This window comes from Bradyrhizobium sp. dw_411 (assembly GCF_018449695.1).
Lineage (GTDB): Bacteria > Pseudomonadota > Alphaproteobacteria > Rhizobiales > Xanthobacteraceae > Bradyrhizobium.
On record NZ_JAAVUY010000008.1, the window covers coordinates 230686 to 288150 of the forward strand.

Consider the following 57465-nt stretch of genomic DNA (forward strand, 5'->3'; position numbering starts at 1 on the left):
TCAGGGACCGCCGCGCACTTCGCATATGCACTTTCCGATCCTATATCCCTCTCTTCCAATAGAAGAGAAGGCGACATGACCCGGATTTCGACGACAAACGACGTGATCACCCTGATTAATGTGTTCACGGTTGAGCCTGCGAACCAGCAGCGGCTGGTTGAGCTTCTGATCGAAGCCACCGAGGTTTCGGTGCGTCAGGCGCCGGGCTTCGTTTCAGCCAGCCTGCATCGCAGCATGGATGGCACGAAAGTGACGATGTATGCGCAGTGGCAAAGCATTGAGGCGTATCAGGCGATGCGGGCCGATCCTGCACCGTTGCCGTTTTTACAAGAGGCGCTGACGATCGCGACGTTTGACCCTGGGATATACGAAGTGGTGCGGACGTTCGAGCCTGCGGGCGCGGACTGACGTTTAACCTCACAAAGCCAGTTTCTGCAGTTCGCGGCTCAGCTCATGCAATTGATACGGCTTGCGCAGGATCGGAAACTGCGCGCCGATCTCGGCTGTCGAGGAGCTATATCCCGTGACCAGCAGGATCGGAATTTTGGGGTTCTTCGCGCGGATGGTTTTGGCAAGACCAATGCCGTCCATCTTCCCCGGCATCACGACATCGCTGAACACGATGTCGATGCCGTCCCGTTCCAGCTCCGCCAGCGCTGCCGACGCGTCGGCGGCCCAGCGGACATGGTAGCCGAGCTGTTCGAGCAGGCCGGTGCTCGCAGTGGCCACTTCGGGATTGTCTTCGACCAGCAATACCGTCCCGCTGCCCTTCAATGAGACCTGCTTCTGCTCGGGTGTCAGTTCCGCCGCCGCTTTCGGCAGGCACATGGTTATGGTGGTGCCCTCGCCCAGGATGCTCTTGAGTCCGACGGTGCCTCCGGCCTGATGCGCGAAGCCGTGCACCTGGGACAGGCCAAGACCGGTGCCCTTCCCGACCGCCTTGGTCGTGAAGAACGGATCGAACACCTTCGTGGCGATATCGTCCGGAATTCCGACACCGGTATCCGCCACCGATACGGCGACTTGATCCTTTTCCGGATCATTCCGGGCGCTGATTACCACCGAGCCGCCTTCAGGCATCGCATCGCGCGCATTGATGACGAGGTTCACGAGCGCGGTCTCGAACTCGTTGGGATCGACCACAACGTTCCAGACATCGTCGGCGACGTCGATCATCAATGAGACCGTGCTTCCCAACCCGCTATTGAGGACATCGCGGAGCACGTCGAGCCGCTCCGAGAGTCTGATGGATTGCGGTTGCAGGCTTTGCCGCCGGGCAAAGGTGAGCAATTGGCGGGTCAGCGATGCCGCGCGTTGCGAAGCGCCGTCGATCGATTGTAGCGCCTTCAGTGCCTTTTCGCTCGTGATGTCCTTGCGGATCGCGTGAAGGCTGCCGGAAATGATCATCAGCAGATTGTTGAAATCGTGGGCGACGCCGCCCGTCAACTGGCCGAGCGCATCGAATTTCTGCGATTCGGCGAGCTGGCGTTGCATCGCAAACAGCTTTTCCTGCGCCTCTTTCCGTTCGGTGATGTCGCGGGTGATCTTGGCAAAGCCGATCAGCGCTCCAGTATCGTCGCGAATGGGATCGATGACGACGCTGGCCCAGAAAAACGAACCGTCTTTACGAACACGCCAGCCGTCCTCTTCGTAATGTCCGCTTTCCAGCGCAATTTTCAACGCGCGCGCGGGTTTTCCCGCGGCCTGGTCGAGCGGGGTGTAGAAGCGCGAAAAATGCTGGCCGACGATTTCCGCAGCCGTATAGCCCTTGATGCGCTCGCCACCGACGTTCCAGTTTGAAACGATGCCGTCCGGATCGAGCATGTAAAGCGCGTAATCGGTCACGCCGCCAACCAGCGTCTTGAACTGGCCCTGGCTTTTCGACAGCTCGGCAAGCGCCTTCTGGCGCTCGGTGATATCGCGGGTGATCTTGGCAAAGCCGATCAGCTTGCGCTTCTCGTAGATCGGATCGATGACGACGGAGGCGAAAAACCGCGTGCCGTCCTTGCGAACCCGCCAGCCTTCGGCGAGGAAACGCTTTTCCTTCCGGGCTGTTGCCAGCGCCTTTTGTGGAAGATCGGCGGCCTGGTCCTCGGGCGTATAGAATGTCGAAAAATGCTTCCCGACGATCTCCCGGGCTTTATAACCCTTGATGCGTTCGGCGCCCTTGTTCCAGTTGCTGACGTGGCCCTCCGGGCTCAGCATATAGATGGCGTAGTCGGTGATGCCTTCGACGAGGAGGCGAAAATTACGTTCGCTCTCATACAGAATTCGCTCGTCTTTTTTGCTGCCAGCCATGCGTACTCCCGCGCTACCCAAACTGATCCGGCGCGAAATGGTTCCAAAACGGCGTATTGGTCATAGGGGGTAGCACAAGATCGGGAAACGCGATGCAGCTTCTTACCCTCCCTTGGGTGGCAAGGGCTATCGCATTAAGAAGAAAGAGGCTGGGCCCGCAGTCTTTGTGCGGCCATCCTTCGAGACGGCCGCCTGCGGCGTCCCCTCAGGATGAGGGCTTTCCGCGCGGCTAAATCTTAAACCCTCATGGTGAGGAGCCTCGTCTTCGAGGCGTCTCGAACCATGAGGCCCCAGGCGATTACCGCGGCGGAAAAGTCATATGCGATAGCCCTCTGCCCTGGAGAGCAGGTAAGAACCTCACGCCGCCGCGGTGCGCTTGCCCTTTGACAGCATCGCCCTGATTTCCTTGACCGACCGCGCCTGGCTGAACAAAAAGCCCTGCATTTCCGTGCAACCGAGACTGGCAAGCAACTGTTTTTGCTGTTCGGTCTCGACGCCCTCGGCGGTCGTCGTCATGTTTCTCGACTTCGCGATGTTGATGACCGCCTGAACGATGGAGGACGAGCCTTCCGCATCGGCGAGATCGTTGACGAAGGAGCGATCGATCTTGATCTTGTCGAACGGAAACCGCTTGAGATAGCTCAGCGAGGAATACCCCGTTCCGAAATCGTCCAGCGCGATCCGCACGCCGATGGCCCGCAGGTGCTGCAGCATGACGCGCGCGGCCTCGTCGTCGCGGATCAGCACCGCTTCGGTAATCTCCAGTTCCAGCCGGCTGGCCGACAGGCCCGACACCGCCAGCGCATTGGCGACCTTCAATGAGAACGCATGGCTCTTGAACTGGACCGGCGAAACGTTGACCGCGAGCTTGATGCCCGCAGGCCAGTTGGCGGCCTCCGCACAGGCTGTCGTGAGCACCCAATCGCCGATTTCGCAGATCAGGCCGGTTTCCTCGGCGATCGGGATGAAGTCGGCCGGAGAGATCATCCCGCGCGCGGGATGGTGCCAGCGCAGCAGGGCCTCACAGCCGACGATCTCGTTGCTGGCGAGATCGACGACGGGTTGATACCGCAGCTCAAAAGCCGCTTCGGCGATGGCCTGACGCAGATCGAGTTCGAGCGTGCGCCGCGCCTTGACGCGCGCATCCATCTGCGGCTCGAAAAAGCGATGGGTTCGGCGCCCGTCGGCCTTGGCGCCGTACATGGCCAGATCGGCGCTTTTCAACAACTGGTCCAGACCGGTTCCGTCATCCGGCGCCATCGCAATGCCGATGCTGGCGTCGGTCCTGATCTGATGCCCCAGACATTCATAGGGTTCGCGAATGGAGTCGTAAAACCGCTTGACCAGATCCAGCACATCGCCTGGCTGCTTGACGCCCATCTGAACGATGGCGAATTCGTCGCCGCCGAGCCGGGCGACAAAGTCCCTCTCCCTGACGCAAGCCCGCAAGCGGCACGCCACGGCTTTCAGCAACTCATCGCCCACAGGGTGGCCCAGCGAATCGTTGACGCTCTTGAATTCGTCGATGTCGATATAGAGCACGGCCAATTGCTCGCCCGGCCTGGCGCACTCCAATTCCTGTTCCAACTGCTCGCGGAACAACACGCGATTGGGCAGATCGGTCAGCGCGTCGTAATGTGCCAGATGCGCAATCTTCTGCTCGGCGCGCGCGCGCTCCGTGATGTCCTCCTGCGTGGCAACCCATCCGCCATTGGCCAGCGGCTGATTCACGAGCAGGATGGAGCGGCCGTCCTGGGTTTCCATGATACTTTGGGTCATGCGTTTCTGCGCCACGTTGCGCAGCACCTTGGCGCAAAACGCATCGGGATCGCCGAGGAATGAACCGTTTTCCTTCCGGTGCGCAATGAGATCGCGGAAATGCCAACCCGGCTTCACCACGTCGGCGGACAGATTATACATGTCCAGATAACGCTGGTTACACAGAACAATCCGCGCGTCTTTGTCATAGAGCAGCAGCCCCTGCGTCATGTTGTTGACGGCGGTATCGAGGCGCTCTTTTTCCAGCGCCAGCCTTCGCTGGGATTCCTCGTGCTGCTGAAACAACTTTCGTGCGATGACGAACAACGTAAAGGCAATGACGAGCGTGGCCAGCCCGGCGGCGATAATCAGCGACCGGGTTTGCGCCCGCCAATCGGCCAGCGCCGTTGCGACCGTCGTTGTCGTGACAATGGAAAGCGGAAAATCACTCAAGGAACGTGCCGACGTCAGCCGATCTTCGCCGTCGATGGGACTGACCCACCGCATCGTCCCATGGTTCGCCGTGGACAGAACCTGCTGGATTGGCACGTCCCGGAAATTCCGCCCGATCATCTCCTCGACGTGAGGATATCGCGCCAGCAAGGTAGCGTCGCGATGATACAGCGAAATGGTGGAACCCATTCCAAGTGTAATGGACTCGAAGAAACTCTCCAGATTGGCCGGCGATACGCCGCGCGTGATAACCCCGAGAAACCGTCCGTCCGGTCCAACGATTTTGCGGGAAACGACAATGGTCCATAGCTCGGTCAGATGACTGCGAACCGGGGTGAGCAGCACCAACGGCGAGTGGTCATTGGTGACGAAATCCCTGTAATAGCTCCGATCCGCTACATTGAGATCAGGTACCGGCCAGAATCTGGACGAGTTGATCAGTTGACCGTTGTCGTCGAATATGTTGACTCCCGCGACATCCGTCAGCGAGCCGGCAACCGGCTCCAGAACGGCATGAAACTCCTCGGTCGAGACCTGGCGCTTGAATTCCGCTGGAGATGTGATCCCCATGCTGCCTATGCGCAGCACCAGACTTCTCTGGATGGACTCAAAATCGCTGAGCTCCCGGTCGAAATGACGCGCGAGCAGCAATGCCGTATTTTCCAGCTCGCGCTCGCTGTTGTTGAGCGCGCGTTCGCGAAAATCCAGCACGACGGTGGCGGTGCCGGCGATGATCGACGCGATCAGCATGAAGCCGCCGAGGATCAGCCAATTGAGCGGATTGCGCCAATCCAACGCCCAGCGGCCGCTCACGCGGCTGCCATTCGCTTCGGAAGGTTTCTCCCGCATCGCCTCTCTCCCGGGTGGGATACATAAAGGGCCGGGATGGAAGAACCGTTTTGAAGTTGGGTTACCGAAGCGTTAAATTCGTCAACGCAGTGCAACAATCCGGTTCCATTGTTGTTATCGTGCGCGCATCGGGCGCAAAGCGATATCGGGGGGCTTATGCCGGTCAAATCAATCGAAGAAGGTCTGCCTAATCCTCTCGGGGCTCACTGGGACGGCAAAGGTACCAACTTCGCACTGTTTTCGGCCAACGCGACCAAGGTAGAGGTCTGCTTGTTCGATGAGACCGGCGAGCGCGAACTCAGCCGCATCGAACTCCCCGAATATACCGACGAGGTTTTTCACGGCTATTTGCCGGATGTCGGGCCGGGCACGTTTTATGGCTACCGGGTCCATGGCCCCTATGATCCGAACAACGGGCACCGTTTCAATCCGAACAAGCTGCTGCTCGATCCCTATGCGCGCGCCCATGCAGGTTCGCTGAAATGGGACCCGGCCGTTTTCGGCTACAAGATGGAGACTGGCGACGATCTGACCTTCGACGAGCGCGATAGCGCGCCGTTCATGCCGAAATGCGTGATCGTGGACCCGGATTTCGACTGGACGGGCGAAGCGGGCCGGCAGATGGTGCCGTGGGATCAGACCATCGTCTACGAGGTCCACGTCAAGGGCTTCACCAAACAGCATCAAGGCGTCCCGGAAAAGCTGCGCGGCACCTATGCCGGTTTCGGCAGCCAGCCGATGGTCGACTACCTCACCGCGCTCGGCGTGACGTCGGTCGAGCTGTTGCCCATCCACACTTTCATCAATGACAGCAATCTGCTGGAAAAGAAGCTCACCAATTATTGGGGCTACAACACCATCGGCTTCTTCGCACCGGACCCGCGTTATGCCTCCGATGTCCCCAACAGCCTGCGCGAGTTCAAGGAGATGGTGGCCCGCCTGCACGCCGCCAACCTCGAGGTCATTCTCGATGTCGTCTACAACCACACCGCGGAGGGCAACGAACTCGGGCCGACGCTGTCGTTCAAGGGCATCGACAATGCCAGCTACTACCGGCTTCCCGCCGACCAGCGCCGGTACATCAACGACACCGGCACCGGCAACACGGTGAACCTGTCGCATCCCCGCGTGATCCAGATGGTCACGGACAGCCTGCGCTACTGGTCCGAACACATGCATATCGACGGCTTCCGTTTCGACCTCGGGACTATTCTGGCGCGCGAAGTCCATGGCTTCGACGAGCAGAGCGGATTTCTCAAGGCGGTCGATCAGGATCCCGTGTTGACCCAGGTCAAATTGATCGCTGAGCCCTGGGACTGCGGACCCGGCGGATATCAGGTCGGCGGCTTTCCGCCCGGCTGGGCGGAATGGAACGACAAATTTCGCGACGTGGTTCGGGATTTCTGGCGCACCGAGGCCACCGTTGCGGAATTGACGCCGCGGCTGTGCGCATCCAGCGACCTGTTCAGCCATGGCGGACGCCGCGCCTGGGCCAGCGTCAACTTCGTCACCGCGCATGACGGCTTCACGCTGAACGATTGGGCCAGCTACAACGACAAGCACAACGAGGCCAATGGCGAGGACAATCGCGACGGCAGTTCCAGTAACCGCTCCTGGAATTGCGGCGCCGAAGGCCCGACCGACGACAAGGCGATCATTGCGCTTCGAAACCGCCAGAAGCGAAACATGCTTGCCACGCTGATGTTTTCGCAGGGCACTCCGATGCTGCTCGGCGGCGACGAATTCGGCCGCACCCAGAAGGGCAACAACAACGCCTATTGCCAGGATAGCGACATCTCGTGGTTCGACTGGAATCTCGGCGAGGACGCCAACGACCTGCTTGCTTTCACGAAACGCCTGATCGAGCTGCGCCGGTCTTATCCAGCACTGCGCCGCAGCCGTTTCCTCACCGGTCAGCGCGACGAGGCGCTCGACCTCAAGGACGTGACCTGGATCAATGCCAATGGCAACGAGATGCAAGACGCAAACTGGAAAGACGCGTCGATGAAATGCTTCGGCATGATGGTGGATGGCCGTACCCAGAAGACCGGAATCAAGCGGCGGAGTGACGACAAGACCGTCCTGATTGTCATGAACAGCTATGAAGGGCTCGTCGATTTCACCTTCCCGAAATGCGAGGCCGGTGAAGGCTGGTCGCTGTTGATCGATACCAACATGCCTGATGCGGCTTTGGAAACCGAATTTTCGTTCGGAAGCCAATATCAGGTCACCGAACGATCGCTGCTGCTGTTCGCAATAAAGCCGAAATAAATCACAGGCAGATCGTACGGCTTGCCGTCTGGATAATCGGGCGGCAGGGCGCGACGCGTTGCGCGTGCAGTTGAATGGCCGCGGCGGTCACTGCGAGTCTGCGCGCGCGTCATCTCTTATTCTTCCCTTGAAGAAATCGCGCGCCTCAAATGGAACCATCGGTTCCCCTGCATATTAATTCGGCACCAGAAACATTTTGTGCCGCAAAGCGGCGCGGGAGAAGAACGCCATGATCGATACCGTTATTGTTCAGCCGGGAGTAGACACCGGTGAGCCCTCTGTTGCCGGCGTTTCATGGCCCGCGGTCACCGCCGGCGCCGTTGTTTCCTGCGCGCTGACGTTTGTCTTGCTCGCGTTCGGCCTAGGGCTCGGGCTTTCGGTGGTTTCGCCATGGGCGGGCTCCGGCGTGTCGGCCACGACCTTCAAGATCGGCACCGGTCTCTATCTGTTGGTGATCGCGATGCTGTCGTCGTCGATCGGCGGCTATCTCGCCGGCCGGCTGCGGACGCGATGGACCGGCGTGCACAGCGATGAAGTGTATTTCCGCGACACCGCGCATGGGTTTATCGCCTGGGCGCTGGCAGCGGTGCTTGGCGCTGTGTTGCTGGCCTCGCCGGCCGGCAGCCTGATCAGCGGCGGCGCGTCCGGCGCAACGCAAGGCGCGGCAGCGGCCAGCCGCAGCGGCCCGATGGATGGCTATGTCGATACGCTGCTTCGCTCGGACAACCCGTCTTCGCAGAATGCAGGGAACGGCAATGAGACCCGCGGTGAACTGCTTCGATTGTTCACATCGAGCTTCCGCAATGGCGGCGAATTGAAGTCGACCGATCGCGAATACGTCGCCAAGGTTGTTGCCGCACGCACAGGTCTCAGCCAGGCCGATGCCGACAAGCGCGTCAATGAAGTCGTCACCCAGGCCAAGACCGACCTCGATGCCGCCCGCAAGGCCACCGCGCAACTCGCATTCTGGCTCACCGCGTCGCTGTTGCTCGGAGCCTTCTGCGCCAGTCTCGCCGCCACCGAAGGCGGTGGCCTTCGCGACGGCACATGGGGAACAGGCACATGGGGAAACAAAGCTCGCCGTTGAGGATTATCAAACCAACACTCATTCCTGAAAGGAACGTCACATGCCCATTCTGCTATGGCTCGTTGGAATTCCGATTCCGCTCATCATCCTGATCCTGCTGCTGCGTTAAACCAGCCATCAGACAAAATCCCTCGCTTCGGCGGGGGATTTTTTTGCGAGACAATCCGTCGCTGATCGTTTTTCCATCCATCAGGAACGCATTGCGCGTTGGACGCTTGATAGTCAGGTCCTTCCATTCGGTTTGATCATTGTAAATTCAGGGAGCCCATCATGGCCAAAAAGCCAAAGCTGCTGAGCGACATGTTTCACGACACACTCAAGGACGTTTACTTCGCTGAAAACAAGATCCTCAAGACCTTGCCGAAAATGGCCAAGGCCGCGCACTCGAAAGAATTGAAGGCCGCCTTCGTCAAGCACGAACGCGAGACCCGCGGGCACGTCAAGCGCCTTCAGGACATCTTCAAGATCCTGGGCAAACCCGCGCGCGCCAAGACATGCGACGCCATCATGGGCATCACCAAGGAAGGCGCGGAGATCATGACCGACTACAAGGGGATGCCCGCGCTGGATGCCGGTTTGCTCGCTGCAGGCCAGGCCGTGGAGCATTACGAGATGTCCCGCTACGGCACGCTGCGAACCTGGGCCGAAGAGCTCGGCATGAAAGACGCCGCCGCCCTGCTGGATGCGACCCTGAAGGAAGAAAAGGCGACGGACGCGGCTTTGACCACACTGGCCAAGTCGGTGGTCAATGTCGAAGCCGAACACGAGCTTTGAATAGTCGGAAGCCGGGACAATTCGCCCCGGCTTCCCTCGCCTGCTATCAATCAGGATGACTGACGGTGCTGTGGGACGTGATCAAGGAGGCGGCCGGGAATTGGTCTGCCCACAAGGATTCCCGCCAGGGCGCAGCGCTCGCCTACTACTCCGTGTTCTCGATCGGCCCTCTGGTCGTTATCGCGATCGCGATTGCCGGTTTTGCCTTTGGACGCGACGCCGTCAGCGGACAGGTCGCCCTGTCCATCAAGGACCTGCTCGGCGAAACCGGCGCCAAGGCCGTGCAGGCAATGCTGGTCGATGCCAGCCGGCCCCACGCCGGCCTTCTGGCAACGACCCTTGGAACCGGCGCGCTGCTGTTCGCGGCCATCGGCGTCGTGGTGCAGTTGAAAGACGCGCTCAATACCGTCTGGGAGGTCAACGCAACACCCGGGAGTGGCCTCTGGTATTATATGCGCAGTTATGTCCTGTCCTTTGCCGGCGTGCTGGCGCTGGGTTTCCTGCTGCTGATCTCGCTTCTGGTGACGACGGCGCTTGCCGCGATCGGCAAGTACACGGCCGGATATGTCGACGAGCGTGTGCTTCATTTGACCAACCTGATCGTATCGTTCGCTGTCGTCACGCTCCTGTTCGCGATGATGTTCAAGTGGCTGCCGGATACACCGATCGATTGGTACGATGTCTGGCTCGGCGCGATCCTGACCACGATCTTCTTCGAGATCGGAAAACTGGCGATCGGCTTTTACATCGGAAGACAGGGACTGGAATCGACCTACGGGGCGGCCGCTTCCATCATCGTGCTCCTGATCTGGGTGTATTATTCATCCCAGATCGTATTGATGGGCGCCGAGATCACGCATGCCTTTGCAACGCGTCACGGCTCGAAACGCGGCTAAAACAGGCCCTCGAAATTATTCAAGGAACGTGGTGGATTTTTCATCCGACGTGGCGCCCTGCGCCAGTTCTTTTTCGGCCTGGTGCCAGAATTCGTCTTCGCGTCCTTCAGGCTTTCCGGCCTGTTCCCAAAGCTCATGCGCGCGAACCCTGATCTGCTCTTCTGTCGGTTTTGACATTGATTTTCTTTCCGTTGCGAGGTTCGCCTGAATCCTCGATCTGTCCAACGGATTAACGCAAGCGCTTACGATCTTGTTCCTGGTTTTTCCGCGCATCGAATAATCAGCCGCCAATCGAAAATCGGAACGCTCATGCGGCCTCGGGCTGGCTGGCATATCTTCGGCAATGTTCCAGATACGCCACTTCGTGCTTGCCGATCAGGCTGACCACACTGGTCCAGAGCCAGCTCGGCGCATCCAGCGACTTCGATCGATGACGCTCGAGCTCCTTGCTCCAGCGAGCGCGCGTCGATTTATCCATCTGACGCGCATGGGCCTTGCCGACCACACCGGCCAGGAAACTCGCGGCCTTCATGGCCTCTTCGATGGTCAATTGGCTGATCTCGACTTTAAGATCCTGTGGTAGCAATTCGCGGATGAAGACCGGTCGCCTGGCCAGATGGCCTGACATCATCCGGTTTCCGAGTTGCGGCGAAAGATGTCTCGCGCCTTCGACCACGCGCACGGCATTATCCTTCGGCATCTTCTCGCCGGCGTAGCGGGGAGCCGCGGCCAGAACGGCTTCCTTGACATCCATCAAGGCGAAATCGCGCCTCTTGCCCTCGCCGATCCCGAGCAAGACCGCGAACCGAAGCAGCCCGAGTGAGCTGCACCCTTTCATCCAATAGGCCGCGTCGAGAACCTCGACGGGCGCGTCATCCTCGCGCGACCGCAATGATGTCGCCAGACGGTGCAACGATGCACTCTCGAACAATTGCTCGATCTTTTTCTGCTCAGGCTCGGAAAGCGGCCAGAACCTGGCTCCCAGCGGAATAGTGGGCTTGCGGTCTTCGAGGCGCTCTTTCGCCAGATGTTTCCACGAGCGCGCAATCGACTTTCTGACAACAACCTGAATCGATTGCGGCGCGTCATCGATCGTGTCGGCATTCTGGCGCAAGGCCGCCCGGTAGCCCTCGATCACCTGCTCCAGAATGCGAGCCGTGGTCACCCCCGGCAAGTCGGAGCCTCGGGAGGCGGTCGCAAGCGACAAGGCCAGACGGATAATGTCATGCGCGGGATTTCCGATCACCGTCTGATCGAGATCGCGAATCTGGACCGCGACGCGCCCATCGATGCCGGCGACAGGCCCGAGGTTGCCGGCATGGCAGTCGCCGCAAATCCACACCGGCGGTCCTTCCGGCAGGGTCCCGCGCTTTTGCGCTTTAAGCCATTCATAGAACTGAACGGTGCTGCCCCGCACAAAGGCGTGCGCGGAACGCGCCATTTTGAGAGTTTGCCGTGTGGTCAGAACAGACGCGCGATCGGAAGGCTGAAGTAATTTTCTGGACGACATGCCTATCCGATCAAAATAACTTAATTTTCCAAAAGGACCGGGAACACAAACTTACAATCAAGCCGCTCCGCTTCCAGCAACATGCAGCAACAAATCGCGGCTGTGGGCGATCGCTTCGCACGCCAACGCCCGGTCTATCTCGGCATTTCGCCGCCAGCCGTGCGGCAGGCTTTCGGCATAACGACGCGTCAGCCGCGCCTGATTGGCCCAATTAACCCTTGAAATATCGACGTCGTCGCGAAGCACCATGGATTGCCCTCAATGGTGCATGAACACAGCGAGCAGGAGAATGATCGGCAGCGGGATTCCAATCAGCCAAAGCAACACGCCTTTTCCGAAAGTCATGGTAACCTCCATTTGATCAATCAGTGTTCAGACAATGCAGTGGCATTTCATTTGTTCCCGCCATGCAACCCCTTGCCCCGGCTGATGATCCGCTAGTCGCTATTGATTTGGAGCAACAGCACGGTTAGCGTCTTCGCGGGGATTATCTTCGGGCTTTATCTGACAGGGTGCACTGCCGCTGAGCGGTGCACATAGACGGCGCGTTCATGGGTGTGAGACGTTTTCACGCGGTTGCGGCGACGGTTTTGCTGATGGCTTTCGCGGGCCCGGCGCCTGCGCTGGCCGAGACGATCGAGGCCGCTCTGGTGCGCGCCTATCAGGGCAATCCGCAACTCAACGCACAGCGCGCGCAGGTCCGCTCGATCGACGAAAACGTACCGCAGGCGCTGGCGGGCTACCGCCCCCAGGCCGCACTCACCGCCAGTGCCGGCGTTCAATACACCGACTCGTACGGGGCCTCGCCATTTTTCGGCGGCGAATTCCATGGCGTCGAGCCACCGCGCAGCGCCGGCGTCACGGTCACGCAGACGCTCTACAATGGCGGTCAAACCGCCAACAAGACCCGCGCCGCCGAGGGCCAGGTCTCCGGCGCGCGCGAGGCGCTGCGGCTGCTCGAACAGAGCGTGCTGCTGTCGGCCGCGACCATCTACATGGATTATCTGCGCGACGCCGCGATCGTCGAGGTTCAGCGCAACAACACCAAAGTGCTCGAAGAGACGCTGGTGACAACCCGCGCCCGCTATCAATTCGGCGAGCTGACGCGCACCGATGTGGCCGAGGCCGAGGCGCAGCTCGCGGCCGGCAAGACGCAACAACTGACCGCCGAAGCCAATCTGACGACAACAGCCTCGAATTACCGCCGCATCATCGGCGAAGAACCGAAGCAGCTCGCGCCGGGCTCGCCTATCGATCGCTTCCTGCCCGCGACGCTACCCGCCGCGGTCACGCTCGGTCTGGTGCAAAATCCGAACGTGACGGCGGCGACGTTCGGCATCGACGTCAACTATTTGCAGATCAAGATCGCCGAGGGCGCGTTGCTGCCGACCGTCACGTTGCAGGCCGCCGCGCAGCAATCCTATGAACAGCAGCTCGTGATTTACCGGACCTTCGGCGCCGCGGCGACCGCGCAACTGAATGTCCCGGTCTATCAGGGCGGCGCCGAATATTCGCTGATCCGCCAGTCGGAGGAGACATTGGCGCAGCAGCGCTATAATCTCGATGTGGTTCGCGACCAGACCCGCGCCAACGTCGTTACCGCCTGGGGGCAATTGGTGGCAGGCAAGGCGCAGGTGGAGTCGGCGCAGGCGCAGGTGACCGCATCCGAGGTGGCGCTCAATGGCGTACGCGACGAGGCCCGGGCCGGACAACGCATCACGCTCGACGTGCTCAATGCCCAGCAGGCGCTGGTCAATGCCCGCGTCGCGCTGGTGACCGCGCAGCACGACCGCGTGGTCGCTTCCTATGCGGTGCTGAGCGCGGTCGGCCGGTTGTCACCGCAGGTGCTTCATCTTGCGACATCAGCCTATGACCCGAGCGTGCATTATCACCAGGTGCGCGATAAATGGTACGGCGTGCAGACGCCCGATGGGCACTGAATAAAACAAAAGGCCGATCCAGAAAATCAACAGGGGGGTGGGAGATGATCTGGACGACAAGCAATCTGGTGATTCAGATCATAACCGGCATTCTCGGCGCGCATTTTGCGGCGACCCTCGCCAGGGAACACAGCTTCGGATTTTTCGGCCACACCCTCACCGGCCTGATCGCCGGCGCCTTCAGCGGCTATTTCCTGCAATCGCTGGCCGCCACGGTGGTCACGGCCAATGGCAGCCTGAATGAACTGCGACCGCCCGAGAATTTCATGCTGCAGGCACTCACCGGAATAGCTGCGGGTGCTTGCCTCACTCTGGTCGTGGGCTTCATCAAGCACAGCATCGATGTGCACAAATCGCCGGAAAATTAGAGCGTTTTCGAGCGAAGTGGATACCGGTTCGCGTGAAGAAAACGCGTCAAAACAAAAGATTAGAGCCCGGTTCTGATTCAATCAGAACCGATAAGGCTCTAGCGTCCCCGCTCATACGGGTCACAAGCCGATCAAACGACCGGCGGCTTCTTGTTGAAGAAGCGTTTGATGGCGTCGAAGGCCTCGGCGATCGGGGGCACCAGCACGAAAAAGGCGCCCATCCCGACCGACATGATGATGAGGCCGAGCGAGGTCTTTTCCTCCTCGGCTTCGAACGGATGCGCTTCCTTGTCGATCGTCGCGGGCGCGAGCGTGCCATCCGGAGCGCCCGGCGAGCCGTGCTTCCGCGGCTTGCGCGGCGGCATCACGGCCACGACAAACAGCACGTTCAGCAGCAGCCACAGACCAATAATAATCAACGCCGTACGCATAAAGCCTCTTTTGCGAAATTCCTGGTTTCGCGAAATTCAAGCAGATTACCGCAACAGCGGCCCAGGTTCGAGTTGTGGCACCATCCCGGCAGATTAGAAAGCATCGTTGCTGTTTTGAGTAAATTTCCGCTCCCCAAGGGGCGCGCCAGCGAGCGGATATACCGCCCTGATAACGTTAACCGCCACCGGATTCATACGGGAGACCGCATGTTGCCGCATGAAATTCTCGTCATGAATAGTGTTACGGCGGAGTCTTTGAAAAGGTTTCAGCCGCTGACCCCGCCGGCCGCCGCGCGGCGGCGCTACCGGGACACCGATTGAGGGAGTGCTTCGATCGACGGCACCGGCGGAAAGCATGTTCAGAGTTGGGGCCCTCCTATCGTCAGTTCCGGGCCAGGAACCCTGGCTTTCGAAACATGGCTTTCAAGCATTTCACCGAAACGCGTATCGGCCTGTTGCAGAACGCCGCCGATCTCGTGGACGCTATCCGTCACGCGCATCATTGCCTCCCATGTCGTCTCTCCGACACATTATCGGCGGCGGAGCAATTCCCGCAATTCACGCTCGCATTTGAGCATGACCTGATCGTAGTCGGGCCTGACGGCAAGATGGGCCGTCGCCTGCAGTTCGCGCTGGCGGCATTGATCCCTGAAATTCGTGATTGCAGGTGAACCAAAGCCGCCCATGACATAGAGGAGATAAATCAGGCCCAAAGCCAGGGTCGTACCAACCACGATCGACAGGAGGGCATAGCTCCCCTGCCGGTCGAAATAGTCAGGAGCCAGGGGATCGCCCATTCAACTCGCAACCGTTCCGGTTTGCACCAGTGGTTAAGTCGGTCACGGTGGCGATAAGGTTCAAGAACCAATGGGCTGTGACACCGCATCGGCAAATTTTCGCATCAGACGCACGAGTTCGTCGATTTCGTTGGTGTCCCACGTCGCGAAGACGCTGCGGCCTATTCTCTCGCGCGCCGCGTCGACCAGCATCGTCATCGCCTTGCCCTTCGACGTGACGAGTGCCTCGCGCACCCGCCGGTCGGCGGCGCTTCCCTGCCGTTCCACCAGATCAAGGCTTTCGAGCCTGGCGACCTGCCGGCTGACGGTCGTGTAATCCCGCCCCACCCGATCAGCCAATTCGACGATGCCAATGGGACCAAACCGCTCAACGACAACCAGCAGGGGAAACAGCGCCCGGTCGAGCGGAATTCCGGCCTCCTTGATCAGCGCCTCGTCACGCTGCGGCTGATTCATGACGCTGAGAATGTCGAGCAATGCGCCATGAAGCTGGCGGAGTTGATCACCAATATGTGTATTTTGCACATTCTTTCTTGACGGCATCTCGCGATCTCCGATATATGTGCATTATACACATACATCGGAGATCCGAAAGGAATATCGCCATGAAGGCCGCCATCGTTCGCCAAGCAGGCCAAACGCCCGTTTATGCAGACTTTGCCGAACCGCTGCCGTCCACCGGCGAGAACCGCGTCAACGTAACGGCCGCCGCGATCAGCCATGTCGTCAAGGGCCGCGCCTCCGGCGCGCATTACAGCGCTTCGGGACAGTTCCCCTTCGTGATCGGCATCGACGGCGTCGGAAAACTCGATGACGGCCGCCGGGTCTATTTCGTTCTGCCGCACGCGCCTCACGGCAGCATGGCCGAGCGAACGATCGTGTCTTCGTCGCAGTGCGTGGCGGTGCCTGATGAACTGGACGATGTGACAGCCGCAGCGATTGCCAATCCCGGCATGTCATCCTGGGCGGCTTATACGGAACGCGCCAGGCTCAAGCGCGGCGAAACCGTGCTGATCAACGGCGCCACCGGCAGCTCAGGCCGCCTCGCCGTTCAGATCGCCAGACATCTGGGTGCGAAGAAAGTGATTGCCACCGCGCGCAATGCCGACGCGCTGAAATCGGTCGCCGCACTCGGTGCCGACGTGACGATCCCGCTTGTCGAAGATGACGCCGCACTCGAAGAAGCCTTCAAGGAGCAATTCGCCGGCGGTGTGGATGTCGTGATCGACTATCTCTGGGGCCGCAGCGCCGAACGCCTTCTGATCGCCGCCGCGAAGGCTGGAGCAGATGCGGTCCCGATCCGCTTCGTTCAGGTCGGTGCCATCAGCGGTTCGGATATCGCGCTGCCGGGCGCGGTGCTGCGATCATCCGCGATCGAGTTGATGGGAAGCGGCATCGGAAGCGTTCCCGTCGATCGCTTTCTCGATGTCATTGATCAGCTTCTTCGAGCAACCGGACCCGCCGGTTTTCAAATTGCGACGACGCCCGTGCCGCTGTCAGACGTGGAGCAGGCATGGCCAAAGGACGACAGCACCAGGCGCACGGTCTTCACTGTGGATTCGCAGAAGGCCTGATACTTAGAGTCTGACTTAAAAATGCATCCAGCATCGCTTTTCGTCATGGCCGGGCTTAGCTGGAAAGCCCTAATTCTATCGGCTTTATTTTTGAGTCCAACTAAGGAGAAAGCGGTCCGCGCCAAACGCGACGCGGACCAGCATTGTCTGATCTACGAAAACGCCGCCTTGACCCGCTCCGGCGAGAACGGCACCCGCCTGATCCGCACGCCGGTAGCGTCGAAGATCGCATTGGCAATCGCGGCGGCCACCGGACGGATCGAGGGTTCGCCGGCGCCGGAAGGCGCGATGTCCGGATAGTTGAGCAGCACCACATCGACCTGCCCCGGCGTCTCCGTGATGTCGAGGATCGGATAGGTGATCCAGTCCACGCTGGTCACGGTGTTGCGGTCGAAGGTCACTTCCTCCCACAGCGCGCGGCTGACGCCCTGCACGATGTTGCCCTCGACGCATTTCACCAGCCCGTCGGGATTGATGATCTGCCCGCAATCATGCGCCACCGTAAACTTGCGCGCCGCGATCTTGCCGGTTGATCTGTCGACATCGACCTCGGCGATCACGGCGACGCGGGTGCCGTTGCGCTGGGCGTAGGCGATGCCGCGGCCGGATACTTTGGGACCCGTCTGGTCATGACGCGGCGACGCCCGCGTTTCCCATTTTGCCTTTTCCGCCGCCGCCTTGATCACGGCGATGTCGCGCGGATCCTTGACATAGCGCAGGCGAAACTCGATCGGATCGGCATTCACCGCCGAGGCGACTTCATCGATGAAGGATTCGCTGGCGAAGTGGATTTGCGGCCCGACAGGGTCGCGCAAATGCGAACTGCGCAGCGGCGATGCACGGTCGAGCAGCGGCGGAATGGTTTCCCACGCCATTCGCTTGTTGGCGACCGCATAGGATTCCGCCGGCACGCCAAACCCGTCGCCGGATTTTAGCGCCACACCGAGCGTCTGCCCGGTCAGCGTATCATACGGCTTGCCACCATTGGTATCGACGTCGACCCGCGAGAACGCCTTGCTGGTGAACTCGTAGGCGATCACCTCTCCGGCCGCATTGAGACCGCACTTGGCGCTGTGAACCGAGGCCGGGCCCTTCGGATCCCAGCCTGTGCCTTGATCCCGCATATATTGCAGACGTACCGGACGGCCGACCGATTGGGCCAGCATCGCGGCATCCATCGCGCAATCATCCGCATCGTTGCGGCCATAGGAGCCCGGGCCGGATTTGAAGATCACATGCACCGACTCGAGCGGCATCTGCAGCAGCGTGGCGATGCCTTCCTGCACGAAATGGGACTTTTGCGTGCCGCTCCAGCAGGTCGCCTTGCCGTCCTTGATTTCGACCAGCGAACAGGCCGGCCCCATGCTGGCATGCGACTGGAACGGCCATTCATATTCGGCCTCGATAATCCGGGCCGCGCTCTTGAACGCCGCATCGACATCGCCGTTCTGCACTTCCACCATGCGCTTGCGCACCGGCGCCTTGCGGATGTGATCGTGCAGCGACGCCTGTGCCGGGAATGGCGGCTCCTGCGCCGACCATTCGACCTTCAGCTTTTCGGTCGCCTGGATCGCATCCCATTCCTTGTCGGCCACCACTCCGAGGAAGCCGTTCTTCCAGACCACTCTGGCGCCCGGAATATCCTTGATCGAACTCTCGTCGACCTTCACCGGCACCGAGCCTGCGACCGCCGGCCGGATCATCCGGCCATGCATCATGCCGGGCACTTTGACGTCGGTGACGAAGTCTTCCTGGCAGAACACTTTCGGCGCGATGTCTTCGCGCTTGATCGGCTGGCCGACGACCTTGTGCTCGCTTGGCTTCTTCGGTTGCGCCTTGCCGGGCGCATAGAGCGCGTTGCCGTATTGCTTGTTCCAGTCGAGCTGGACGTTGAAATACTGCCCGCCGATCAACTGCGCATAGGAAATGCTCTTGGTCTTGTCGTCAGTCGCGCTGACGACGCCGTCATTGACTGTGAGCTTGTCGGCCGGAACCGACAGCGCGCCGGCCGCCATCTCGACCAGCACGCGCCGCGCTTCCGCCGCCGCCACGCGCAACTGTTTGCCACCGAGCTGAATGCCCGTCGAGCCTGACGCGCCGCCCTGGTTCACGGAGGTCGCGGTATCGGCCATGAAGACCTTGACGGCCTTGAAGGGCACATCAAGCTCTTCCGCCACGATCTGCGCGATCGCGACGTGCAGGCCGTGACCCATGTCCATCTTGCCAAAATAAGCGGCGACCCGGCCGTCGGCATTGACGGCGATGTAGGAGGACAATTGATCCGGGGTCAGCGGCGGCTTGGTGCCTTGCGCAAAGGCCTCGCCGATCGACAGCACGGTTTCCAGCGTTACGCCGGCGCCGATCGACACGACAAGCGCGCCGCTGCCAAGCAGAACCGAACGGCGGGTGAGCGAAGTGGGCTTTTCGAATTTTGTCATGGCGTGCCCCCCTCAGCCCATCATCTCGGCGGCACGCTTGACCGCCTTGAGGATACTGATGTGGGTGCCGCAGCGGCACTTCAGGCCGGAGAGCGCTTCCTTGATCTGGGCTTCGGTCGGCTTCTTGTTGTCGCGCAGGAACGCTGCGGCGGTCATCAGCCAGCCGTTGATACAGTAGCCGCATTGCAGCACCTGCTCCTCGACATAGGCGGTCTGCAGCGGGTGCGGCTTCTCGGGTGTACCAAGACCGGCCAACGTCGTGACTTCCGATTTGCCGACGGCAGACATCGGCGTCACACAGGAACGCGTCGGCTGGCCGTCGACATGCACGGTGCAGGCGCCGCATTGCGCGAGGCCACAGCCGAAATGGGGATTGTTGAGGCCGAGATCGTTGCGCAGCGCATACAGCAACGGCATGTCCGGATCGGCTTCGACCGTATGGCTCTGGCCGTTGACACTAAGCTTGAAGGGTTGGTTCATCGCGAGCAGCTCCCTTAGTTGGGGTACGGCGGATTACGTCCTGCCGTCCCGTCGCGGTGATCCGCGACCGCGCCGTTATCAGACGCTTGCGGAGGGGAGCCTAGCCCCGGAAACGGCGCTTGGGAATGGCCCGGGAATAAAATCGATGATGCCGAGCCGGTATTCGGGGCTGGAGGCGCTGCCTATACCATCGCCTGGCTGTACGTCGCCGGCGCGGCGTTCGATCGCGCATCGCCCAACAGAATGCAGCCGAGCAGGTTCTGCATTTCGAGCCGCGCGGTGACATGCGACATGGTCGGGCGGGTTCCGAGCGTGATGTCGTCGATATCGTCCACGGCAGTCAGCCCGCGCGGATAAAGCTCGCGGAAGATCATCCGCTCGGCCAGGCCTTCGACGCAGCGAAAATCAAGCCAGCGTGAAAGCTCCTGCAAGCCCTTGCCGACGACAACATGGTTGCGCGAACTGAGCGTCGACAACCGGTTACGCAACACGATCCACGCCAGCGATCCCTGATCGGGATGACGCTGGCGGCGCGTTACCTGCACCATCTGCGCATAATGACTGGTCCCGGTGACCTCGAAGGTCTTGGGATCGACGGTGCCCAGGACATCGAGATCGACAAAACTGTCGTTCAGCGGCGTGATCAGGATATTGGCCAGCGCATGCGCCCGCCGCATCAAATAATTGTCGTGACCGGGCGTATCGATGACGATGACACCGCAGCGGCGCCCCAGCGCATCGATGGCGTCGGTGAGCGCATTGCATCCGGCGGTCTCGTCCTGCGCGGAGGGATGGTGCAATTTGCCGAAGCTGAAATGCTCAGGCGTTTCAAGATCGCGATCGATCTGCCGGGCCCAGGCACGCCGGTTCTCGATGAAATGCGTGAGGCTTTTTTGCCTGGCATCGAGGTCGATGGTGGCGACGCGCTCACCCGACTTGATCAGGGCGATGGCAAGGTGCATCGCGACGGTCGATTTGCCCGACCCGCCCTTTTCGTTGGCCACAACAATCACGCGGGTGGATGACATGTGCCCTCGAGATTCACGTGAAGCGTCGCAAATGGATTTGATCCGCTAATCAGCCCTGATTCTCGCATTTATCGCAAGTTACGCGAGCCCTGTATCCACCGCGCGCCGATCATATCCGGCGGAGAACAATATTCGTGATCAACATCACTTCTGCGGCCCGGAGAGGTAAATATCCCGTTCCGCGCGAAAAACATTGCTGTAGAGATTGGCAATCCACTGCCGTCCGTTGGACGTCACATTGAGATAGCGAATGGCGGTCTGCACATGGGGCGCCACCAGATTCCAGTAGAACTGGGGATAGAGATTGACGAGATCGGCCGGCGAAGAGTAGCCGAGCTGACGGTTGAGCCCCGCTTCTTCAAACTCGTGAAACAGCGCGTTGGCCTTGCGGATATAATGGGGATCGCCGAGCTGCCCGATCAGATCCGCCGCACGCAACAGCGACGCCTCATCGTCGCATTCCTCATCCGCGCTGGGCAGCGTGCTCGGAAATCGCGTGCCTTCGACAGCCCGCGCGATGCGTTCCTTGTCCAGAATCTCGATGCCGTGCAGCCGCTCCATGACATACATCTTCGAGCGGTCGACATGATAGGGCAGCATCGCGGCGTCGGAAGATCCGCGCGGCAACGCGGCCTTGCGTCCATCAGCGTCCACCACATAGCCGTCCTGATTGTCGCCCCGGAAAAGCCCGCGGACGTACCCGATATCGTGGGTCAGGCAGGCGATGATGATGTGGGCATAGTCTTCGGCCGGCATGTGATTGTGCAGCGCGCGGCCGCGCAGGATATCGTGCCCCGCCATCGTCACCAGCATGGTGTGTTCGACATTATGATACAGCGCGTCGCTGTTGCCGATACATTCGAGCGCGATGCGCGCGATCGACGGCACCATTTCGACGAGGTGGTTCTGCGAAGAACCATACCGCCGCCGCATGTAATTCCCGAGAAAGTCGCCTAACGCATCGGCGGCAAGTTCCGGCACGGTGATCATCACGGGAATCCTGATCCAAGCCTCAGAGGCTTTGCGGCAACGACCCGGAGAATGGCGCGGCGGCGTGACAGGAATGTTACAGGTGGCGTTGCGACCGGCCAGCCGATCGAGCCGGAAAGCGAAGAATCCGCGAACAGCGCTACTCGACGATCTTTGAATTGATCTCGTCGAGCTGGGAGACGGTCGCGTGCAGGTTCTTCTGGACCTCGACCAGCCCATCCAGCATTTGCTTGATTTCCTTGCGCGACAGGCTTTGCACCGCGGTCGCAACGACCTCCCGGGCCAGCGGGATCAGCTTGGCTTTCAGCGCACGCCCTTTCGGGGTGAGATGGACATGCAGCTTGCGGCGGTCGACCTTGTTCTGCACCCGCCGGACAAAGCCCTTCTTTTCCATGTTCAGGATGGCGCTGAGCGTGGTCGGCTCCATGGTGCCGACCCGCCGGGACAGCTCGCGCTGGTTCAGCCCGTCCTCATGCCATAGCGCGCGGAGGAAATACCACATGCCCAGCGTGACGCCGTGCGGCTCGATCTTCAATTGCAGAAAGCGCTGCAGCGCCCGATGCGTGCGGCGGACCTGATAGCCGACACTGTCGGCGAACGGAAAATCCGCGTCCTCGATGGCGATCTCGTCCGGCCGTAATACCTTGCGGGATTTCGCTGGCTTTTTGGTGGTCAATGCCGCCCCTCATGGTTCGCACGACATCGGTGATTGCATATTCGGCCGCGGCAGGCAAACGGCTTCAACCGGTGCGACCGCCTGCTCTCGATTTGCCGCGCCGCAACCGCGGCTTCCACAAAACGAACCACTTTCACAGGCCGTGCGAACTGTGCTATTACTTAGCTAACTAAGTATTAATCGGATCGCTGCCATGAGGACGCCATGAATTCCGGTCCCGAAGCCCCCGCGATGGTGCTGACGGTCCGACGCAAGTGCGAAATCGCCGCCGACGTGTTCCTGTTCGAGTTGCAGCACCCGGATGGCGCCGATCTACCGGCTTTTACGCCGGGTTCGCATATCACCGTGACCGTCCCGTCCGGCCAGAAGCGCCGCTATTCGCTGTGCAACGACCCCCGCGAGCGCGATTACTATGCCATCGCGATCAAGCGGGAGGCGTCGGGTCGGGGCGGCTCGCTGAGTTTCACGCGGGACGTCGGCGAAGGCGACCGGATCAGCGTCGAGCTCCCGGCCAATGAATTCGAAATGTCGGCATCGGAGCCAAAGAGTTTTGTCTTTATCGCCGGCGGCATCGGCATTACGCCGATCCGGGCGATGATCCTGCACTGCCTCCATCACGGCAGAGCGAATTTCAAACTCTATTATTTCACCCGCACGCCAGCCATGATGGCCTTTCGCGAGGAATTCAGCGCTCCCGAGTTCGCCGGAAAAGTCATCCTGCATCACGACAATGGCGATCCCGATCAGGCCTATGATTTGTGGCCTGTGCTGGAACACCAGCGCGGCGCGCATCTGTATTGCTGCGGTCCGCGCGGCCTGATGGACGCCGTGCGCGACATGACCGGCCACTGGCCGGATTCGGCGGTGCACTTCGAGGATTTCGTCGGAGCCTCCGCCCCGCATGCCGACGACACGGCGTTCGAGGTCCAACTGGCGCGAAGCGGTCAGCGTTTCGAGGTCGCGGCCGGGGTTTCCATTCTCGATACGCTGCGCAGGAACGGCCATGTGCTGGCCAGCTCCTGCGAAAGCGGCACCTGCGGCACCTGCCGCACCCGCTTCACCGCAGGCGAGCCCGACCATCGCGATCTCGTGCTGTCGTACAAGGAAAAGAAAAGCGAAATCATGATCTGCGTGTCGCGCGCGAAATCGCCGGCGCTGACGCTCGACATTTAAATCAAGAAGGCCATTCATCATGGACGAACCACTCAGACTTGGCGTCATCGGCTTAGGGCGCGCCTTCACCCTGATGCTGCCGACTTTCGCGGCGCATCCGCGCATCAGGATGGTGGCGGCCAGCGATCCCCGACCAGATGCGCGCGAGCGCTTTGCTGAGGAATTCGGCGCCAAGGTCTATGCGGATGCGGAAGCGCTCTGCGCCGACCCTGCCGTGCAGGCGGTCTATGTCGCCTCCCCGCATCAGTTCCATGTCGAGCACGTCAAGCTCGCCGCCGCGCACGGCAAGCATGTGCTGGTCGAAAAGCCGATGGCGCTGACGACAGATGATTGCCTGGAAATGATCGCGGCCGCCAAGGCCGCCGGGATCAAGCTATTGGTCGGTCACAGCCACAGCTTCGACCTTCCATATTTGCGCACCAGCGAAATGATCCGCAGCGGCGACTATGGCCGCGTCTGCATGATCAATGCGCTGAATTTCACCGATTTCATGTACCGGCCGCGCCGTCCGGAAGAACTCGACACCAAGGCCGGCGGCGGCGTGGTGTTCAGCCAGGCCGCCCATCAGGTCGACATTGTCAGGCTATTGGCCGGCGCCAAGGCGACCTCCGTGCGCGCTTTCACCGGACGCTGGGACCCCAAGCGCCCCAGCGAGGGCGCCTACAACGCCCAGATCAATTTCGACAATGGCTGCTTTGCGTCATTGACCTATAGCGGCTACGCGCATTTCGACACCGACGAATTCAACGGATGGTCGGGCGAACTCGGCCAGCAGCGCGATGCTGAGGCTTCCTACGGCCGCGCCCGGCAGGCGCTGCGGCAGGCGACGACCGTCGCGCAAGAGATCGAGATGAAAAACCGCCGCGCCTACGGCCTCACAGGCAGCGACGCCTTTCGTCTTGGTGGCGATATTTCCCATAATCATTTCGGACTGGTGGTCGCAAGCTGCGAGCGGGCTGATTTGCGGCCGATGCCGAGGGCAGTCATGGTCTATGGCGACGATGCGCGCCATGTCGAAGAACTCGCAGCCCCGACCATTCCGCGCGCCGAGGTGGTCGATGAGCTTTATGATGCCGCGATCTTGAACAAGCCGCCGCTGCATTCCGGCGAATGGGGACTGGCGACGCTGGAGATTTGCCTCGCCATTCTGGCATCGGCGGAAGGCCGGCGCGAGATTGAGCTGAAGCATCAGGTGTGAGGGCTGGGGCTCTCATGGTTCGAGACGCGCGAAGACGCGCTCCTCACCATGAGGGTCTGGGGTCCTCATCCTGAGGAGCATCGCGAAGCGATGCGTCTCGAAGGATGGCAGCACCTGACGTGCCGCTAACGCCCTGACGAATTGCTCGCGCGGGAAGCGATGATCGCGATGAGGTCGTTTTCGGCGGCGGCGGCGGTCTTGTAGCGCGGCTCGGTGGTTACGAACGGCTGGGCGGCCTCGGCCGGATGAAAAATCTCCAGATAATAGAGACCATCTCGCGAATCTTTTTTGGGCTCTATCCGGATGACGGCCATTGTCAGATCCTGTCTGCTCGGTTCTAAGTTGAGGCGCCGCCGGCGGGTGCAGCGTCGGGAAACAGCACGCCACGCAGTCTGCCCGCGAGCGCGGCACTCGCAGCACCCGACACTTCGGTGGCGCTGCCCATGCCGAGATATCGCTCGGCCACGTCGGGCGAATTCAGGAGATCCTTTGACGCTCCTGAAAGCGTGATCCGGCCGTTTTCGAACACATAGCCGCGATCGGCGATCGACAGCGCCTGGCGCGCATTCTGTTCGGCCAGCAAAATCGTAATGCCTTGCGCGCGCAAGCTCACGATCAGTCGGAATATTTCAGCGACCAGCAGCGGTGCGACACCCAGCGAGGGCTCATCGAGCAGCAGGATCTTCGGCCTCGACATCAAGCCCCGGGCGATCGCCAGCATCTGCTGTTGCCCGCCGGAGAAATTGCCGGCGAGATCCTGCATGCGATCGCGCAGGATCGGAAACAGCGCCCAGACGAATTCAAGCCGCTCGGACTTGTCAGCGTCCGGCGAGGCGTAGGCACCCAGCGCCAGATTCTCCGCCACCGTCATGCCCGCAAAGATCTGCCGGCCCTCGGGCACATGCGCGATGCCGCGGCGCAGACGCTCGGCCGGAGGCAGCGTTTCGATCGGCTCGCCTTCGAGCAAAATAGCCCCGGCCTCGGCAGGCATCAGCCCAGAAATCGATTTCGCCAGGGTTGATTTGCCCGCGCCATTGGCGCCGAGCAGCGTGACGATCTCGCCGCGCTCCAGCGTCAGATTGACGTTCTGCAGCACGCGATTGCGGCCGTATCCAACCGAAACTGCCCTGAGCTCAAGAAGCGGCATGGTTCTCGCGTCCTAAATAGGCTTCGATCACCTGCTTATTGCCTTGGATTTCCGCAGGCGTTCCCTTGGCGATGATCGCGCCGGAATCGATCACGACGACCTGATCGGCGACATTCATCACCAGCGACATGTTGTGCTCGACGATCAGCACGGGAATGCCGAGCGTGCGGATCGCGCGCAACAGACTGGCCAGTTCCTGCGTCTCGGTGTCGTTCAAACCCGCGGCCGGTTCATCCAGACACAGCAGTTTTGGTTGCGCCATCAGCGCGCGCACGACTTCGAGCAGCTTTTGCGCACCCATCGGCAACTCAGTGGCGTGGGTATCCTTGAATGGCGCGAGGCCAACCAGTTCCAGCATCTCCTCGGCGCGGCGCAGCATGCGGCGCTCTTCGCTTCTCGCCGAGGAAAGCCACAGCGTCTGGCTGGCGCCGGAATGCAGCGCGAGGCGATGGCAGCCCACCATCACGTTTTCGATCGCGGTCATGCCGGGAAAAACCCGCGCCGACTGGAACGTGCGGATCAGCCCCATATCCGCGATCTTCACCGCGGACAATCCCGCCAGATCGCGCCCCAGGAACAGCACCTGGCCGCGATCCTTGGACAGCAGATTGGTAATCAGGTTGAAGACGGTGGTTTTGCCGGCGCCGTTGGGACCGATCATCGCGGTGACCTGATGCGGCGCGACGTCGAACGTCACGTCGTTGGTCGCCCTCAGGCCGCCAAAACTCTTGCTGAGATTGTTAACGCTGAGTACGGCATTCACGGCGACCGACATCTCCGGCTGGGCGCTCATCACAGCACCCGCGCGGAAGTTTTGGCGGCGGTTTTGGCCTCGGTATTGGTTTTGGGCCGTGAGAGCCGGATCGCGATCTGGACCACCGCCCCGTAAAGCCCTTGCGGCAGATACAGGAAACTCGCGACCAATAGCGCGCCCGACGCGAAGGTCTTGTAGATCGCCAGCGGCTGAAACATGGTCGGCAGCAGCGTCAGCAGCGACGCGCCGAACAGGCCGCCGAGCAGCGTGCTTTCGCCGCCGATGATCAGCATCGCAACCAGTTCGAGCGAACGCCCGGTGCCGACCATTTCCGGCGACAGGAAATTGAAGAAGAACGCGTACATGCTGCCGGCCAACGAAGCCAGCGTCACGCTGATCATGAAGGCCGCCAGCTTGTAGCGGACCGTGTTGATGCCGAGCGCGGCCGCCGCCATCTGATCGGAGCGGATCGCCTTGAGCGCGCGGCCGAAGCTTGAGCGCAGCGCGCCCGTCAATCCGATAAAGATCACCAGATCCAGCGCGAGCACCACGTAATACATCGCGCGCGGCGTCGCGAACTCAATGCCGGCGACGGAAAACGCGGGAATGCCGACCAGCCCCGAGGGACCGCCGGTGATATCGAGAAATCCGACCGCGCAGGAATCCACCAAAAGCCCGAACGCCAGCGTCGCCAGCGCCAGATAAAGGCCGCGCAGCCGCAGCGTCACGACGGACAGCACCAGCCCGCAGGCCAGCGAGACGAAGATACCGGCGAGGATCGCCAGCCACGGCGCGGTTTCGGTGTTGATCGACAGATAGCCCGAGGTGTAGCCGCCGATCGCCATGAAGCCGGCCTGACCCAGGCTGACCTGTCCGGCATAGCCCATGAGAACGTCGAGCCCCATCAGCGTCATGAACAGGATGCCCGCGATCACTAATCCGCTGAGGATGCCGTTGTCGGTCACGACAAATGGAATCAGCAGCGCCGCCGCCACGGCGAGGGCAGCCGCCGGCCACGCCAAATTCGACGGCAGCCGCGCGACATGTCCCGTCGCCTTGGCCTCGTCGCGGGTGTCCTGACGTTTTCCGACCCGCGCCTGAACAAAGCCGGACGGACGCCAGATCAGCACAGCCAGTAGAATCAAAAGCGAAATCGCGGTCGAGAACAGCGAGGAGATATAGGCCGTCGCCAATTGCGTCACCAAGCCGAGAAAAAGCCCGCCGATGACAGCGCCCGGAAACGATGCGATGCCGCCGATCGCGGCCGCCACGAAACCCGAAATCGTGAACAAGCGACCTGTGTCGAATTGCAGCGACGTCGTCGGCGCCACCGTGACGCCGGCGATCGCGGCAATTAAAGTGGCGAGCCCGAAACTCAGCAGCGTCATCCGCGGCACGTCGATGCCCATCAGGCTGGCGGCGCCGGGGTTTTCGGCGCAAGCACGAAGCCCCGTGCCGAGTTTGGTTTTCGCGATCAACAGCCATAGCGCCGCGATGCAGACACCGGTGGCGCCGATCACCCAGAACGCCTGCGTCGGCACCCGGAGCGGACCGAATACCAGCGGCGCCTCGCCCGAAAATGGCGGCATTGCATAGGGCTGGCTGCCCCACACCACCAGCGTGAAACCCTCGATCATGGTGAGGATGCCGGCCGTCAGCATCAGCACATTGGCGTTGGACAACCGGTCGAGCGCGGGCACGAAGGTAAAAGCACCCAGCGCCATTCCGATTCCGACCGTGACCGCGACGGCAGAAGGAATTGCCACCCACAGCGGCCAGCCCCAAGCCACGCCCAGCGTGTAGCCGATCATCGCCGCGATAATGGCAAAGCCGCCCTGCGACAGGTTGATTGCGCCGGTCACGCGATAGACCAGCGAGAAGCCGAGCGCGATCACGGCATAGGTGCTGCCGACCACCAGCCCACCGATGCAGATCTGTAGGAACTCGAGCACGTGCGGTTACCCTGTCCGATCACTCTGCACGGGGGATACCGAGCGGATCACTCACGACAACCCAGGTCTGTGCTGCCGGATCCCAGCGCGTGACCACGACGTTCTTTTCGTCGAGACCGCGATTGGGCACCGCCTGGAAATCATAATAGCCGTTGATGCCGGCGACGCCCTTGAGGTCGCGAAAGTAAGCTCGCAGATCCTCGGCGGTGGCGTCCGGCTTAAGCTTGCGCAGCCCTTCAACGACGAGCGAGGCGGGATCCCAGGCATAGGTTGAAGGGCCATCCGGCTTGATGTCGGTGCCTTCGAATCCCTTGAAGAAAGCATCCTTCGCAGCCGAGGCGTCGCTGGCCGCAACCGGACGCGACGATTTCTGCCAATCCGCTGCCGGGATATAGAGCTCCTTGGGGAGAAACGCGGCATATTGCGACATCTGCGCATAGGTCTGGTTGCCGTTGGTGGTCGCGATCGGCAATTCGAGGCCTGCGTCGTGGATCGCCTTGAATATGGTGCCGACCGGGCCGCCGGTCGACCACGCCACCAGCACGTCGGGATTGGCGCTCTTCAAGCGCTGGATCTGCGCGGAGGCGCTGACATCGGTCGGGTTCAACTGCGCTTCGGCAACCAGCTCCACATCCTTGTGGCTTTCGCTGCCGAACAGCGATTTGAAATTCCGGTAGGCGTCCTGTCCCGAGGCATCGGTCGAGGTGATCAGCGCGACTTTCTTCCATCCCTTGCGGCCGAAATATCGAAGCAGCGCCGCCGCCAGTTCCTTGGTCGAAATGCTCGAACTGAAGACGAAGCTGCCGCCGTTCACGGTGATGCCGGGCGAGAAACAATACAGCAGCGGGCCTTCCTTCATCAGAGGCGCCATCGCATTGCACAGCGCGACCAAACCCGAACCCAGAATGACCGGCGGATGTGAGGCCTTGACCTGGTTTGCAAGCTGAACCCCCACCTGGGGGCTGCTCTGGTCGTCGTTGAAAACGAATTTGAGCGGCTTGCCGTGAATGCCGCCGCTGGCATTCACCACTTTCTCATACTGCTGCAGCGCCTGCTGTTCGGCCTTGCCGAGGAACGCACCGCCGCCCGTGAGCGGCAGGATCACGTTGATATCCTGCGTGTCGGCCGCGCTGGCCAACGTCACGCCTTGCAGCAGCGCAGCAATTACAAGAACGATACGGACGCGCATTCATCCTCCCAAGATTTTGGTCGCGGCTTTTTATGTGCCTTTTTTTGTGTTTAGTATTTTTTGGGCGCGCGCGCTATGCCGCCGCGCCTTCCATTTCATCATCTTCGATGCCGGCGAGAACCTGCACCTCCTCGTCCGAAGCGCCAAGGGTGCGCCATGGCACCGATTTTTCAACCACGCCCTGATAGGAGCGCAATTTGACCTGCGGAATATGCGGCTCGACCTGGCCGATCACGCGGCCCTCTTCCTGGAACACCCTGACTGCATCGAGCATCGAGCGGCGGAACTGCACGATCGCAATGTCGCTGGCGCCGAGGCGCTCCTGGGTGCGATCTGCGATCGGCCCCATCGATTCCCACATCATGATGTCCTGGTTGGGAATGCCGGGAACGCCGGGGAAGCTGGTGCCGTCCGCCATCAGCGCACGGTCCTGCAGATAGTTATTATGGGCGTGACGCTTGATCGGCCGGAAATGATCATCGACATCCACGCCGACCACCAGATAGCAGAACTTTCGCCAGGCGTCGGTATCGATGCCCGGCTGATCGGCGTCCGCCCAGGCGATGAAGTGGAAGTAGCTGGAGGAGTCGCTGCGCGGCACGATCACGGTGGTCAGATTGTAGGAATTGACCGGAGCGATCAGCGCGAAAAACGGCGCGACGAATGTGGTGATGCGCACGTAATCATGCGTGCTCGCATTGGTGATCGGACGCCGGATCGCGGCATAGCGCATGCCGTAATTGGTCAATTGGACCTGGATGCGCGGGTTCTTGTCGGTCGAGGGACGCACCCAGTATTCACCCTTTGAAGTCGCTTCGCCCTTGGCCGGCCGCATGTCGGACGAATGCAGCGTGGATGAATGCGCCGAATCGATCTGGCCTTCCATGATCTGCGCCCAGTTGCAGGGCAGCTCGATCTTCGCGATCGAAATCCGGGTCGCGTCATGCGGCGCCCAGGGCGGCGCCTCGAATTCCGGTATCGCCTCCAGCGGCCCCATATAGGTCCAGACGAATCCGCCGCTCTCGCGCGTGGGATATGACAAATGCTTTGCCTTTTCGGGCAATGCGCTGGCCTTCGGTTCCGACGGCATGTCGACGACATTGCCGTCGGTGTCGAACTTCCAGCCGTGATAGAGACAGCGCAGCCCGCATTCTTCATTGCGCCCGAACGCCAGCGACGCCTTGCGGTGCGGACAGGATTCGCCGAGCAGTCCGGTCTTGCCGTTGCTATCGCGGAACGCCACCAGCTTCTCGCCGAACAACTGCACCCGCACCGGCGCGCCATCCGGCGCGAGCTGTTCGGACATTATCGCCGGCACCCAATGACGCCGCATCAACCGACCCATCGGCGCTTCACCTTCGACGCGGCACAGCAATTCGTTTTCTGGTGCGGACAGCATGCTCGGTCTCCTCCTGCGAAACGAGATCGCGTCACCGGCGTGGCGCAACCCGAAAGCCTTCCTCCAAAAACCCTTAGTCTCCTAAGTAATATAACTTCCGCGCCCTGCCCCGTCCAGAGGCTGCCGCTGCCGGGCCCGTCGGCTGATATGCGACGCAGAGCCGCGCGCAGGGAACAGCCGGCGCAGGTGCTAAAATGTTGGTTTCTTGGCTATTTTTGATGGCCGCATACGCCAGCGGGGCCGCGAAATCTGCGCGCGCCGTTCCCGGGCGCGAGCAGCCGCGGCCCGCCGCAACGAAAAATCCCGCTCCGCACCAGGGTGCGAAGCGGGAAAGGTAGAGAAGCCGGAGATTGTAAGACTAGAGTGCGGATTTTTGCTTCACCTCTCCCGCTTGCGGGGGAGGTCGACGCGCTCGCAGAGCGCGGCGGGTGGGGGAAGTCTATCCTCCACACCAGCATCTGCGCAGCACCCCCACCCCAACCCTCCCCCGCAAGCGGGAGAGGGAGCTGACTTCTGTCGTGTCTACTAACTCAATCTCATCATGCTCTAGATTATAAAATCAGTGCGCGAGCGGATCGGGCCGCATCTGCACCTTGAAGACTTTCGGATAGGCTTCCTTGCCGCCTTCACTGTGGAAATTGGCGCGGGTGCCGGACGTGGTCCAGATGCCGCGGCCTTTCCAGCCCGCATTCGCATCGTCGATACGACCGTCGACATTCTTCGTAAAGAAGCCCTGCGGATAGGGCATGCGCAGATTGACGAACTCGCCCTTCACCAAAGCGGTCAGGGATTCCGCGCCATTGGTCTCGGCGATCGGCACGTTGGCGCCGAGGCCGAGGATGTTGTAGCGATCGACCCAGACGTAATAGGCATGGTTGGCGCTGCCCTTGGGATCCAGTCCCTTGAACTGCGGACCGGGCAGCCGGTAGACCTTCCAACCTTCCGGGCACTGCTTGCCGTCAGCCGTGGTCGGACCGTTGAGCGGTCCCTTGCACAGCGTGCGATCGAAGCTCGCGAGATGGCCGCTCGAGAGCACGGTCCAGACCAAACCGTCGAGGCCGATATCGAGGCCGCGCGGGCCGAAGGTGCCTTCCGGCGGCTGATAGGCTTCCACCAATGCGGTGTTGGTCGGGTCGGAGCCCGGCATCACGCGCACGATGTAGCCGGGCTGATCGACGCGCGAGAAGCCGCGGTCCATCGCCTGCCCCCAGACCGAGTCGTCCACCGGGCTCGGCATGATGCCGTAGAACGAAGCCATGATGCGCTTGTCTTTGGCCGGATCGACCGGATCTTTCGCACCGACAAACGCGTCGCGCTTGCCGTTGCCATTGGTGTCGATCACCAGCGGCGTCCAGCCCTGCGACGCGACGCCGTCCTTGGTCTCGCGGAACTGCTTGGTGTTGAGCCATCCGACGATGCCGCCGCCGAGGCCGGGACCGCCGGCGCTCATCCACAGCGTTTCGTTGGCGTCATGCGCGAAATAAAGATGATGCGACGTGAAGCAGGTGTTGATCAGGTCCCATTTGCCGGTCGCGGGATCGTAGGTCGAGAGTTGACGCATCGACGTTGCCTGCGGCGAGACTTTCGCCGAGGCAAGGTTCGATCCCTCCTTGCAATAGTCGGGATTCGCCAACGGCCGCAGCCGCGCGGTGAACCAGAGCTTGCCGGCACCGTCCATCATCACGTTATGGATGCTGGTGTGACCGTCCCAGATCGCGTCATCGCCCCAATAGGCCGACGGACCGCGCGGGGCTTCCTCGGAAGACGGGGTTTTCGGATCGAGATAGGGCTCCGTGATGGTCGAGGCGATGTGCTTGACCGGATCGAGCGTCGGAATGAGGTCGGTGCTTTCCTCCGGCGAACCGTAGATCAGGCCATTGGCATTGACGGTCGGGTTGCGCTTGTCGGTCGAGATCGCGTCGTGCTGGTAATGCGTCGGCGAGGCCCAATCCCACATGGTGAAAACGACATTGCGCTCGATGCCCTTCGGCCGATCCGGCTTGTCGAACGGCAGCGCGCCCTCGGCGATCTTGTCGGTCCATTTCGAGAACAGGTCATAGACCTTTTCCGGTCCCATGCTGCCGAGCACGATCGCCATATATTCCTGGGCCTGACCGGCCTGGGTGCGCAGCGCCCAGGCGGTGTGCGAATCCGTGTTCTCCATGAACGTCTTGGGGATTTCGCGGATGCCGCGCGAGCCGATCGAATGGCACGACTGGCACATGTTCTTGACGGTATCGACCCACTGCGCCTGCGACTTCATGGTGTCGGGCATTTTATTGCCCTTGTCGCCGGTGCCGGGAAACTCGTTGGCGCCGGGAATCTCGAGCAGCGAATACCAGTACATCGCGGGATAAAGCTGCGCGGCCGCGGCGGCGGTAGCGGCCGGGACCGCCTTGAAGTCGAGCACCTTGCCGGGGCGCGATTCCTGTTGGACGGTGTCCTGCAGGCCGTAGCCGCGCACCCAGACCTTGTAATTCGCATCCGGAAGATCGGGAATGACAAAGCGTCCCTGATCGTCGGTCACGACCACCTTGGCGTATTTGGTCGGAAGATCCTTGGTCTCCGCGATCGCCCAGACACCGGCTTCGGGGCCGTTGTTGCCGATCACCTGGCCGCCGATGTCGTGCGACGAGACGTCGACCGTGGCCGCCCACGCGGCGCTCGCCGGCAGCAACGCGCTCATTCCAAGCCACACCGCGGCGATCTGTTTCAGATTCATTTTTTTCCCCAGGGGTTATGTCGAGGCTGACGGCTCTTCTGGCTCCCGCCCCTGTCTGCAATGCTTGCGACAAGTAACGGTCCCGAGCCACCGGCTACTGACCCAGTTTTCTTCGAGTTAGCGTTAGTCCGGGCGACCATTGAACGTCACTTTCGGGGTGTCAAGTGCGCCCGCCCCTCTACGGCACCTTGGTGCCGAAAGGCCGTTAATGGCAGTGTTACGGCGAGCCTTGCCTCACGCCGGGCGAGCAAAGCCGGCGTCCACGCGCTGTCCGCGCTTAGACTTTAGCCGGGTCTGGCTTTCGCTTTCGGGGCCTGCTTGGGGACGCGCGGCGGGCGCTTGCTCCCGCCCTTGCCTTCGTTCTCCAGCGCTTCGCGCACGCGCTTGAATTCCGCAAGCGAGGCCTTGTCGACGCGCGGGAATTTCAGGTTCAGCCCGTCCAGCGCGCTGACGATCGCCGAGCCGATCACCACCCGCGCGAACCATTTGTGATCGGCCGGAACCACGTGCCACGGCGCTGCCGCGGTCGAGGTATGCCGGACGATGTCCTGATACACCGCCTGATACCTGTTCCAGAACGCACGCTCGGTGATATCGGCCATCGAGAATTTCCAGTTCTTCGAGGGCTGGTCCAGCCGGTCGAGAAACCGTTCGCGCTGCTCCTGCTTGGACACGTTGAGGAAGAACTTCAGAACGATGGTGCCGTTGCGCGCAAGATAGCGCTCGAACGCGCGGATATCCTCAAACCGCTCGCGCCAGATGTTCTTCGTCATCAGCGACGGCGGGATCTTCTCCTTGGCCAGGATTCCCGGATGCACCCGCGTCACCAGGCACTCTTCGTAATAGGAGCGGTTAAAGATGCCGATTTTCCCGCGCTCCGGCAGCGCAACCGTGCTGCGCCACATGAAGTCATGATTGAGTTCATGCGTGGTCGGCTGCTTGAACGACGTGACTTCGCAGCCCTGCGGATTGACGCCGTCGAACACGCTCTTGATCGCGCTGTCCTTGCCGGCGGCATCCATGCCCTGAAAGATCAGCAGCAGCGACCAGCGATCCTGCGCGTAGAGCCTTTCCTGAAAATCGCTCAGGCGCTTTCGGTTGGCATCGAGGATTTTTTCACCCTTGTCCTTGTCGAGACCGCCCTTGTTGTTGGTCTTGTGGGATCGCAGATGAAACACGCCAGATCCATTAAACCGAAACGGCGCGATGAAGGGTTGGAGTTGGGTGCTGAGAAGGGCTACGGGCTTTTTGGGCATGGGGAAGTTCCGGATTGAAGCGGAAAGGCTACAGGCTGCGGACGATCAGAGCCAGCGTTTCACTCCGTCATTCCGGGATGGTGCGTAGCACCAGACCCGGAATCTCGAGATTCCGGGCTCGATGCTTCGCATCGCCCCGGAATGACAACCTAGGCCGCTCCCGCAAACTGCGCCTCGATAAACGCCGTGATGAACCGTGGCATCGCCGCCGTGAGGTCCGAAATCCCCCGCACCAGATGAACCGCGCTAAGCTCAGGATGATCCTGCGCCGCGAGATTGGCCTCGATCCGCGCGCGCATCGCTTCGCCTGTCATGTCGGCGTGCAAGATCCGCATCATCGCGATGGTCGCGCCGACCACCACACAGTCCCAGTAATCGTCCGCCTTGTAATCCGCCGGGGTTAGCCCGGTTTCTTCCCCAAGCTCGCGCATCACGCTGTCGTCCATATCGACCTTGCCGTCGCGCAGATCGTCGAGATCGGGCGTGCCGGCCGGAAAGTAGATCTGGCCGGCGTTCGCCGTATGCCGGCCCATTTCGCCCATCACGAAAGCGCCGTCAGCGCAGCGCAGCGCGCCCATGCCGAAGCCGTTGAAGATTTCCGGGTCCGGAAAACCCCAGTCGATCCAGGCCAGCAGGCTGGCAAAATCGGTCGCGAAATAATTGGCGCGGAAACAGTTGCCGGAGATGTCCGCATCGCGGCCCAACAGAATGCGGCCGTTCCAGATTTCCGGCGTGTCGCGCTGGCGTTTGGCGAAATGCGCATCGATATCCGCACGCCGCTGGTCGGCGAACGGCCACGGCCGCTCTTGAAAACTCAGGTCGAGCGTGGTGACGCGATGGATGACCGCTGGCCTCACATCACTTGGCATTCATGCCCGTCGTCTTGGCCTGCTCGACAAATTTGTTGGTGTAGGTCTTGAGCACGTCGATATTGGCCTTGGCAACTTCCGGCGAACTCTCGCTGAACACCGCGAGCACGGCGTCAGCCCCCTTGGGGTCCATCCTGCCGGTTTGCGAGTACATCGGGATCGTGTTCTTGAGCGCGGCCAGATAAAGCTCCTTGTTCTTGCCGACCATTTCCGGCGGCATCTTCGCCATCACGTCCTCGGGCGAATGGGCGTGAATCCAGGCCAGCGTGTTCAGCATCGCGTTGGTCAGCGCCTGAACTTCCTTGTCGTGGCCGGCGATCCAGGCCGTGGTCGAATACAGCGCGCCGCCGGGATATTCGCCGCCGAACACATCGAGCGTATCTTTCTGGGTGCGCGTGTCGGAGAGAATGCGCAGGTCCGGATGGCTGCCTTGCAAGACCGTGACCGACGGATCCAGCATGACAGCCGCATCGATCTGGCCCTGCTCCATCGCCGCAACGGACGTGGCGCCGAGGCCGACGCCGATCACGGGAACGCTGGCCGGATCGACACCGTTTTTCTTCAGGAGATATTTGAGAAAGAAATCGGTCGAGGAGCCCGGCGCGCTGATGCCGACCTTCTTGCCCGCCAAATCCTTGATCGATTTGATTTCGCTGGTGTGACCGGGTGACACCACCAGCACCAGCCCGGGATAGCGGTCATAGACTACAAAGGATGTCAGTTCCTGCTTCTTGGCGGCGAGATTGACGCAGTGGTCGAAATAGCCCGACACCACATCGGCGCTGCCGCCGAGCACGGCCTTGAGCGCATCCGAGCCGCCCTTGAGATCGACCAGTTCGACCGCAAGCCCCGCCTTTTCGTATTCGCCAAGCTGCTGCGCCAGCACGGTCGGCAGATAGCACAGGCAGGCGCCGCCGCCGACCGCGATCGTAACCTTGGTCGCCGCCGCAGCAAAGCCTGAACTCAGCGTCAATGCCACCAGCGTCGCGGCCAGCCGGCCGAATATCGTCCTCATGGTCGTCTCCCGTCGATTTGTGGCGCAGGATAGAGCAGTGGGCGGGGGTTGAGAAGGTGGGCAAGACTTCGTCATTCCGGGGCGATGCGAAGCATCGAACCCGGAATCTCGAGATTCCGGGTTCGCGTCTTCGACGCGCCCCGGAATGACGGAGGGAGCGAGCCTACCCCCGCGCCTCACCGGCATTGGGGCGCCAGACCAGCAACCGCCGTTCCACAATCGTCACAACGATATCGATCAAAATCACGAAAATCGACAGCACGAACATCCCGGCGAACACGCCGGCAACGTCGAATACGCCTTCGGCCTGCTGGATCAGGTAACCGAGCCCGGCGGCCGAGCCCAGATATTCGCCGACGACCGCGCCGACCACGGCGAAGCCGACCGACGTGTGCAGCGAGGAGAACATCCACGACAGCGCCGAGGGCCAATAGACATGGCGCATCAACTGCTGCTCGCTCATGCCGAGCATGCGGCCATTGTCGAGCACGGTCTTGGAGACTTCCTTGACGCCCTGATAGACATTGAAGAACACGATGAAGAACACCAGCGTGACGCCGAGCGCGACCTTCGACCAGATGCCAAGCCCGAGCCACAGCGTGAAGATCGGCGCCAGCACCACCCGCGGCAGCGCATTGGCCATCTTCACATAGGGATCGAACACGGCGGCGACGCGCGGCTGGCGCGCGAACCAGAAGCCGACCATGACGCCGCCGAACGAGCCGATCGCGAAAGCGAGAATGGACTCCCACAGCGTGATCGCCAGATGCTTCCAGATCACGCCGGTCGAGAACCATTCGAAGATCTGGCTGCCGACATTGACCGGATTGGAAAAGAAGAACGGCGGCAGCAGCATGTGCCCGAAGATCGGCACGGTCGCGAGCAACTGCCACAGCCCGAGACAGACCACCGCGACCAGCAACTGACAGACGAGAAGCATCAAGCGCGACATTGCAGCGATCTATCTTCCTGAAGTGAGATCATTCTGTCTCAGCGTCGTCCCTGCGAACGCAGGGACCCATACGCCGTGCCCTGTCGTTGAAGCGAACTGGCAGAGACCTTTTACAAAAACAAACTACCGGGATTATGGGTCCCTGCGTTCGCAGGGACGACGGGGGAGGGATCGCGCCCTCCCTCAACAAAGAGAGAGGGCGCGATTTAGCCTTACGGCTTCGAGAACGTGCCGATCAAACCGGTCGCGACCTTGACGTGGCCGTCGAGCGCCTTGATCACCTCATCACGGGTCATGCCGGGCTTCAGGGCGGTCGGCTCAAGATCGGTCGCCATCAGCGTCAGGGTGTAGTGATGCGGCGCGCCGGGAGGCGTGCAGGGGCCGAAATAGTTCGACAGCTTCATGGTGCTTTCGCCGCCGATATATTTTTCGCTCGGCTTCGACACTTCGCCTTCGGCAAAGCCCGTCACCGAGACCGGAATGCCATAGGCGACCCAATGGCTGACGCCGCCGGGCGGACGGCCTTCCGGATCGAACATCAACAGCGCATAGCTCTTGGTGCCATCAGGCGGGTTCGCCCAGGCGAGCGGCGGCGAAACATTCTCGCCGACGCAGTTCGGGTTGGACTTGTTGTTGCCGGCGAACTTGGTCGCCAACCGCTCGCCATCCTTGAAGGCCGGCGACGTCAGGGTGAAAGCGGCCTGCGCATTGGCGGCGTGCGAACCGCACAGACCCGTCAGCGCGACGGTCAGGGCCAGAATGGAACCACGTAAAAGCATTGTCATTTCCTCTTAATATTGTTGGCGATACGGGTGTAAAGCGAGCGGAGTGTAGCCTTCAGCACACGCAGATCAAGGCGATCTCATCCGGCAGCAGCCGGCGCTTGCGCTGATTGTGCGTAGCCCTTCAACACTTCATCCTTGAGAACACTCCATATCTCACGATGAAGTGAGTGAAATTCCTTGTCCATCCGGACTTCCATGATGTCGCGCGGGCGCGCCAGCGGCACGCGCCAGTCGCCGATGATGCGCGCACCGGGCCCGGCCGACATGATCACCACGCGATCCGCCAGCGCAATCGCCTCTTCCAGATCATGGGTCACGAACAGCACCGCCTTGCGGTCGGCGTTCCAGAGCTGCAGCAGCAAATTGCCCATGATCTGCCGGGTCTGGGCATCGAGCGGCCCGAACGGCTCGTCCATCAGCAGAATCTTGGGATCGCGGATCAGGACCTGCGCAAGACCGATGCGCTTGCGCTGCCCGCCCGAGAGCATATGCGGATAGCGATTGCCGAACGCGCCAAGACCGACCTGGGCGAGCCAGCTTTGCGCGCGCTCCAGCGCTTCCGCGCGCGGCGTGCCCGAGGTCTCGAGTCCGATCGCGACATTGTCGATCGCGGTCTTCCAGGGAAACAGCGCATCGGCCTGAAACAGATATCCGGCGTCCTTGTTGAGGCCGTTCAGCGGCGCATCGAAAATCCGCACGCTGCCCGATACCGGCTTGAGCAGGCCTGCGGCAATATTGAGCAGCGTCGATTTTCCACAGCCGGTGGGTCCGACAATGGCGACGAATTCGCCATGTTCGACGTTCAGCCGCGCCTGCTGCACCGCCGTGTATACACGGTTGCCGGCGAGACGAAATGCTACCGTCGCGTCATCGAGCGCGACCGCCGTTGATCCTGCGGTGACACCCGCCTGCACGCGTTTTCCCCGATACTGCCTGTTGCGGCAGGTGGATTAGCGCGATCGCCCTGATAATTCAACCGATTGCGGCGAGAGTTACGCGTCCGGTCGGCTTGGTTGGCACCTGGCGGTGTGATAGTCCGGTGACATGACCGCCGCCCCGCCCCTGATCGCCTTTGCGCATGTCGGCAAGAGTTTTGACGGCGGCCGCGTCAAGGCCGTGGACGATGTCTCGCTCGACGTCGCCGAGGGGGAATTTCTCGCCATCGTCGGCGGCTCCGGCTCCGGCAAGACCACGCTGCTGCGGCTGGCGAACCGGCTGATCGAGACCGACAGCGGCCACATCACCATCGACGGCGAGGATGTCCGCGCGGCCGATCCGGTCTCGTTGCGCCGGCGCATCGGCTATGTATTCCAGAGCGGCGGGCTTTTCCCGCATTTCGATGTCGCCGGCAATATCGGGATCACGCCGAAACTGCTGGGCACCCCACAGCAGGAGATCGCCGCGCGGGTCGACGAATTGCTCGATCTGGTGCGGCTCGACCGCGCGCAATACCGCGATCGCCTGCCGCATGAATTGTCCGGCGGCCAGCGCCAGCGCGTCGGCGTCGCCCGGGCGCTGGCGGCACGGCCGAAGATCGTATTGATGGACGAGCCGTTCGGCGCGCTCGATCCCCTCACCCGCGACGCGCTTGGCGACGACTATCGCGCGCTGCATAAACAGCTCGGCCTGACCACGGTCATGATCACCCACGACATGACCGAGGCGATTCTGCACGCCGACCGCATCGCGGTGATGCACAGCGGAAAGCTTTTGGCGCAGGGCACGCCGGCAGAACTCTCCAACAGCGGCGATGCCTATGTCGGCGAACTGCTGCGTACGCCGCGCCGCCAGGCCGAGCGGCTGAAAGTGCTGTTGCCGCGGGATGGCGCAGCATGAACTTCTTCACGGATTCACGCTGGAGCGAGGCGCTGGCGCATCTGCCGGATTATCTCGGCAATCATGTGCGGGTCAGCGTCACCGCGCTGGCGCTCGGCCTCGCGATCAGCCTGCCGCTGGCGATTGCGGCACGCAACCGTCCGATACCGCGCAGCCTGCTGCTCGGGCTGGCCAGCATCATCCAGACGGTGCCCGGACTGGCGCTGCTGGCGCTGTTCTATCCGCTGCTGCTGGCGCTCGCGTCATTGTCGCTGGCGTGGTTCGGCTTTGGCTTCTCGGCGTTCGGATTCCTGCCCGCGGTGCTGGCACTCGCGCTCTATTCGATGCTGCCGGTGCTGCGCAACACCATCACCGGCCTCAATGGCGTTGAGCCCGCGATCGTCGAAGCCGCGCAGGGTGTCGGCATGACGCCACGCCAGTCGCTGCTGTCGGTGGAATTGCCGCTGGCGCTGCCTGTCATGATGGCGGGCATCCGTACCGCCGCGGTGTGGGTGATCGGCACCGCGACATTGTCCACGCCGATCGGCCAGACCAGCCTCGGCAATTACATCTTTGCAGGGTTGCAGACCCAGAACTGGGTGTTCGTGCTGTTCGGCTGCCTCGCCGCCGCGGTGCTGGCGCTGGGCGTCGATCAATTGCTGGCGCTGATCGAAATCGGCATTCGCCAGCGCCGCCGCTGGCGCGTAGCGTTCGGCGGCGTCGGCCTTGCCGCGCTGGCGGTCGCGACGCTGGTACCGTCACTGGCGCGCTCGCCATCGAGCTACATTGTCGGCGCCAAGACCTTTGCCGAGCAATATGTGCTGGCGGCGCTGATCGCGCAGCGGCTGCAGGCGGCGGGACTTTCCGCGAGCACGCGCGAAGGCCTCGGCTCCAACGTGATCTTCGACGCGCTGGTCAGCGGCGATATCGACGTCTACGTCGATTATTCCGGCACGCTGTGGGCCAACCAGTTTCACCACAGCGATATCAAGCCGCGCGCCGAGTTGCTGGCCGAATTGAAGGCCATACTGGCGCAACAGAAGGTCACGCTGCTGGGCGAACTCGGATTCGAGAACGCCTACGCGCTGGTGATGCCGCGAAAGCGCGCCGAGGCGCTCGGCATTCGCACGGTCGCCGATCTCGTGTCGCGGGCCGGGACAATGTCGATCGCGGCGGATTATGAGTTCTTCTCGCGGCCGGAATGGGCCGGATTGCAGAAGGCTTATGGATTGGCGTTTCGCGCGCAGCGGCAGATGCAGCCGGACTTCATGTATGCTGCAGTGGCCTCCGGCGAGGTCGATGTGATCGCGGGCTACACCAGCGACGGGCTGATCGCGAAATACGATCTCGTGGTGCTGGAAGATACCAAACACGCAATCCCGCCTTATGACGCGATCCTGCTGCTCGCGCCCAAGCGCGCCGGCGATCAGGCGCTGCGAGCCGCGGTGACGCCCCTGCTCGGCCATATCGACATCGCCGAGATGCGTGAAGCCAACCTGCGCGCCGCCGGCGGCGACAGCGCCTCGTCACCCAGTGCGGTGGCGCGCTGGCTGTGGGACAAGATCGGGAAGAAATAAGGCGGCAATTGTTGAAACCCGTAGGGTGGGCAAAGCGAAGCGTGCCCACCATCTCTCAGCGTGCCCTGTACGTGGTGGGCACGGCGAAGACGCCTTTGCCCACCCTACGAGACCGAATCTCAGCTATGCAAACCCGGCGCTTCCTGGCCGGTGCGCGCGACATATTCGGTGTAGCCGCCGCCATATTGATGGATGCCTTCCGGCGTCAGCTCCAGCACCCGGTTCGAGAGCGCGGCGAGAAAATGCCGGTCATGCGAGACGAACAGCATGGTGCCCTCGAACTGCGACAGCGCGTTGATCAGCATCTCCTTGGTGGCCATGTCCAGATGGTTGGTCGGCTCGTCCAGCACCAGGAAGTTCGGCGGATCGAACAGCATCTTCGCCATCACCAGCCGTGCCTTTTCGCCACCCGACAGCACCCGGCATCTCTTCTCGACGTCGTCGCCGGAAAACCCGAAGCAGCCGGCCAGCGCGCGCAGCGATCCCTGGCCGGCCTGCGGGAATGAATCTTCCAGCGACTGAAACACCGTGCGCTCGCCGTCCAGCAGATCCATCGCGTGCTGGGCGAAGTAGCCCATCTTGACGCTGCCGCCGAGCGCCACCGTGCCATCGTCCGGCTCGGTCGAGCCCGCCACCAGTTTCAGCAGCGTGGATTTTCCCGCGCCGTTGATGCCCATCACGCACCAGCGCTCCTTCCGGCGCACCATGAAGTCGAGACCGTCATAGATCACCCGCTTGCCGTAGCCCTTCTGAACATTCTTCAGGCTCACGACATCCTCGCCGGAGCGCGGCGCCGGCAGGAAATCGAACTCCACGGTCTGGCGGCGCTTGGGCGGCTCGACGCGCTCGATCTTCTCAAGTTTCTTGACCCGGCTTTGCACCTGCGCGGCGTGTGAGGCGCGCGCCTTGAAGCGCTCGATGAATTTGATCTCCTTGGAGAGCATAGCCTGCTGGCGCTCGAACTGGGCCTGCTGCTGCTTTTCGTTCAGCGCGCGCTGCTGCTCATAGAATTCGTAGTCGCCCGAATAAGTCGTCAGCGAGCCGCCATCGATCTCGACGACCTTGGTGATGATGCGGTTCATGAACTCGCGGTCATGCGAGGTCATCAACAGCGCGCCCTCATAGCCTTTGAGGAATTGCTCCAGCCAAATCAGGCTTTCGAGATCGAGATGGTTACTCGGCTCGTCCAGCAGCATCGCATCCGGGCGCATCAACAGAATGCGCGCCAGCGCCACGCGCATCTTCCAGCCGCCCGACAGCGCGCCGACGTCGCCTTCCATCATCTCCTGGCTGAAACTGAGACCCGCGAGCACTTCACGCGCCCGCCCGTCCAGCGCGTAGCCGTCGAGCTCCTCGAAGCGCGCCTGCACCTCGCCGTAACGCGCGATGATCTCGTCCATCTCATCGGCCTTGTCGGGATCGCCCATCGCGGCCTCGAGCTCCCTGAGCTCGGCCGCGACCGCCGCCACAGGTCCGGCGCCGTCCATCACCTCCGCCACCGCGCTGCGGCCAGCCATTTCGCCCACATCCTGGCTGAAATAGCCGATGGTCACGCCGCGATCGACCGCGACCTGACCCTCGTCGGGCAATTCCTGGCCGGTGATCATCCGGAACAGCGAGGTCTTGCCGGAGCCGTTGGGGCCGACCAGGCCGATTTTCTCGCCCTTCTGGAGCGCCGCGGAGGCCTCGATGAAGAGGATCTGGTGGCCAAGCTGCTTGGAAACATTGTCGAGACGGATCATGTGCACCGGCGCCCAAAGAAAACGGCCCAAAAAAGGCCGGCAAAACGGCAAGGAAAACCGTTGCGCCGCTCTTAAGCCATGGTGTGCACCTGCGAAAGGATATTTTGAGCCCGCCGGGGCTGGTTATTTTGCATTGCAGGGGGATCGGCGAGGGGCCTGATCGAGGCGATACCCCTCGCCTCACCCCCAGGAAAAATAATCCACAGCGCAAGTGGACATAATGAAGACAGAGGCGTGATCCCGGCGTTAAAGTTCCGGCCGTGATGAGGGCTGCGGTTCAGCCCGACTCAACGGGAAATAGCATGACACACGCCTTGCTTCTCAATCCGTTCAATTCAAGCCAGTTCACCTCAACCGGAGAGCCCGCCCCAATCGTCAACCGGCCGACCTTGCGCGCGACGCGCTCGACGCCGGTATGCGCGGCCTGTCAGTCCGACGACATCATTGCGCAAGCGACCGCGCAGTGGAGCAATGAATCGCAGGCCTGGGAATTGGCCGCCACCTTCGACCAGCCGGCCCATTGCGTGAGCTGCAACGGCCCCTGCGGCATCGACTGGGTGCCGCTACGGTAGAGCCTTATCGGTTCTGATTGAATCAGAACCGGGCTCCAGTCTTTTGTTTTGACGCGTTTTCTTTACGCGAACCGGTACCCACTTCGCTCGAAAACGCTATAGGACCTCGCGCGACCCGCTCGCGCGCGGAGCGCTACACCGCCTCGGCAGCTACCGCTTCGACAAAAGTGCAGCGCGATCCAAAGTTGGGATCTTCACCGAACACTTCGATGCGGTGATCGAGTTCGTCCGGATCGATATCGAGGGGGACATCGCAGAGCGTGGCGTAGTCGCGGCGCGTGCTTTTGGTACCGCTCCATTGCAGCGGCAGCGCCGGCAAGGGTTCGCCATCCGTGGCAAGCCGATTGGCCATGGTCCAGAACAGATAGGAAATTCGCGCATAGGCCATGCCTTCGAGGCTGGCCACAGACGAGCCCGGCGGAATCGAAAACATCTCGACGCCGACAATCGGACCGGCATCGACCCTGTCGATCATGACATGCGCGGTCGCGCCGAATTCAGTGGCGCGCGCGTACAGCGCAAAATGCGCGGGCGCCCAGCCCGGAAAGGCCGGCGGTCCCGGATGAAAATTGTAGGCGCCGTAGCCAAGCCGATCCAGCACGGACGCAGGCACAACGACGCCCGTCGCGTAGGCAATCAGCCGCGCGCGCGCCAGCGCGTCTTGATCGAGCGCGTTCAAGTCCGTCAGCGTTTCAACGGGGAGGATCGTCAGGTCTGGATTATGCGCGGACAGAACCGACGCGAAAATCGAGCGTTCCAGATTGCTGGTCAACAGGATGATCGTATCGAACATCGCATCGCTGCCGCGGGTCGAACGCGCCATGTTTCTTCACGCCTTCCAGAGCGTTTTCGAGCGAAGTGGATACCGGTTCGCATGAAGAAAACGCGTCCAAAAAAGATTCGAGCCCAGTTCTGCTTCAATCAGAACCGATAAGGCTCGCGTCAGGTCTGCAGCTTGATGGGCGTGGTGTCTGCGGTCTGGTTGCCGGTGGTGGGATCGGTCACGATCGTGGTGATTTTCGCCGCACCTGTTCCGGTGAGCGCGAACTGGGAATCGCCAATTCGAAACGTGCCCTTGGTGGTGATGAACGCCTGCTGATACTGAAGGCCCGCCGAGGTCTGCAACGTCACATTGGCGCGATAACCTTGGACCTTGGTGATCGAAACCGTGACCGGCTGATGCTTGTAATCCGTGCCGGTCCAGGTGCCCTGATATTTGGTCGGATCGACCTTGCTGAATTTGTCTCCCGGAGAAATCAGGCTCGAAGTAGAAGAAGATGCCGAGTAGGCCGACTGCAGAACACTCATGATGCTGCTCATAGGAACCTCCGTCTATTCGCCACTGGGATGGGCCACCGCAAGCATCACTGGCAGAATAGAATTAATCACCGGTTAACCATCCCGGGCCGTGCGTCCGCTGACAACGCGTCATCATGCAGCGCCCATTTTCCGGCGGATATTGCCGCGAAAGTACTGATGCCGGATGAAGGGTTCCCTGTTAATGTTACGCTTTAACTAATAATTAAGTATGCGTTTGCGGGCGCAAAAAGCGAGGCCTAGCGTTCAGCGAAATACTGCTCAGTAACAACGATGGGTGCGTGTCATGACCTCAAAAATGTATGCGGCGCTTATCGCGTCTGTTGGTGCCGTCGCGCTCGTATGCGCCGCGAACGAGAGCTTTGCGCGGACCGGAACTGCAGCGCGCAGCGTCGCGCCGGCGCATTCGATTTCTCATCCGGCGTTCGCCCATTCGCTGCGGCATTCGCGGCGAAGAAATAATGCAGGCTTCTTCTGGCCGGCGGATTCCTACGGATACGCGTCACCGGATGGCGCACCGCTGACGGACGCCACAGTGCCGCCCTCGGGCGACGTTCACTACACCACGACCTATGACGTTCCCTGGGACTGGGCCCACCGGTTTCCGCCGAACGTAACGCCTTCCGACCGGCCCTATGTGCCAAGCTGCCCCACGCAGGTCGTCACGGTTCCCGGGCGCAACGGCACATCGCAAAACATAAACGTCACGCAGTGCTTCTGATTGGCACTTTTCGTAGGTGGGCAAAGCCAACGGGTCGCGCGAATGCGCGCCCACGCAAGTATGCCGCCTACAATCCGTGGATCAGGCCGGCATCAATCAACAGGCGATTGAAGCGGCGGGCTTCGCCGCCATCCTTGCAGGCATAGAACATTCCGTTGCAGCGAAGCATGATGGCTTTCTGCTCCTCGAATGACGGATCGAGCGGAATGCCGGCGGCTTCCTGGATCACCAATGGCAGATACGGCCCGTCGATGGTCTCCATCACGGTGGGACTCTTGACCGGCTCGAAATTGACCGCGTCGATCGCGTAATAGGTCGCGTAATAACGTGGATCGTAACTTTCAAGTTTCTTGCCGATGCCGGCCTCGTCGAGAGCGGGATCGAGCAGATGCGGCGAGAATTCCGGCTGATGGTCGCCGTAGCGCACGATCAGAAATGGCTGCGCCGGAAATTTCTTTTTCAGTCCCGCGATGAAGCCCGCGTAGTCGCCGGCGCTCATCGCCTGCCGGCGCAGATATTCATCGACCATCGGCTCGTTGCCGGGCGAACGCCATGACGGCATCAGGTCGGGACGGAAACGCGTTTCCCAGGGAAAATGATTGGCGGCGAGGTAGACGAACATGAACAGCGGCTTGCCCTGGGTTTCCTGCGACATCAGGCCGAGCGCCTTGTCATAGAAGAAACTGTCGGGCTCGACGTCTTTGGCGCCGAGATCATGCGCGTCGTAGAAACGCTGGATGCCGGTTGTGGTCTGGAAACTGCGCGCGCCCATGAAGGCGCCGAACGCCGGATACAGCGAGACCGTCTCGTAACCACAGCGGCGCAGCGCCAGCGGCAGTCCGCGCTCGACCCGGCTGGAGGCGATCCGCGTCACGAAATAGGCAAACCGGCCGAACGAACGCGACGACAGCCCGGCCAGCACATTGTATTCGGTGAACCAGCTCGGCCCGCCATTGCTTTCGGCCAGGAACTTGTGCGCCTTGCCGTCGAACGAATTGAAGTGACTGCCGTAGCCCGCCGGCACCTTGACGCCACTGGCCGTGCGAATATCGAAACTGGATTCATCATGGATCATGATGATATTCGGCCGCCGCCCGGCCGGATGGCAGGAATCCACCAGCGGCATCGCGAGCCGCGTGGTCGCGGTGGCATCCGATTCCATGAAGCCATATTGAATGAGATCCGACGCCGTTGTGACGCCGGAACGGGCGAATTTCGACAGATAACCGTCGTCGAAATAGCCGCGCCAAGCCTCTTCCGGCCAGGCAAAGGCATAGAAGACCAACCCAGCGAGGCAGGCCAACATGCCGGCCAAGGCCGGCAGGCGACGGATCCGGAACGGATCGAGCCACCACAGCGCATACATCAGAGGAACGGTGACAACAGCAGCCGAGATCACCGACCAGCGCAGGTCCGGAAAGATCGTGAACAGAAACGCCGCGGTATCGCGGTCGATCACCATCAGGTCGACGAAGTTGGCGGTCATCTGCGCGATGTCGTGCTTGAGCCGCGACAGCAGCACCAGCACCACGACCAGCGTCAGTGACAGCGCGCCCGACAGCGCCGGACGCCGCAACAGCGTGATCCAGAAGAAATTCAGGATTCCCCACGCCAGCAGAAAGCCGGCGCGCGCCGCAAAATCCGTCTCGGTCTGAAACATGATGACCAGCGCCCCCAGATGGGGAGCTGCGACCGCCAGCCGGCGCCAGATACCGACCGGCGCGACGCCGGCGGCGGCGACAGTAGCGGAGGGACCTGAATTGGGCGGGGGCGCCATGGACTCGTGTGCAACGCACCCGGCACTGCCCTGAAGTCTTGGCTGGCGATGACCAGAAGACGGACGGCGCAGCCGGAGCCTGCGGCGTGTCATAAAAATGTAGTGGAAACGTCATCCCTGCGCAACAGAAGCGGCGGGGTGGCGTCGACCGGGACAAATTTAACGTCGGAAACCTTACCGGACAGGCTATGCCGGCGGTAGCAAATCGAGGCGCTTGGCGATGATCTTGTCGACGGTCCGTTTCGGCAGCAGTCCCAGGATCAAATGCCGCATCGGGTCCGGGGTGATTTGGTAGCGCACCTTCGGGTTCGGCGACGTCAAGGCGGTAAAGATCACTTCGGCGATCTTCTCCGCGGGCAAACCGATCTCGCTCAAATGCTGGGTGAAGGCGCGGATTTTTTGCAGCGCCGGCGCATAGGGTGAATTGCTGTTGCCGGAAAATTCGTCGGCCTTGCCCCAGATCGGCGTTTTCACCGCGCCGGGCGCGACCATGATGACATCGATGCCGAACAGCATCAGTTCGCGGCGCAGGCTTTCGGACAGCCCCTCGATCGCGTGCTTGGATGCCGAATAGGGCGATGTCAGCGGGTTGCCGCTTTTGCCGGCGACCGAACTGATCATCACGATGCGGCCCTTCGGCCCCTTCAGCGACGGATCAGAGCCGAGCAGCGGACCGAACACCTGGGTCGCGATCACGGGCCCGATGACATTGACTTCCATCTGCTTGCGAAACTGGTCGGCCGAAATCTCCAAAAGCGGCCCCGCCACCGCGATCCCGGCATTGTTGACCAGCCCGGCCAGCGTCTCGCCGTTAAGCGCGGCGCGCACCTCGCGCGCGGCCGCGAACACCGCGGCTTCGTCGGTGACGTCGAACGCCAGCGGGGTGAAATTGGCGCCGAACTCGCTTTTGAGCCGGTCGGCATCGGCCTGCTTGCGCACGCTGCCGAATACGCGAAATCCGCGGGCCAGCAACAGCTTGGCCGCGGCGAAGCCGATGCCGGTCGACACGCCGGTAATGACGACGGATTGCATGATGTATTCCCCCCGCGAGCATTCTATTCGCTCTTCCGCCGGGAGAATTAAGGAGACTGGAACCGAAAGCAAGGGCGCGCGAGCGGCGGCGGTACATCGCGTGCGGATGAGGGTAAGTGCCCGATGGTTCGAGACGCGCGTTCCGCGCTCCTCACCATGAGGGATTTGGACTCTCGCGCACTCTCGCGGCCTCATCCTGAGGAGCGGCCTCTTGGCCGCGTCTCGAAGGATGAGAATAACGCGCTCTTAAGGTTCGAGGCGCGCATGACGCGCGCCTCGACGTTGTGGCTTCAGCCTTAGTTCTTGGTCTTGTCGACCAGGGCGCCCTTCTTGATCCAGGGCATCATGTCGCGAAGCTTGGCGCCGACGTCTTCGATCGGATGGGCGGCGAGCTTGGCGCGGGTGGCCTTGAACGAGGTCTGGTTGACCTTGTTTTCGAGCATCCAGTCGCGTGCGAACTTGCCGGACTGAATGTCGTCGAGCACGCGCTTCATTTCCTTCTTGGTCTCGTCGGTGACGATGCGCGGGCCGGTGACGTATTCGCCGTATTCGGCGGTGTTGGAGATCGAGTAGTTCATGTTGGCGATGCCGCCTTCATAGATCAGGTCGACGATCAGCTTCACTTCGTGCAGGCATTCGAAGTAAGCCATCTCCGGTGCGTAGCCGGCTTCGACCAGCGTCTCGAAGCCGCCCTTGATCAGTTCGACCAGGCCACCGCACAGCACCACCTGCTCGCCGAACAGATCGGTCTCGCACTCTTCCTTGAACGAGGTCTCGATGATACCGGCGCGACCGCCGCCGATCGCGGAGGCGTAGCTGAGGCCGAGGTCATGGGCGTTGCCCGACGAATCCTTGTGGATCGCGATCAGGCAGGGCACGCCGCCGCCGCGCTGATATTCCGAGCGCACGGTGTGGCCGGGGCCCTTGGGGGCGATCATCAGCACGTCGAGATCGGCGCGCGGATCGAGCAGGTTGAAATGCACGTTGAGGCCGTGGGCGAACAGCAGCGCCGCGCCGTTCTTCATGTTGTCGTGCAAATGATCGCGGTAGATATCGCCCTGCAATTCGTCGGGGGTCAGCATCATCATCACGTCGGCCCATTTGGCGGCCTCGGCGACTTCAAACACCTTGAAGCCGGCAGCTTCCGCCTTCTTGGCCGAAGCCGATCCCTTGCGCAGCGCGATGGCGACTTCCTTGACGCCGGAATCCTTCAGGTTCAGCGCATGGGCATGGCCCTGGCTGCCGTAGCCGACGATGCAGACCTTCTTGCCCTTGATCAGGTTCAGGTCGGCGTCGCGATCGTAATAAACACGCATGGTCGTTCCTCTTGTGCTGGACGGGCGGAGTGCCCGGATCGTCATGTTTTCTGGATGTGTGCCGCTCCAGAACACTGGTTCGGCTGGCAATTTCCGGCGTTGTCTAGTCCATTTTTACCGTCAGGGGAAACCCGTTTATGCATGGCGCGATGCGGCATCATGCGTCCATAAAGACCGGATAGAGCGAGGCCAAAAGCAGCACCGCCATCACGATGTTGAAGGCCCGCACCGCCCTCGGCGAGGTCATGACCGAGCGCAATGAACTGCCCGACAGCGTCCAGCTCGAGGTCGAGGCCGCGCCCAGCAACAGGCTCAGCAGCACCTGGATCGCGATGTTCCAGGGAAAACTGGCGATGCCCGCATAGGCGGTGATGGTGCCGATTGCCATCACCCAGCCCTTGACGTTAACCCATTGGAACATCGCCGCGCCCCAGAAGGTCATCGGGCCGCGCTGATTGTCCTGCCCCGGTGTGACCGGCTCCGATAGCGCGATCACGGCGGCCAGATAGATCAGATAGGCCGCGCCGGCATATTTGAGGATGGTCTGCAGCACCGGATAGGCGATGAAAATGGTCCCCAGGCCAAGCCCGACCGCGCCGACCATGAAGGCGAATCCGATCGCGATGCCGGCGATATGCGGCATGGTACGGCGGAAGCCGTAAGTCAGCCCCGACGACAACACCATGATGTTGTTCGGGCCCGGCGTGAAGAACATCACGGTGGCGAACACGACAAAGGCGATCAGAAGTGGCTGGGACATCGGGGCACTCAGGCGATTTTCGGTAAAGCTTGTGGTGCGGATCGCCGCTTCGACAACAACATGATCGCGACGCCGCCGATCACCGTGATCATGCCCGCCAGCCGCAACGCCCCAAACGTTTCGCCGAACACCACGCTCGACGCCGCGGCGCCGACGAATGGCACCAGCAGCGCGAACGGCACCACCTGCGCCGCGGTGTAGTCACGCAGCAGCCGGCCCCACAGCCAATAGGCGACGCAGGTCGAGATCGCGCCGATAAACAACATGCTCACCAGGCCTTTCGGCGACATGTGGATGAGCGAATGCCAGGTCGTCTGCGGTCCATCGATAACGAGCGTCAGCGCCAATAGCGGCAGCGGCGGCACCAGGCACAGCCACGCGAACAGATCGAACATCGGCACATCCTGGGCACGCCGCAGCAACAGATTGCCGATCGCGAAACTGATCGGCGCGGTCAGCAGCACGGCGAAGGCGCCCACGCTGAAATCGAAGCCGACGGTGCCGCAGATCATCAGCAGGCCGACCATCGCGATGCCGATGCCGGCCATTTGCAGCCGCGTCGGTATCTCGCGAAACGCCAGCGCGGCAAACACCACCGTAAACAGCGCCTGACTCTGCACGATCACACTGGCAAGGCCGACGGGAACGCCATGCGCGATGCCCCAGGCCTGCGCCAAAAACTGACCGAGAAACAGCCAGAAGCTGATCGAGATCAGAATCGGCCACGAGACGTTCGGCCGGCGCACAAACAGACACGGCAATGCGGCAATGGTGAAGCGCAGCGTGGTCATCAGCGCCGGCGACAGTTCGTCGAGCGCCCAGCGGCTGGCCAGGAATCCAAGACCCCAGGTCACCGCGACCAGAACGGCAAGGCAGATGTCGGAAGGCTTCATGTTGCCTAGCTCTGCTCGCCATGTCTGGGTTTGCGCAGCAAATAAGTGCCGTGCAGCGGCGCGTGATAATCCACCGCGATCAGCGTGAATCCGGCGTCCAGCAGCATGCGCTCGATCACCCAGCCGAAGGTCGAATATTCGTCACGCATATGGGTGACGACGCTGTCGCGGTCGAAATCGTGATTCTTGATGCTGAAATCGGCCCATTGGTCGATGTCGCGCTCGGTGCCGTCGGGCGTGCTGACGAACACAATATCGCGCAAATAGAAATTCGCGCCGGGCTTGAGCGCGTTGAAAATCCGCGACAGCGCCACGGCTTTCCAAAAGTCCGGCAGATGATGCAGCGTGAATTCGCTGACGATCAAATCATACGAATTCGGCTTGTAGACAAAGCTCAGGAGTCCGGCCGGCTGGGTGCGAATTGCGACCTTGCGGTCTTTGGCCTGGATGTTGGCGAGCGCGAGCATCGCCGGCGAAATATCGATCGCGTCGACCTCGGCGCCCATCTGCGCGGCCTCGCAGGCCAGAACGCCATTGCCGCAACCGATATCGGCGACCCGCCAGCCGCGCTGCACGCCCAGCATGGTCAGCGCCGCGCGGGCGCGCAGATCGCTGTCGTCATGGCGGTCGTAGATCGAGGCAACTGCGGAATCCAGACCGATCTGCCGCCGTTGGTTATAATACCAGTCGCGCGCCAGCATGGCTCACATCCCCTCAGCCCCGCGGCCGATTGCGGCGACACCGGTGCGCGACACCTCGACGAGGCCGAGCGGGCGCATCAGGTCGATGAACTGATTGATCTTGGCGGAGTTGCCGGTGATCTCGAACACGAAGCTTTCGGTGGTGGCGTCGATCACGCGGGCGCGAAACGCTTCGGCGAGGCGCAACGCCTCGACGCGGTGTTCGCCGGTGCCGCGCAGTTTCACCATCGCAAGCTCCCGTTCGATCGAGCGGCCGGACAAGGTCATGTCGACGACGCGATAGACCGGGACCATGCGGTCGAGCTGATGCTTGATCTGCTCGATCACCATCGGCGTGCCCGTGGTGACGATGGTGATGCGCGAGACGTGCTTCTGGTTCTCGGTCTCGGAGACGGTGAGACTTTCGATGTTGTAGCCGCGGCCGGAGAACAGCCCGATCACCCGGGCGAGCACGCCGGGCTCGTTCTGCACCAGAACAGACAACGTATGCGCCTCGGTCGGAACGCGGCGCTCTTCCATGAAGTAGGCGGATGCGGGCTGGTTCATTGTTGTTCTCGGGTTTGAGTCGCGATCATTAGATTGCTGTCATTGCCGGGCTTGACCCGGCAATCCATCACCTTCGCAAGATGCATTTCATGAAGACGGATGGATGCGCGGATCAAGTCCGCGCATGAAGAGTGAATGTGTTGCACCATCCTCACACCAGCGCCTTGCCTGCCGCAAAAGCTGCGGCGGTGGCTTCGTCGTTGGCCTCCGCCGGCAGCAGCATTTCGTTGTGCGCCTTGCCGGACGGGATCATCGGGAAGCAATTCTCCAGCGCCGCGACCCGGCAATCGAACAGCACCGGGCGCTTGACGCTGATCATCTCCTTGATCGCGCCTTCGAGATCGCCGGGCTTGATCGCCTGGAGACCGACGCAGCCAAAAGCATCCGCAAGCTTGACGAAATCCGGCAGCGCTTCGGAATAGGAATGCGACAGCCGGTTGCCGTGCAATAGCTGCTGCCACTGCCGTACCATGCCCATATACTGGTTGTTCAGGATGAAGATCTTGATCGGCAATTCATATTGAACCGCGGTCGACATCTCCTGCATCGTCATCTGCACCGAGGCATCGCCTGCGATGTCGATCACCAGACTGTCGGGATGCGCGACCTGCACGCCGAGCGCCGCCGGCAGGCCGTAGCCCATGGTGCCGAGGCCGCCCGATGTCATCCAGCGGTGCGGTTCCTCGAAGCCGAAGAACTGCGCCGCCCACATCTGGTGCTGGCCGACTTCCGTGGTGATGTAGGTGTCACGCCCGCGGGTGGCCTCGAACAGCTTCTGGATCGCAAATTGCGGCAGGATCACATCGTTGTTCTTCTTGTAGGACAGCGAATTGCGCGCGCGCCATTTCGCGATCTCCTGCCACCATGGCCGGATATCGGGCTTTTTGGCTTCCGCCTTGAACACCTGCAGCAAATCGCCGAGCACATTGCCGCAATCGCCGATGATCGGAATATCGACGCGGATGTTCTTGTTGATCGAAGACGGATCGATATCGATGTGGATCTTCTTCGAGTTCGGCGAGAACGCATCGGTGCGGCCGGTGATGCGATCGTCGAAGCGCGCGCCGACGCACAGCATGGCGTCGCAATCATGCATCGCCATGTTGGCTTCGTAGGTGCCGTGCATCCCGAGCATGCCGAGCCAGTTCGGGCCCGACGCCGGATAGGCGCCGAGCCCCATCAGGGTCGAGGTGATCGGAAAGCCCGTGACTTCAACCAGTTCGCGCAGCAGCTTCGCCGCTTCGGGGCCGGAATTGATCACGCCGCCGCCGGAATAGATCACCGGACGCTTGGCCGACGCCAACAGCGCCACAGCCTTGCGGATCTGCCCGGCGTCACCCTTCACGCGCGGGGCATAGGACAAATGCACGTCGGATTTGCGCGGCGGGTGATAAGTGCCGACCGCGAACTGCACGTCCTTGGGCACGTCGACCACGACCGGACCGGGACGCCCGGTGCTCGCAACATAGAATGCCTCGTGCAGCACCTTGGCGAGATCGTTGACGTCGCGCACCAGCCAGTTGTGCTTGGTGCAGGGCCGGGTGATGCCGACGGTGTCGCATTCCTGGAACGCGTCATTGCCGATCAGATGCGTCGGCACCTGCCCGGTGATGCACACCAGCGGGATCGAATCCATCAGCGCATCGGTCAGCGGCGTCACCATATTGGTGGCGCCCGGCCCCGAGGTCACCAGCACCACGCCGGGCTTGCCGGTAGAGCGCGCATAGCCCTCCGCGGCATGGCCGGCGCCCTGCTCATGGCGCACCAGGATGTGCTCGACTTTGTCCTGCTGGAAGATCTCGTCATAGATCGGAAGCACCGCGCCCCCGGGATAGCCGAAGATGTGCTGGACGCCATGATCGATCAGCGCGCGCACGATCATCGCTGCGCCGGTCATCTTGTTGGGATCGTGGCTCTTGTCGCTCATGGCTGGCTCCGGATGCGCTGTTGTCAGCGGCTTGGTCAGTTAGATTTCTCGATTGGCTTCTTGGAAAATAAAAAGGGGCCCGAAGAGGCCCCTGCACACCGCCCGAATTTGGATGGCCCTAGCCATCCCCGGCGGCGTGCCTGGGTACGACTACGATAATAAGCTGGGTAATTTTGTTGCGCATATTGCGGTTCGGACTTCCCAAAGGTTGCGCGGGTTATAGCTGCCTAACCCCAGAAGTCAAGGGATGCGCCACTTCCTGCGGTTTTGTAAAGGTAACCCGGTTCCAGGCGTTCCGCGAGGGTGAATTTGCTGGCTTCAGCTATGCGTGGGCGGTTTTCGTAGCAGCCGCCGTCATTCCGGGATGGTCCGAAGGACCAGACCCGGAATCTCGAGATTCCGGGTTCGCTCGTTTCACGAGCGCCCCGGAATGACGTCGTCCAGCCACCCCCTCGCCGCCTCCGGCTTCACCCATTCGAACTCTGGCAGTTGATGCCGGAACCAGGTGAACTGCCGCTTGGCGTAGTGGCGCGTGTCAGCGCGGCCGATCTCCGCGGCCTCCTCGCGTGTGATCTCACCCTTGAGATGACGGATCAGCGCCGGCACGCCATGGGCCTTCATTGCCGGCAGCAGCGGATCGAGCTGACGTGTCGCCAATGCCGCGACCTCTTCCATCGCGCCCGATTTCAGCATCGCCTCAAACCGCGCATCGATCCGCGCGTATAACGCATCGCGATCGGGATCCAGAAACAGCGCGCGAAATGTGTCCGGCGGCAGCAACGGCGGCAAGCCGTCGCGATGCCAATCGGTCAGCGAACGTCCGGTCGCCTCGATCACTTCCAGCGCACGCGCGATGCGGGTGCGATCGCGCGGCTTGAGGCGCTCGGCCGATGAAGGATCGCGCCTCGCCAGTTCGTCATGCAGCGCCTCGACACCGTCGCGTTCCAGCCGCGCGCGGACGCCTTCGCGGATCTCAGCCGCGATCGGCGGCACCGCCGACAGGCCGCGCGTCAGCGCCTTGAAATAGAGACCGGAACCGCCGGCAAAGATCGCCAGGCGATGTTGCGTGCGGGCTTCCGCCAGCATTGCAGCGGCATCGTTCACCCAAGCGCCGGCGGAAAAGTTCACCGCGGCATCGACATGGCCATAAAGACGATGCGGAACAACAGCCTCTTCCCCCGGTGTCGGCCGCGCCGTGATGACGCGCAGGTCGCGATAGACCTGCATGGAATCGGTATTGATGACGATGCCACCGGTCCTTTGCGCGAGATCGAGCGCCAGCGCCGACTTGCCGCTGGCGGTCGGCCCTGCGATAAGCACTGCTGAATGGCTCACACCTTGCGAATTCACGATGTCTCTCGTCGCCACGCTGATCTGCAATCCCGCCAACCCCGCGCTCGATAGCACGGTGATCGACGGCGCGCTTGCGGTTCTTCCCTCGCCCGGCCACGCGCAATGGCTGTTCGACGAAGTCGCTGTCGATATCCCCTTCACCGGCAGCGAGGATATCCGCGCCGTCGAGCAACGGCTGCGCGAGGCGCGCGGCGACCTGCCGATCGACATCGTGGTGCAGCCTGCGGCCTTCCGGCGCAAGAAGCTTTTTCTGGCCGACATGGATTCCACCATGATTGGCCAGGAATGCATCGACGAACTAGCCGACTATGCCGGACTGAAGGCGCGTGTCGCCGGGATTACCGAGCGCGCGATGCGCGGCGAAATCGAATTCGAGCCGGCGTTGCG

54 protein-coding genes (1 of these 54 only partly in view) are annotated in these 57465 nt (G+C 61.6%); 15 read left to right on the plus strand and 39 right to left on the minus strand.

The features are described 5' to 3' along the window. Window positions 1-75: 75 nt before the first annotated feature. On the plus strand, window positions 76-408 hold the full coding sequence (locus HB676_RS16090) for an antibiotic biosynthesis monooxygenase family protein (protein ID WP_218625752.1): 333 nt from the start codon (window positions 76-78) through the stop codon (window positions 406-408). Window positions 409-417: 9 nt separating this feature from the next. Here the strand turns inward: HB676_RS16090 and HB676_RS16095 are convergent, their stop codons facing one another. Together HB676_RS16095 and HB676_RS16100 are read right to left on the minus strand one after the other, a co-directional pair. Continuing rightward, window positions 418-2298: a PAS domain-containing sensor histidine kinase gene (locus HB676_RS16095; RefSeq protein WP_213738809.1), complete on the minus strand. Its 1881-nt coding sequence runs from the start codon at window positions 2296-2298 to the stop codon at window positions 418-420. 357 nt (window positions 2299-2655) lie between these two features. Then, window positions 2656-5358 carry an EAL domain-containing protein gene (locus HB676_RS16100; RefSeq protein WP_213738810.1) on the minus strand — a complete coding sequence of 901 codons (2703 nt, stop codon included), beginning with the start codon at window positions 5356-5358 and terminating at the stop codon, window positions 2656-2658. Window positions 5359-5514: 156 nt separating this feature from the next. Between HB676_RS16100 and glgX the strand changes: the two genes are divergently transcribed. The 4 genes from glgX to HB676_RS16120 all read left to right on the plus strand — a co-directional run bounded on the left by glgX (window position 5515) and on the right by HB676_RS16120 (window position 10386). After that, complete coding sequence (glgX, locus tag HB676_RS16105; protein WP_213738811.1) at window positions 5515-7629, plus strand: glycogen debranching protein GlgX; 2115 nt, start codon at window positions 5515-5517, stop codon at window positions 7627-7629. A 229-nt stretch (window positions 7630-7858) separates the two neighbouring features. Continuing rightward, complete coding sequence (locus tag HB676_RS16110; RefSeq protein ID WP_213738812.1) at window positions 7859-8716, plus strand: hypothetical protein; 858 nt, start codon at window positions 7859-7861, stop codon at window positions 8714-8716. Between the two features lie 270 nt (window positions 8717-8986). Further along, window positions 8987-9490: a ferritin-like domain-containing protein gene (locus HB676_RS16115; RefSeq protein ID WP_213738813.1), complete on the plus strand. Its 504-nt coding sequence runs from the start codon at window positions 8987-8989 to the stop codon at window positions 9488-9490. Between the two features lie 65 nt (window positions 9491-9555). Further along, complete coding sequence (locus HB676_RS16120; protein WP_213738814.1) at window positions 9556-10386, plus strand: YhjD/YihY/BrkB family envelope integrity protein; 831 nt, start codon at window positions 9556-9558, stop codon at window positions 10384-10386. A gap of 15 nt (window positions 10387-10401) precedes the next feature. Here HB676_RS16120 and HB676_RS16125 read toward each other — a convergent pair whose 3' ends face one another. From HB676_RS16125 to HB676_RS16135, 3 genes are all read right to left on the minus strand, one after another. After that, complete coding sequence (locus HB676_RS16125; protein WP_213738815.1) at window positions 10402-10563, minus strand: DUF2934 domain-containing protein; 162 nt, start codon at window positions 10561-10563, stop codon at window positions 10402-10404. A gap of 130 nt (window positions 10564-10693) precedes the next feature. Continuing rightward, the gene (locus HB676_RS16130) at window positions 10694-11896 is read right to left on the minus strand and encodes a DUF2252 family protein (RefSeq protein WP_213738816.1); all 1203 of its coding nucleotides are present in this window, start codon (window positions 11894-11896) and stop codon (window positions 10694-10696) included. A gap of 57 nt (window positions 11897-11953) precedes the next feature. Then, window positions 11954-12145: a hypothetical protein gene (locus tag HB676_RS16135; protein ID WP_213738817.1), complete on the minus strand. Its 192-nt coding sequence runs from the start codon at window positions 12143-12145 to the stop codon at window positions 11954-11956. 302 nt (window positions 12146-12447) lie between these two features. Between HB676_RS16135 and HB676_RS16140 the strand changes: the two genes are divergently transcribed. Both HB676_RS16140 and HB676_RS16145 read left to right on the plus strand, forming a co-directional pair. Next, window positions 12448-13836, plus strand: a complete 1389-nt coding sequence (locus tag HB676_RS16140) for a TolC family outer membrane protein (protein WP_213738818.1) — start codon at window positions 12448-12450, stop codon at window positions 13834-13836. A gap of 44 nt (window positions 13837-13880) precedes the next feature. After that, window positions 13881-14204: a hypothetical protein gene (locus HB676_RS16145; protein WP_213738819.1), complete on the plus strand. Its 324-nt coding sequence runs from the start codon at window positions 13881-13883 to the stop codon at window positions 14202-14204. A gap of 131 nt (window positions 14205-14335) precedes the next feature. On the opposite strand, the gene HB676_RS16150 is transcribed toward HB676_RS16145, so the two are convergent. From HB676_RS16150 to HB676_RS16165, 4 genes are all read right to left on the minus strand, one after another. Continuing rightward, on the minus strand, window positions 14336-14635 hold the full coding sequence (locus HB676_RS16150) for a hypothetical protein (RefSeq protein ID WP_213738820.1): 300 nt from the start codon (window positions 14633-14635) through the stop codon (window positions 14336-14338). 359 nt (window positions 14636-14994) lie between these two features. Beyond that, window positions 14995-15135 carry a hypothetical protein gene (locus tag HB676_RS16155; protein WP_213738821.1) on the minus strand — a complete coding sequence of 47 codons (141 nt, stop codon included), beginning with the start codon at window positions 15133-15135 and terminating at the stop codon, window positions 14995-14997. Window positions 15136-15165: 30 nt separating this feature from the next. Further along, on the minus strand, window positions 15166-15432 hold the full coding sequence (locus tag HB676_RS16160) for a hypothetical protein (RefSeq protein ID WP_213738822.1): 267 nt from the start codon (window positions 15430-15432) through the stop codon (window positions 15166-15168). Between the two features lie 60 nt (window positions 15433-15492). After that, window positions 15493-15975, minus strand: a complete 483-nt coding sequence (locus tag HB676_RS16165; protein ID WP_213738823.1) for a MarR family winged helix-turn-helix transcriptional regulator — start codon at window positions 15973-15975, stop codon at window positions 15493-15495. 62 nt (window positions 15976-16037) lie between these two features. Between HB676_RS16165 and HB676_RS16170 the strand changes: the two genes are divergently transcribed. Then, entirely contained in the window at window positions 16038-17006 is a 969-nt protein-coding gene (locus HB676_RS16170; protein WP_213738824.1) for a zinc-binding dehydrogenase, read from the plus strand. 152 nt (window positions 17007-17158) lie between these two features. Here the strand turns inward: HB676_RS16170 and HB676_RS16175 are convergent, their stop codons facing one another. The 5 genes from HB676_RS16175 to HB676_RS16195 all read right to left on the minus strand — a co-directional run bounded on the left by HB676_RS16175 (window position 17159) and on the right by HB676_RS16195 (window position 22618). Beyond that, entirely contained in the window at window positions 17159-19444 is a 2286-nt protein-coding gene (locus HB676_RS16175) for a molybdopterin cofactor-binding domain-containing protein (RefSeq protein WP_213738825.1), read from the minus strand. A 12-nt stretch (window positions 19445-19456) separates the two neighbouring features. Further along, window positions 19457-19924 (minus strand): (2Fe-2S)-binding protein, encoded by a 468-nt coding sequence (locus HB676_RS16180; protein ID WP_213738826.1) that lies wholly within the window; start codon window positions 19922-19924, stop codon window positions 19457-19459. Between the two features lie 182 nt (window positions 19925-20106). Continuing rightward, window positions 20107-20952: a division plane positioning ATPase MipZ gene (locus HB676_RS16185; protein WP_213738827.1), complete on the minus strand. Its 846-nt coding sequence runs from the start codon at window positions 20950-20952 to the stop codon at window positions 20107-20109. 144 nt (window positions 20953-21096) lie between these two features. After that, the gene (locus tag HB676_RS16190) at window positions 21097-21942 is read right to left on the minus strand and encodes a metal-dependent phosphohydrolase (protein ID WP_213738828.1); all 846 of its coding nucleotides are present in this window, start codon (window positions 21940-21942) and stop codon (window positions 21097-21099) included. A gap of 139 nt (window positions 21943-22081) precedes the next feature. After that, window positions 22082-22618: a MarR family transcriptional regulator gene (locus HB676_RS16195; RefSeq protein ID WP_213738829.1), complete on the minus strand. Its 537-nt coding sequence runs from the start codon at window positions 22616-22618 to the stop codon at window positions 22082-22084. Between the two features lie 204 nt (window positions 22619-22822). Between HB676_RS16195 and HB676_RS16200 the strand changes: the two genes are divergently transcribed. Both HB676_RS16200 and HB676_RS16205 read left to right on the plus strand, forming a co-directional pair. Further along, a complete protein-coding gene (locus HB676_RS16200) occupies window positions 22823-23791 on the plus strand; it encodes a PDR/VanB family oxidoreductase (RefSeq protein WP_213738830.1) in 969 nt (322 codons plus the stop codon). 19 nt (window positions 23792-23810) lie between these two features. Beyond that, window positions 23811-24989, plus strand: a complete 1179-nt coding sequence (locus HB676_RS16205) for a Gfo/Idh/MocA family oxidoreductase (protein WP_213738831.1) — start codon at window positions 23811-23813, stop codon at window positions 24987-24989. Window positions 24990-25114: 125 nt separating this feature from the next. Here the strand turns inward: HB676_RS16205 and HB676_RS16210 are convergent, their stop codons facing one another. The 13 genes from HB676_RS16210 to HB676_RS16270 all read right to left on the minus strand — a co-directional run bounded on the left by HB676_RS16210 (window position 25115) and on the right by HB676_RS16270 (window position 39943). Further along, window positions 25115-25303 (minus strand): hypothetical protein, encoded by a 189-nt coding sequence (locus HB676_RS16210; RefSeq protein WP_213738832.1) that lies wholly within the window; start codon window positions 25301-25303, stop codon window positions 25115-25117. Between the two features lie 23 nt (window positions 25304-25326). After that, window positions 25327-26136 (minus strand): ABC transporter ATP-binding protein, encoded by an 810-nt coding sequence (locus HB676_RS16215; RefSeq protein WP_213738833.1) that lies wholly within the window; start codon window positions 26134-26136, stop codon window positions 25327-25329. Beyond that, window positions 26123-26929 (minus strand): ABC transporter ATP-binding protein, encoded by an 807-nt coding sequence (locus tag HB676_RS16220; protein ID WP_213738834.1) that lies wholly within the window; start codon window positions 26927-26929, stop codon window positions 26123-26125. Before HB676_RS16220 ends, HB676_RS16215 begins: the two co-directional genes overlap by 14 nt. Then, window positions 26929-28842, minus strand: a complete 1914-nt coding sequence (locus HB676_RS16225) for an ABC transporter permease (protein WP_213738835.1) — start codon at window positions 28840-28842, stop codon at window positions 26929-26931. Before HB676_RS16225 ends, HB676_RS16220 begins: the two co-directional genes overlap by 1 nt. Window positions 28843-28861: 19 nt before the next feature. Further along, entirely contained in the window at window positions 28862-30031 is a 1170-nt protein-coding gene (locus HB676_RS16230; RefSeq protein ID WP_213738836.1) for an ABC transporter substrate-binding protein, read from the minus strand. Between the two features lie 73 nt (window positions 30032-30104). Continuing rightward, a complete protein-coding gene (locus HB676_RS16235) occupies window positions 30105-31430 on the minus strand; it encodes a Rieske 2Fe-2S domain-containing protein (RefSeq protein WP_213738837.1) in 1326 nt (441 codons plus the stop codon). 559 nt (window positions 31431-31989) lie between these two features. Then, complete coding sequence (locus HB676_RS16240) at window positions 31990-34152, minus strand: carboxypeptidase-like regulatory domain-containing protein (RefSeq protein WP_213738838.1); 2163 nt, start codon at window positions 34150-34152, stop codon at window positions 31990-31992. 284 nt (window positions 34153-34436) lie between these two features. After that, the gene (locus tag HB676_RS16245; protein ID WP_213738839.1) at window positions 34437-35408 is read right to left on the minus strand and encodes a polyphosphate kinase 2 family protein; all 972 of its coding nucleotides are present in this window, start codon (window positions 35406-35408) and stop codon (window positions 34437-34439) included. Window positions 35409-35557: 149 nt separating this feature from the next. Beyond that, the gene (locus HB676_RS16250; protein ID WP_213738840.1) at window positions 35558-36265 is read right to left on the minus strand and encodes an NUDIX hydrolase; all 708 of its coding nucleotides are present in this window, start codon (window positions 36263-36265) and stop codon (window positions 35558-35560) included. Between the two features lies 1 nt (window position 36266). Beyond that, entirely contained in the window at window positions 36267-37292 is a 1026-nt protein-coding gene (locus HB676_RS16255) for an ABC transporter substrate-binding protein (protein ID WP_213738841.1), read from the minus strand. A gap of 163 nt (window positions 37293-37455) precedes the next feature. Next, window positions 37456-38244 (minus strand): ABC transporter permease, encoded by a 789-nt coding sequence (locus HB676_RS16260; protein WP_213738842.1) that lies wholly within the window; start codon window positions 38242-38244, stop codon window positions 37456-37458. 212 nt (window positions 38245-38456) lie between these two features. Then, window positions 38457-39023 carry a YbhB/YbcL family Raf kinase inhibitor-like protein gene (locus HB676_RS16265; protein WP_213738843.1) on the minus strand — a complete coding sequence of 189 codons (567 nt, stop codon included), beginning with the start codon at window positions 39021-39023 and terminating at the stop codon, window positions 38457-38459. An 83-nt stretch (window positions 39024-39106) separates the two neighbouring features. Then, window positions 39107-39943 (minus strand): ATP-binding cassette domain-containing protein, encoded by an 837-nt coding sequence (locus HB676_RS16270; RefSeq protein ID WP_213738844.1) that lies wholly within the window; start codon window positions 39941-39943, stop codon window positions 39107-39109. A gap of 130 nt (window positions 39944-40073) precedes the next feature. On the opposite strand from HB676_RS16270, the gene HB676_RS16275 reads away from it, so the two are divergent. Next, window positions 40074-40865, plus strand: a complete 792-nt coding sequence (locus HB676_RS16275; protein WP_213738845.1) for an ATP-binding cassette domain-containing protein — start codon at window positions 40074-40076, stop codon at window positions 40863-40865. Then, a complete protein-coding gene (locus HB676_RS16280; RefSeq protein WP_213738846.1) occupies window positions 40862-42421 on the plus strand; it encodes an ABC transporter permease/substrate-binding protein in 1560 nt (519 codons plus the stop codon). Before HB676_RS16275 ends, HB676_RS16280 begins: the two co-directional genes overlap by 4 nt. 119 nt (window positions 42422-42540) lie before the next feature. Here HB676_RS16280 and HB676_RS16285 read toward each other — a convergent pair whose 3' ends face one another. After that, window positions 42541-44163, minus strand: a complete 1623-nt coding sequence (locus tag HB676_RS16285; RefSeq protein WP_213738847.1) for an ABC-F family ATP-binding cassette domain-containing protein — start codon at window positions 44161-44163, stop codon at window positions 42541-42543. Between the two features lie 302 nt (window positions 44164-44465). Here HB676_RS16285 and HB676_RS16290 point away from each other — a divergent pair, with 302 nt between their 5' ends. Then, window positions 44466-44735 carry a hypothetical protein gene (locus tag HB676_RS16290; RefSeq protein WP_213738848.1) on the plus strand — a complete coding sequence of 90 codons (270 nt, stop codon included), beginning with the start codon at window positions 44466-44468 and terminating at the stop codon, window positions 44733-44735. Between the two features lie 133 nt (window positions 44736-44868). Here HB676_RS16290 and HB676_RS16295 read toward each other — a convergent pair whose 3' ends face one another. Both HB676_RS16295 and HB676_RS16300 read right to left on the minus strand, forming a co-directional pair. Then, window positions 44869-45558 (minus strand): formyltransferase family protein, encoded by a 690-nt coding sequence (locus HB676_RS16295; RefSeq protein WP_213738849.1) that lies wholly within the window; start codon window positions 45556-45558, stop codon window positions 44869-44871. A 119-nt stretch (window positions 45559-45677) separates the two neighbouring features. After that, window positions 45678-46055, minus strand: coding sequence for a hypothetical protein (locus HB676_RS16300; RefSeq protein WP_213738850.1), 378 nt, complete (start codon window positions 46053-46055; stop codon window positions 45678-45680). 283 nt (window positions 46056-46338) lie between these two features. On the opposite strand from HB676_RS16300, the gene HB676_RS16305 reads away from it, so the two are divergent. Continuing rightward, complete coding sequence (locus tag HB676_RS16305) at window positions 46339-46773, plus strand: hypothetical protein (protein WP_213738851.1); 435 nt, start codon at window positions 46339-46341, stop codon at window positions 46771-46773. 67 nt (window positions 46774-46840) lie between these two features. On the opposite strand, the gene HB676_RS16310 is transcribed toward HB676_RS16305, so the two are convergent. The 9 genes from HB676_RS16310 to miaA all read right to left on the minus strand — a co-directional run bounded on the left by HB676_RS16310 (window position 46841) and on the right by miaA (window position 57075). Continuing rightward, window positions 46841-48550, minus strand: a complete 1710-nt coding sequence (locus HB676_RS16310) for a sulfatase-like hydrolase/transferase (RefSeq protein ID WP_213738852.1) — start codon at window positions 48548-48550, stop codon at window positions 46841-46843. 186 nt (window positions 48551-48736) lie between these two features. Beyond that, window positions 48737-49582 carry an SDR family oxidoreductase gene (locus HB676_RS16315; protein ID WP_213738853.1) on the minus strand — a complete coding sequence of 282 codons (846 nt, stop codon included), beginning with the start codon at window positions 49580-49582 and terminating at the stop codon, window positions 48737-48739. A gap of 296 nt (window positions 49583-49878) precedes the next feature. Continuing rightward, window positions 49879-50898, minus strand: coding sequence for a ketol-acid reductoisomerase (gene ilvC / locus HB676_RS16320; protein ID WP_213738854.1), 1020 nt, complete (start codon window positions 50896-50898; stop codon window positions 49879-49881). A gap of 157 nt (window positions 50899-51055) precedes the next feature. Beyond that, window positions 51056-51658: a LysE family translocator gene (locus tag HB676_RS16325; protein ID WP_213738855.1), complete on the minus strand. Its 603-nt coding sequence runs from the start codon at window positions 51656-51658 to the stop codon at window positions 51056-51058. An 8-nt stretch (window positions 51659-51666) separates the two neighbouring features. Beyond that, complete coding sequence (locus HB676_RS16330) at window positions 51667-52551, minus strand: EamA family transporter (RefSeq protein ID WP_213738856.1); 885 nt, start codon at window positions 52549-52551, stop codon at window positions 51667-51669. A 5-nt stretch (window positions 52552-52556) separates the two neighbouring features. Beyond that, on the minus strand, window positions 52557-53252 hold the full coding sequence (locus HB676_RS16335) for a class I SAM-dependent methyltransferase (RefSeq protein ID WP_213738857.1): 696 nt from the start codon (window positions 53250-53252) through the stop codon (window positions 52557-52559). A gap of 3 nt (window positions 53253-53255) precedes the next feature. Further along, window positions 53256-53798 carry an acetolactate synthase small subunit gene (gene ilvN, locus HB676_RS16340; protein ID WP_213738858.1) on the minus strand — a complete coding sequence of 181 codons (543 nt, stop codon included), beginning with the start codon at window positions 53796-53798 and terminating at the stop codon, window positions 53256-53258. Window positions 53799-53949: 151 nt separating this feature from the next. Next, complete coding sequence (locus HB676_RS16345; RefSeq protein ID WP_213738859.1) at window positions 53950-55725, minus strand: acetolactate synthase 3 large subunit; 1776 nt, start codon at window positions 55723-55725, stop codon at window positions 53950-53952. A 414-nt stretch (window positions 55726-56139) separates the two neighbouring features. Further along, window positions 56140-57075: a tRNA (adenosine(37)-N6)-dimethylallyltransferase MiaA gene (gene miaA, locus HB676_RS16350; RefSeq protein ID WP_346347352.1), complete on the minus strand. Its 936-nt coding sequence runs from the start codon at window positions 57073-57075 to the stop codon at window positions 56140-56142. Window position 57076: 1 nt separating this feature from the next. Between miaA and serB the strand changes: the two genes are divergently transcribed. After that, window positions 57077-57465, plus strand: partial view of a phosphoserine phosphatase SerB gene (gene serB / locus HB676_RS16355; protein ID WP_213738861.1) — the start only. It continues 505 nt past the right edge of the window; the window shows 389 of its 894 coding nt (coding positions 1-389); its start codon is at window positions 57077-57079; the stop codon falls past the right edge of the window.

Bases quoted from the DNA above. Each gene is read 5' to 3' on its own strand.
- HB676_RS16090 (WP_218625752.1), top strand. From the start codon at position 76: ATGACCCGGATTTCGACGACAAACGACGTGATCACCCTGATTAATGTG.
- HB676_RS16095 (WP_213738809.1), bottom strand. From the start codon at position 2,298: ATGGCTGGCAGCAAAAAAGACGAGCGAATTCTGTATGAGAGCGAACGT.
- HB676_RS16100 (WP_213738810.1), bottom strand. From the start codon at position 5,358: ATGCGGGAGAAACCTTCCGAAGCGAATGGCAGCCGCGTGAGCGGCCGC.
- glgX (WP_213738811.1), top strand. From the start codon at position 5,515: ATGCCGGTCAAATCAATCGAAGAAGGTCTGCCTAATCCTCTCGGGGCT.
- HB676_RS16110 (WP_213738812.1), top strand. From the start codon at position 7,859: ATGATCGATACCGTTATTGTTCAGCCGGGAGTAGACACCGGTGAGCCC.
- HB676_RS16115 (WP_213738813.1), top strand. From the start codon at position 8,987: ATGGCCAAAAAGCCAAAGCTGCTGAGCGACATGTTTCACGACACACTC.
- HB676_RS16125 (WP_213738815.1), bottom strand. From the start codon at position 10,563: ATGTCAAAACCGACAGAAGAGCAGATCAGGGTTCGCGCGCATGAGCTT.
- HB676_RS16130 (WP_213738816.1), bottom strand. From the start codon at position 11,896: ATGTCGTCCAGAAAATTACTTCAGCCTTCCGATCGCGCGTCTGTTCTG.
- HB676_RS16135 (WP_213738817.1), bottom strand. From the start codon at position 12,145: ATGGTGCTTCGCGACGACGTCGATATTTCAAGGGTTAATTGGGCCAAT.
- HB676_RS16140 (WP_213738818.1), top strand. From the start codon at position 12,448: ATGGGTGTGAGACGTTTTCACGCGGTTGCGGCGACGGTTTTGCTGATG.
- HB676_RS16145 (WP_213738819.1), top strand. From the start codon at position 13,881: ATGATCTGGACGACAAGCAATCTGGTGATTCAGATCATAACCGGCATT.
- HB676_RS16150 (WP_213738820.1), bottom strand. From the start codon at position 14,635: ATGCGTACGGCGTTGATTATTATTGGTCTGTGGCTGCTGCTGAACGTG.
- HB676_RS16155 (WP_213738821.1), bottom strand. From the start codon at position 15,135: ATGCGCGTGACGGATAGCGTCCACGAGATCGGCGGCGTTCTGCAACAG.
- HB676_RS16160 (WP_213738822.1), bottom strand. From the start codon at position 15,432: ATGGGCGATCCCCTGGCTCCTGACTATTTCGACCGGCAGGGGAGCTAT.
- HB676_RS16165 (WP_213738823.1), bottom strand. From the start codon at position 15,975: ATGCCGTCAAGAAAGAATGTGCAAAATACACATATTGGTGATCAACTC.
- HB676_RS16170 (WP_213738824.1), top strand. From the start codon at position 16,038: ATGAAGGCCGCCATCGTTCGCCAAGCAGGCCAAACGCCCGTTTATGCA.
- HB676_RS16175 (WP_213738825.1), bottom strand. From the start codon at position 19,444: ATGACAAAATTCGAAAAGCCCACTTCGCTCACCCGCCGTTCGGTTCTG.
- HB676_RS16180 (WP_213738826.1), bottom strand. From the start codon at position 19,924: ATGAACCAACCCTTCAAGCTTAGTGTCAACGGCCAGAGCCATACGGTC.
- HB676_RS16185 (WP_213738827.1), bottom strand. From the start codon at position 20,952: ATGTCATCCACCCGCGTGATTGTTGTGGCCAACGAAAAGGGCGGGTCG.
- HB676_RS16190 (WP_213738828.1), bottom strand. From the start codon at position 21,942: ATGATCACCGTGCCGGAACTTGCCGCCGATGCGTTAGGCGACTTTCTC.
- HB676_RS16200 (WP_213738830.1), top strand. From the start codon at position 22,823: ATGAATTCCGGTCCCGAAGCCCCCGCGATGGTGCTGACGGTCCGACGC.
- HB676_RS16205 (WP_213738831.1), top strand. From the start codon at position 23,811: ATGGACGAACCACTCAGACTTGGCGTCATCGGCTTAGGGCGCGCCTTC.
- HB676_RS16210 (WP_213738832.1), bottom strand. From the start codon at position 25,303: ATGGCCGTCATCCGGATAGAGCCCAAAAAAGATTCGCGAGATGGTCTC.
- HB676_RS16215 (WP_213738833.1), bottom strand. From the start codon at position 26,136: ATGCCGCTTCTTGAGCTCAGGGCAGTTTCGGTTGGATACGGCCGCAAT.
- HB676_RS16220 (WP_213738834.1), bottom strand. From the start codon at position 26,929: ATGAGCGCCCAGCCGGAGATGTCGGTCGCCGTGAATGCCGTACTCAGC.
- HB676_RS16230 (WP_213738836.1), bottom strand. From the start codon at position 30,031: ATGCGCGTCCGTATCGTTCTTGTAATTGCTGCGCTGCTGCAAGGCGTG.
- HB676_RS16235 (WP_213738837.1), bottom strand. From the start codon at position 31,430: ATGCTGTCCGCACCAGAAAACGAATTGCTGTGCCGCGTCGAAGGTGAA.
- HB676_RS16240 (WP_213738838.1), bottom strand. From the start codon at position 34,152: ATGAATCTGAAACAGATCGCCGCGGTGTGGCTTGGAATGAGCGCGTTG.
- HB676_RS16245 (WP_213738839.1), bottom strand. From the start codon at position 35,408: ATGCCCAAAAAGCCCGTAGCCCTTCTCAGCACCCAACTCCAACCCTTC.
- HB676_RS16255 (WP_213738841.1), bottom strand. From the start codon at position 37,292: ATGAGGACGATATTCGGCCGGCTGGCCGCGACGCTGGTGGCATTGACG.
- HB676_RS16260 (WP_213738842.1), bottom strand. From the start codon at position 38,244: ATGTCGCGCTTGATGCTTCTCGTCTGTCAGTTGCTGGTCGCGGTGGTC.
- HB676_RS16265 (WP_213738843.1), bottom strand. From the start codon at position 39,023: ATGCTTTTACGTGGTTCCATTCTGGCCCTGACCGTCGCGCTGACGGGT.
- HB676_RS16275 (WP_213738845.1), top strand. From the start codon at position 40,074: ATGACCGCCGCCCCGCCCCTGATCGCCTTTGCGCATGTCGGCAAGAGT.
- HB676_RS16280 (WP_213738846.1), top strand. From the start codon at position 40,862: ATGAACTTCTTCACGGATTCACGCTGGAGCGAGGCGCTGGCGCATCTG.
- HB676_RS16285 (WP_213738847.1), bottom strand. From the start codon at position 44,163: ATGATCCGTCTCGACAATGTTTCCAAGCAGCTTGGCCACCAGATCCTC.
- HB676_RS16290 (WP_213738848.1), top strand. From the start codon at position 44,466: ATGACACACGCCTTGCTTCTCAATCCGTTCAATTCAAGCCAGTTCACC.
- HB676_RS16295 (WP_213738849.1), bottom strand. From the start codon at position 45,558: ATGGCGCGTTCGACCCGCGGCAGCGATGCGATGTTCGATACGATCATC.
- HB676_RS16300 (WP_213738850.1), bottom strand. From the start codon at position 46,055: ATGAGCAGCATCATGAGTGTTCTGCAGTCGGCCTACTCGGCATCTTCT.
- HB676_RS16305 (WP_213738851.1), top strand. From the start codon at position 46,339: ATGACCTCAAAAATGTATGCGGCGCTTATCGCGTCTGTTGGTGCCGTC.
- HB676_RS16310 (WP_213738852.1), bottom strand. From the start codon at position 48,550: ATGGCGCCCCCGCCCAATTCAGGTCCCTCCGCTACTGTCGCCGCCGCC.
- HB676_RS16315 (WP_213738853.1), bottom strand. From the start codon at position 49,582: ATGCAATCCGTCGTCATTACCGGCGTGTCGACCGGCATCGGCTTCGCC.
- ilvC (WP_213738854.1), bottom strand. From the start codon at position 50,898: ATGCGTGTTTATTACGATCGCGACGCCGACCTGAACCTGATCAAGGGC.
- HB676_RS16325 (WP_213738855.1), bottom strand. From the start codon at position 51,658: ATGTCCCAGCCACTTCTGATCGCCTTTGTCGTGTTCGCCACCGTGATG.
- HB676_RS16330 (WP_213738856.1), bottom strand. From the start codon at position 52,551: ATGAAGCCTTCCGACATCTGCCTTGCCGTTCTGGTCGCGGTGACCTGG.
- HB676_RS16335 (WP_213738857.1), bottom strand. From the start codon at position 53,252: ATGCTGGCGCGCGACTGGTATTATAACCAACGGCGGCAGATCGGTCTG.
- ilvN (WP_213738858.1), bottom strand. From the start codon at position 53,798: ATGAACCAGCCCGCATCCGCCTACTTCATGGAAGAGCGCCGCGTTCCG.
- HB676_RS16345 (WP_213738859.1), bottom strand. From the start codon at position 55,725: ATGAGCGACAAGAGCCACGATCCCAACAAGATGACCGGCGCAGCGATG.